This window comes from Flavobacterium sp. W21_SRS_FM6 (assembly GCF_052119645.1).
Taxonomy (GTDB): domain Bacteria; phylum Pseudomonadota; class Gammaproteobacteria; order Enterobacterales; family Alteromonadaceae; genus Paraglaciecola.
In genome coordinates this window covers 1-57,671 of the sequence record NZ_JBGQOM010000010.1, presented here as the reverse complement: position 1 = coordinate 57,671, position 57,671 = coordinate 1, and the positions used below count along the sequence as shown (strand labels likewise).

Annotated in this window: 48 protein-coding genes (1 of these 48 running past the window's edge); 43 read left to right on the top strand and 5 right to left on the bottom strand. The window is 43.4% G+C overall.

Annotated elements, in window-relative coordinates; all coding sequences use genetic code 11:
* On the bottom strand, positions 1-323 hold the 5' portion of the coding sequence (locus ACEN2L_RS15995) for a YjfI family protein (protein ID WP_306020657.1). It extends 67 nt beyond the left edge of the window; the window shows 323 of its 390 coding nt (coding positions 1-323); its start codon is at positions 321-323; the stop codon falls past the left edge of the window.
* 196 nt (positions 324-519) lie between these two features.
* Here ACEN2L_RS15995 and ACEN2L_RS15990 point away from each other — a divergent pair, with 196 nt between their 5' ends.
* The 8 genes from ACEN2L_RS15990 (at position 520) to ACEN2L_RS15955 (ending at position 10,284) form a co-directional block, all read left to right on the top strand.
* Positions 520-810, top strand: coding sequence for a DUF6471 domain-containing protein (locus tag ACEN2L_RS15990; RefSeq protein WP_306020656.1), 291 nt, complete (start codon positions 520-522; stop codon positions 808-810).
* 31 nt (positions 811-841) lie between these two features.
* A complete protein-coding gene (locus ACEN2L_RS15985) occupies positions 842-1,336 on the top strand; it encodes a TIGR00645 family protein (protein WP_306020655.1) in 495 nt (164 codons plus the stop codon).
* 240 nt (positions 1,337-1,576) lie between these two features.
* A complete protein-coding gene (gene queA, locus ACEN2L_RS15980) occupies positions 1,577-2,626 on the top strand; it encodes a tRNA preQ1(34) S-adenosylmethionine ribosyltransferase-isomerase QueA (RefSeq protein ID WP_441745120.1) in 1,050 nt (349 codons plus the stop codon).
* A 172-nt stretch (positions 2,627-2,798) separates the two neighbouring features.
* Positions 2,799-3,911 (top strand): tRNA guanosine(34) transglycosylase Tgt, encoded by a 1,113-nt coding sequence (gene tgt, locus ACEN2L_RS15975; protein WP_306020652.1) that lies wholly within the window; start codon positions 2,799-2,801, stop codon positions 3,909-3,911.
* Positions 3,912-3,988: 77 nt separating this feature from the next.
* Complete coding sequence (gene yajC, locus ACEN2L_RS15970) at positions 3,989-4,327, top strand: preprotein translocase subunit YajC (protein WP_306020651.1); 339 nt, start codon at positions 3,989-3,991, stop codon at positions 4,325-4,327.
* A gap of 70 nt (positions 4,328-4,397) precedes the next feature.
* A complete protein-coding gene (secD, locus tag ACEN2L_RS15965; RefSeq protein WP_306020650.1) occupies positions 4,398-6,242 on the top strand; it encodes a protein translocase subunit SecD in 1,845 nt (614 codons plus the stop codon).
* A gap of 10 nt (positions 6,243-6,252) precedes the next feature.
* Positions 6,253-7,194, top strand: coding sequence for a protein translocase subunit SecF (gene secF, locus ACEN2L_RS15960; RefSeq protein ID WP_306020649.1), 942 nt, complete (start codon positions 6,253-6,255; stop codon positions 7,192-7,194).
* A 180-nt stretch (positions 7,195-7,374) separates the two neighbouring features.
* Positions 7,375-10,284, top strand: coding sequence for an insulinase family protein (locus ACEN2L_RS15955; RefSeq protein ID WP_441745117.1), 2,910 nt, complete (start codon positions 7,375-7,377; stop codon positions 10,282-10,284).
* A gap of 57 nt (positions 10,285-10,341) precedes the next feature.
* On the opposite strand, the gene suhB is transcribed toward ACEN2L_RS15955, so the two are convergent.
* Positions 10,342-11,115 carry an inositol-1-monophosphatase gene (gene suhB, locus ACEN2L_RS15950; RefSeq protein WP_306020647.1) on the bottom strand — a complete coding sequence of 258 codons (774 nt, stop codon included), beginning with the start codon at positions 11,113-11,115 and terminating at the stop codon, positions 10,342-10,344.
* Positions 11,116-11,407: 292 nt separating this feature from the next.
* Here suhB and trmJ point away from each other — a divergent pair, with 292 nt between their 5' ends.
* The 10 genes from trmJ to ACEN2L_RS15900 all read left to right on the top strand — a co-directional run bounded on the left by trmJ (position 11,408) and on the right by ACEN2L_RS15900 (position 19,097).
* A complete protein-coding gene (trmJ, locus tag ACEN2L_RS15945; RefSeq protein ID WP_306020646.1) occupies positions 11,408-12,130 on the top strand; it encodes a tRNA (cytosine(32)/uridine(32)-2'-O)-methyltransferase TrmJ in 723 nt (240 codons plus the stop codon).
* A gap of 2 nt (positions 12,131-12,132) precedes the next feature.
* Positions 12,133-12,954, top strand: a complete 822-nt coding sequence (cysE, locus tag ACEN2L_RS15940) for a serine O-acetyltransferase (RefSeq protein ID WP_306020645.1) — start codon at positions 12,133-12,135, stop codon at positions 12,952-12,954.
* A 97-nt stretch (positions 12,955-13,051) separates the two neighbouring features.
* Positions 13,052-13,540, top strand: coding sequence for a Fe-S cluster assembly transcriptional regulator IscR (gene iscR, locus ACEN2L_RS15935; RefSeq protein ID WP_306020644.1), 489 nt, complete (start codon positions 13,052-13,054; stop codon positions 13,538-13,540).
* Positions 13,541-13,552: 12 nt separating this feature from the next.
* Positions 13,553-14,776, top strand: coding sequence for an IscS subfamily cysteine desulfurase (locus ACEN2L_RS15930; RefSeq protein ID WP_306020642.1), 1,224 nt, complete (start codon positions 13,553-13,555; stop codon positions 14,774-14,776).
* Positions 14,777-14,872: 96 nt separating this feature from the next.
* Positions 14,873-15,256 (top strand): Fe-S cluster assembly scaffold IscU, encoded by a 384-nt coding sequence (gene iscU / locus ACEN2L_RS15925; protein WP_306020641.1) that lies wholly within the window; start codon positions 14,873-14,875, stop codon positions 15,254-15,256.
* A gap of 28 nt (positions 15,257-15,284) precedes the next feature.
* On the top strand, positions 15,285-15,608 hold the full coding sequence (gene iscA, locus ACEN2L_RS15920; RefSeq protein ID WP_306020640.1) for an iron-sulfur cluster assembly protein IscA: 324 nt from the start codon (positions 15,285-15,287) through the stop codon (positions 15,606-15,608).
* An 85-nt stretch (positions 15,609-15,693) separates the two neighbouring features.
* Positions 15,694-16,221 (top strand): co-chaperone HscB, encoded by a 528-nt coding sequence (hscB, locus tag ACEN2L_RS15915; RefSeq protein WP_441745113.1) that lies wholly within the window; start codon positions 15,694-15,696, stop codon positions 16,219-16,221.
* A 36-nt stretch (positions 16,222-16,257) separates the two neighbouring features.
* Positions 16,258-18,126, top strand: coding sequence for a Fe-S protein assembly chaperone HscA (gene hscA / locus ACEN2L_RS15910; RefSeq protein ID WP_441745111.1), 1,869 nt, complete (start codon positions 16,258-16,260; stop codon positions 18,124-18,126).
* A 42-nt stretch (positions 18,127-18,168) separates the two neighbouring features.
* Positions 18,169-18,507, top strand: coding sequence for an ISC system 2Fe-2S type ferredoxin (fdx, locus tag ACEN2L_RS15905; RefSeq protein ID WP_306020635.1), 339 nt, complete (start codon positions 18,169-18,171; stop codon positions 18,505-18,507).
* A gap of 299 nt (positions 18,508-18,806) precedes the next feature.
* On the top strand, positions 18,807-19,097 hold the full coding sequence (locus tag ACEN2L_RS15900; protein WP_441745109.1) for a YebG family protein: 291 nt from the start codon (positions 18,807-18,809) through the stop codon (positions 19,095-19,097).
* Between the two features lie 904 nt (positions 19,098-20,001).
* On the opposite strand, the gene ACEN2L_RS15895 is transcribed toward ACEN2L_RS15900, so the two are convergent.
* From ACEN2L_RS15895 to map, 3 genes are all read right to left on the bottom strand, one after another.
* A complete protein-coding gene (locus ACEN2L_RS15895; protein ID WP_441745107.1) occupies positions 20,002-21,711 on the bottom strand; it encodes a GNAT family N-acyltransferase in 1,710 nt (569 codons plus the stop codon).
* 171 nt (positions 21,712-21,882) lie between these two features.
* A complete protein-coding gene (gene glnD / locus ACEN2L_RS15890) occupies positions 21,883-24,498 on the bottom strand; it encodes a [protein-PII] uridylyltransferase (protein WP_306020630.1) in 2,616 nt (871 codons plus the stop codon).
* A gap of 149 nt (positions 24,499-24,647) precedes the next feature.
* Positions 24,648-25,439, bottom strand: a complete 792-nt coding sequence (gene map / locus ACEN2L_RS15885) for a type I methionyl aminopeptidase (protein WP_306020628.1) — start codon at positions 25,437-25,439, stop codon at positions 24,648-24,650.
* Positions 25,440-25,739: 300 nt separating this feature from the next.
* Here map and rpsB point away from each other — a divergent pair, with 300 nt between their 5' ends.
* From rpsB to ACEN2L_RS15760, 25 genes are all read left to right on the top strand, one after another.
* The gene (gene rpsB / locus ACEN2L_RS15880; RefSeq protein ID WP_306020626.1) at positions 25,740-26,471 is read left to right on the top strand and encodes a 30S ribosomal protein S2; all 732 of its coding nucleotides are present in this window, start codon (positions 25,740-25,742) and stop codon (positions 26,469-26,471) included.
* 129 nt (positions 26,472-26,600) lie between these two features.
* Positions 26,601-27,473 (top strand): translation elongation factor Ts, encoded by an 873-nt coding sequence (gene tsf / locus ACEN2L_RS15875; protein ID WP_306020625.1) that lies wholly within the window; start codon positions 26,601-26,603, stop codon positions 27,471-27,473.
* 128 nt (positions 27,474-27,601) lie between these two features.
* On the top strand, positions 27,602-28,336 hold the full coding sequence (pyrH, locus tag ACEN2L_RS15870; RefSeq protein ID WP_306020624.1) for a UMP kinase: 735 nt from the start codon (positions 27,602-27,604) through the stop codon (positions 28,334-28,336).
* Between the two features lie 22 nt (positions 28,337-28,358).
* Entirely contained in the window at positions 28,359-28,916 is a 558-nt protein-coding gene (frr, locus tag ACEN2L_RS15865) for a ribosome recycling factor (protein ID WP_306020622.1), read from the top strand.
* 18 nt (positions 28,917-28,934) lie between these two features.
* Positions 28,935-29,678 (top strand): polyprenyl diphosphate synthase, encoded by a 744-nt coding sequence (gene uppS / locus ACEN2L_RS15860; protein WP_306020621.1) that lies wholly within the window; start codon positions 28,935-28,937, stop codon positions 29,676-29,678.
* 23 nt (positions 29,679-29,701) lie between these two features.
* Positions 29,702-30,565, top strand: a complete 864-nt coding sequence (locus ACEN2L_RS15855) for a phosphatidate cytidylyltransferase (RefSeq protein ID WP_306020619.1) — start codon at positions 29,702-29,704, stop codon at positions 30,563-30,565.
* Entirely contained in the window at positions 30,565-31,779 is a 1,215-nt protein-coding gene (gene ispC, locus ACEN2L_RS15850) for a 1-deoxy-D-xylulose-5-phosphate reductoisomerase (protein ID WP_441745102.1), read from the top strand. Before ACEN2L_RS15855 ends, ispC begins: the two co-directional genes overlap by 1 nt.
* A complete protein-coding gene (gene rseP, locus ACEN2L_RS15845) occupies positions 31,772-33,124 on the top strand; it encodes a sigma E protease regulator RseP (protein ID WP_441745100.1) in 1,353 nt (450 codons plus the stop codon). The genes ispC and rseP overlap by 8 nt, the downstream gene beginning before the upstream one ends.
* 60 nt (positions 33,125-33,184) lie before the next feature.
* The gene (gene bamA / locus ACEN2L_RS15840) at positions 33,185-35,662 is read left to right on the top strand and encodes an outer membrane protein assembly factor BamA (protein WP_306020616.1); all 2,478 of its coding nucleotides are present in this window, start codon (positions 33,185-33,187) and stop codon (positions 35,660-35,662) included.
* A 49-nt stretch (positions 35,663-35,711) separates the two neighbouring features.
* Positions 35,712-36,227, top strand: a complete 516-nt coding sequence (locus ACEN2L_RS15835; protein WP_306020615.1) for an OmpH family outer membrane protein — start codon at positions 35,712-35,714, stop codon at positions 36,225-36,227.
* A 26-nt stretch (positions 36,228-36,253) separates the two neighbouring features.
* A complete protein-coding gene (gene lpxD / locus ACEN2L_RS15830) occupies positions 36,254-37,288 on the top strand; it encodes a UDP-3-O-(3-hydroxymyristoyl)glucosamine N-acyltransferase (protein WP_441745098.1) in 1,035 nt (344 codons plus the stop codon).
* 31 nt (positions 37,289-37,319) lie between these two features.
* Positions 37,320-37,766: a 3-hydroxyacyl-ACP dehydratase FabZ gene (gene fabZ / locus ACEN2L_RS15825; RefSeq protein ID WP_306020611.1), complete on the top strand. Its 447-nt coding sequence runs from the start codon at positions 37,320-37,322 to the stop codon at positions 37,764-37,766.
* Positions 37,727-38,536 (top strand): acyl-ACP--UDP-N-acetylglucosamine O-acyltransferase, encoded by an 810-nt coding sequence (lpxA, locus tag ACEN2L_RS15820; protein WP_441745095.1) that lies wholly within the window; start codon positions 37,727-37,729, stop codon positions 38,534-38,536. The genes fabZ and lpxA overlap by 40 nt, the downstream gene beginning before the upstream one ends.
* 3 nt (positions 38,537-38,539) lie before the next feature.
* Entirely contained in the window at positions 38,540-39,691 is a 1,152-nt protein-coding gene (lpxB, locus tag ACEN2L_RS15815) for a lipid-A-disaccharide synthase (RefSeq protein WP_441745093.1), read from the top strand.
* The gene (gene rnhB, locus ACEN2L_RS15810; RefSeq protein WP_441745091.1) at positions 39,692-40,285 is read left to right on the top strand and encodes a ribonuclease HII; all 594 of its coding nucleotides are present in this window, start codon (positions 39,692-39,694) and stop codon (positions 40,283-40,285) included.
* On the top strand, positions 40,286-43,759 hold the full coding sequence (gene dnaE / locus ACEN2L_RS15805; RefSeq protein ID WP_441745089.1) for a DNA polymerase III subunit alpha: 3,474 nt from the start codon (positions 40,286-40,288) through the stop codon (positions 43,757-43,759).
* 44 nt (positions 43,760-43,803) lie between these two features.
* Entirely contained in the window at positions 43,804-44,760 is a 957-nt protein-coding gene (gene accA, locus ACEN2L_RS15800; protein ID WP_441745087.1) for an acetyl-CoA carboxylase carboxyl transferase subunit alpha, read from the top strand.
* An 84-nt stretch (positions 44,761-44,844) separates the two neighbouring features.
* Positions 44,845-46,221: a tRNA lysidine(34) synthetase TilS gene (tilS, locus tag ACEN2L_RS15795; protein WP_441745085.1), complete on the top strand. Its 1,377-nt coding sequence runs from the start codon at positions 44,845-44,847 to the stop codon at positions 46,219-46,221.
* A 227-nt stretch (positions 46,222-46,448) separates the two neighbouring features.
* On the top strand, positions 46,449-47,402 hold the full coding sequence (locus tag ACEN2L_RS15790) for a DnaJ C-terminal domain-containing protein (RefSeq protein ID WP_306020605.1): 954 nt from the start codon (positions 46,449-46,451) through the stop codon (positions 47,400-47,402).
* Between the two features lie 2 nt (positions 47,403-47,404).
* Positions 47,405-47,731, top strand: coding sequence for a chaperone modulator CbpM (locus ACEN2L_RS15785; RefSeq protein WP_306020604.1), 327 nt, complete (start codon positions 47,405-47,407; stop codon positions 47,729-47,731).
* Between the two features lie 154 nt (positions 47,732-47,885).
* On the top strand, positions 47,886-49,151 hold the full coding sequence (gene sbcD / locus ACEN2L_RS15780; protein WP_441745083.1) for an exonuclease subunit SbcD: 1,266 nt from the start codon (positions 47,886-47,888) through the stop codon (positions 49,149-49,151).
* Positions 49,148-52,819 (top strand): AAA family ATPase, encoded by a 3,672-nt coding sequence (locus ACEN2L_RS15775; protein WP_441745081.1) that lies wholly within the window; start codon positions 49,148-49,150, stop codon positions 52,817-52,819. Before sbcD ends, ACEN2L_RS15775 begins: the two co-directional genes overlap by 4 nt.
* A 1,115-nt stretch (positions 52,820-53,934) precedes the next feature.
* Entirely contained in the window at positions 53,935-54,543 is a 609-nt protein-coding gene (locus ACEN2L_RS15770) for a hypothetical protein (protein WP_441745079.1), read from the top strand.
* Between the two features lie 168 nt (positions 54,544-54,711).
* Positions 54,712-57,174: a DUF4062 domain-containing protein gene (locus ACEN2L_RS15765; protein WP_441745077.1), complete on the top strand. Its 2,463-nt coding sequence runs from the start codon at positions 54,712-54,714 to the stop codon at positions 57,172-57,174.
* Between the two features lie 137 nt (positions 57,175-57,311).
* Positions 57,312-57,458: a hypothetical protein gene (locus ACEN2L_RS15760; protein WP_441745075.1), complete on the top strand. Its 147-nt coding sequence runs from the start codon at positions 57,312-57,314 to the stop codon at positions 57,456-57,458.
* Positions 57,459-57,671 lie beyond the last annotated feature (213 nt).

The following is a 57,671-nucleotide window of genomic DNA, read 5'->3' as shown; positions in this document are numbered from 1 at the left end:
ATGACAATGCTTTCGGCTTTTGACTGAGAGCTGAGTGAACCAAATGCTGTGTAGTATTCATCCCCCCCTACTTGCGATATTCCTACTGTTGTCAGCGGGAACAGCATGTGGGTTTTTAAAATTTCTTCATTTAACGCTGCACTATCCTTGACTTCACTTTTAGCGAACAATAAGGTTTCAACGATGATTTGCTCACCACTGATGGCTAACCACGCGTCTATTCCGTCACTGTTAGCGATCATCAAGCAGTTTTGTTCTTTAGTGACAACCAAATCTTGGTTGTCACTCAATAGGGCCTCAAGTTGGTTAAGATCCCATGCCATGGTTACTCTCCTGTAAGTCGTATGACCAAGTTGTGATGCACATCATCGACATCACAGGCCATAGTTTAGCCAGCAAAAAAACAAATAGTCAAATTATTTTTTCAACATTTGATTATTATTTGTTTTAAATGTAAATTATACGTCACATTAAGCGGTTTCAATAAATTGCGAAACGTAACCTGAAAGACTCATATATATGAATACAATAACTGAAAACAAACCTCGTCCTGCTGATTGGCGCCAGCTTGTACAGCGTATTTTGAAAGCCGAAATGTCAAAACGCGGCACCAAATACCAGGACCTCAGTGATAGATTGCTCAGCATAGGGGTCAATCAAAGCGCAGACAACTTAAGAAATAAAGTAAATAAGGGCATCATGGGAGCGGATTTGTTGTTACAAATCATGTATGTGCTTAATATGCGCCGTATTGAACGAGATGACATTGTTGATATTTTTAATGATTTGGGACGACAACTAGATGAGTGAACATTCAACGGGTTTAGCAGGGGAGTGGTAAATGGAAAGATATATTGAAAACATACTGTATAACGCGCGCTGGTTATTAGCACCTGTTTATATCGGTTTGAGTTTAGCGTTGTTAGCGTTGGTCATAAAGTTTTTCCAAGAGATTGTTCATTTGGTGCCGATCTTGTTCAGCATTAAGGAGACAGATCTTATTTTGGTTATTTTATCTTTAGTTGATATGGCTCTGGTTGGTGGACTACTCATTATGGTGATGTTTTCTAGTTACGAAAACTTTGTCAGCCGCATCGATATTGATGAAGGTAAAGAAAAGCTGGGTTGGCTGGGTAAAGTTGATTCGGGCACACTGAAAAATAAAGTGGCCGCTTCTATCGTTGCTATTTCTTCGATTCATTTGTTAAAAGTATTTATGAACGCTGACAATATCAGTAATGACAAGTTATTCTGGTATGTGATGGTGCATTTGACCTTTGTTATTTCGGCTTTTTTAATGGGCTACCTTGATAAAATTACGCGGATATCGCATTAGTGTTAGGCAAAATCGTCGAAAAATACTGCGATTTGGTTAAAAAATTATGCAAAAAAAAGCCCGACACTCAAAGGAGGTCGGGCAAAAACAGTCATGTCTTAGGAGAAACGTCAATAAATAAACTGTGAGAGAAGTGTAAACTTTTAAACTTCAACATCAACCGTGATTGGGTATCCAGAACGGGTTCCATGTATAGATAAACATACGTAATAAAGTACAATTAATTTTTAAGAGACTGCTATGAAACTTGCCGACTTTCGCTTTGATTTACCTGAACACCTTATTGCCAGATACCCAGCCTCTGAGCGCAGTGCAAGCCGATTAATGCACCTACAAGGTAATAGTGGCGAAGTTCAGCACCGCCAATTTAAGAACATTGTCGATTTAATTGAAGCTGGTGATTTATTGGTGTTTAACAATACTCGTGTGATCCCTGCCCGCTTGTTAGGGCAAAAACTATCAGGCGGAAAAGTGGAGGTACTGGTTGAGCGGATCCTCGATGAACATCGCGTACTAGCCCACATTCGAGCGAGTAAATCACCCAAGGTAGGTAGTCAGTTGCGACTAGAGTCCAGTGTAAATGTTGAAATGTTAGCTCGCCATGATGCACTCTTCGAACTGCGTTTTTTGACTGATGAGCCAGTGCTTGCTGTGTTAGAGAAATTTGGTCATATGCCACTTCCCCCCTACATTGACAGACCGGATGAAGATTCTGATAAAGAGCGCTATCAAACAGTGTATAACCAAGTGCCAGGCGCCGTCGCCGCGCCAACTGCTGGTTTACATTTTGATGAAGGCATCTTGCAGCAGTTAAAAGACAAAGGGGTACAAATAGAATTTGTGACCTTACACGTCGGAGCTGGCACATTTCAGCCAGTGCGAGTTGATAATATACTAGAGCACAAAATGCATTCGGAGTACGCCGAAGTCAGTCAGTCAGTGGTTGATGCTATTGTGGCAACTAAAGCGGCTGGCAAGCGCGTGGTGGCAGTGGGCACTACCTCAGTTCGTTCACTCGAATCAGCGGCGCAGGCAGCAATTTCTGCAAACACGGCACTAAAGCCCTTTTTTGCTGATACCAGTATTTTTATTTACCCAGGTTATGAATTTCAGATTGTTGATGCACTCTTAACCAATTTCCATTTGTCTGAGTCAACTTTACTTATGTTGGTGAGCGCATTCGCGGGCAAACACCATATCTTCGATGCTTATCAGCAAGCAATTGAGCAGGAATATCGCTTTTTCAGTTATGGCGACGCCATGTTTATCGAAAAGCGGACAGAAGCCTGAGCTAAAAGTTTTTCCCTAGGCGTCAATTCATATATAATCCCGCGACTTTTTTTGTGCCGCTAGTTTCATGTCAATGAAGCGTTTAACAATTTGCCACAAATTTGAGTGATGACGGGCGCACTAACATTTACATACAGCACTGGACTGTTTTCCGGTTAGCAGGATACGAAGAATGAAATTTGAATTAGACAATACTGATGGCAAAGCCCGTCGCGGTCGCTTGATATTTGATCGTGGCGTGGTTGAGACACCAGCATTTATGCCTGTGGGTACTTACGGCACGGTAAAAGGTATGACCCCTGAAGAGTTAGATGAAACCGGTGCGCATATCTGTTTAGGGAATACCTTTCATTTAATGCTTCGGCCTGGTACTGAAATCATCAAACAACATGGTGATTTGCACGATTTTATGCACTGGAACAAACCTATTCTGACTGACTCAGGTGGTTTTCAGGTGTTCAGTTTAGGGGATCTTCGTAAAATTACCGAAGAAGGGGTGACCTTTCGTTCGCCCATCAACGGTGAAAAAATCTTACTTACCCCTGAAAAATCTATGCAGGTTCAGCGTGACTTAGGCTCTGATATTGTCATGATTTTCGATGAGTGTACGCCTTATCCCGCTACAGAAAGCGAAGCGCGTATTTCGATGGAATTGTCTTTACGTTGGGCGAAGCGCAGCAAGGCCGAACATGGAGACAGTCCTTCAGCACTCTTTGGCATAGTGCAAGGCGGCATGTACGAAGGCCTCAGAGATATATCGTTGCGCGGTTTAGAAGACATCGGTTTTGATGGATATGCCATTGGTGGTTTATCAGTCGGGGAGCCCAAAGAAGACATGATCCGCGTCTTGGATCATTTAGCCGATAAAATCCCAGCTCACAAACCTCGTTATTTAATGGGGGTTGGTAAGCCAGAAGACATTGTTGAAGCCGTGCGACGTGGCATCGATATGTTTGATTGTGTCATGCCAACCCGTAATGCACGAAATGGTCATTTGTTTGTGACTGACGGCGTGGTAAAAATTCGTAACGCAGTGCATAAAACCGATACAGGTCCGCTTGACGAAAAATGTGATTGCTACACTTGTAAAAATTATTCTCGGTCATATCTCCACCACTTAGATAAGTGCAATGAGATACTTGGAGCACGCTTAAATACCATTCACAACTTACGCTATTACCAGCGTGTAATGCAAGGTTTGCGAGAGGCGATTGCGAGCAATACCTTAGATGAATTTGTGACTGATTTTTATGAGCAAAAACAAATGGCAGTACCTGCTTTATAGAGGATTCTGCGCCGGATGACACCACGAGTGGTGTTGTGAAAAATACATTGTAAACATTACTAAAATAAGGAAAAAAAATGAGTTTATTTATATCTGACGCTTACGCTCAAGGTGCTCCCGCTGGTGGTGCTGGTGGTGGTTTTGAAATGTTGATCATGCTAGGTGTGTTTGGTTTGATTTTCTATTTTATGTTGTATCGCCCGCAAGCCAAACGCGTTAAAGAGCATAAAAATTTGGTGTCATCGTTGAGCAAAGGCGATGAAGTGTTAACCCAAGGTGGCATGGTGGGCAAAATCACCAAGGTATCTGAAGACAAAGACTTTATTGAAATTGGCTTAAACGATTCAACTAACATCGTTATTCAAAAGTCAGCGGTATCAGCAGTATTGCCAAAAGGTACAATGAAGGCCATTTAATGGCCTTTTGTTTAAGCTCAAAATTTCATTTTTGAGCTTAGCCAATTTTGCATAAAGAAAGGAATAACCTGTGTTAAACCAAACTCCATTGTGGAAGTACATCTTGGTGATCTTTGTGGTCAGCATCTGTGCTTTATATGCTTCACCCAATCTTTATGGTGAAGACCACGCGGTACAAATTTCAGCTGGGCGAAATGCAGTAGTTAATGCTCAATTGGTAGACAAAGTCTCTGCAGAACTAAAAAATGCCAATATCGACAGTAAAAGTATCGTTTTTGAAAATGAACAAATTTTAATCCGTGTTAACGACGCTGATACTCAATTAATTGCCCGTGAGTTGCTTGAAAAAGCCTTAGGTGATGAGTATTTTGTGGCCATGAATTTAGCCCCGGATACACCAAAGTGGTTAAGTTCACTTGGCGGAGAGCCTTTAAAATTAGGCTTAGATCTGCGTGGTGGCGTGCACTTCCTAATGGAAGTTGATATGAAACGCGCCTTAGATAAGACCCTTGAAGATTCAGATAATGATTTTCGTACCGCATTACGCGAAGAGAAAATTCGTTATCGCACGGTGAAGCAGGTAGAAAACGGTTTAGAGATCTATTTTCGCGATCAAGATACTTTGGAGCAGGCTGAAACATTTTTAAAAGCACGGAATCGTGATTTTATTTTCACTGAAAAAGCCGATCTGGTTTTGTTTGCTACCATGTCTGAGCAAAAACTCCTTGAAACGCGTGATTATGCGGTGAAACAAAATATCACTATTATTCGTAACCGGGTAAACCAGTTAGGTGTTGCTGAGCCAACAGTGCAAAAGCAAGGTCCCGATCGTATAGTGGTGCAACTGCCTGGTATTCAAGATACGGCTAAAGCAAAAGAGATCCTGAATGCCACCGCCACCCTTGAGTATCGCGAAGTTGATATTGAACATGATATTAGTGATGCCGTTGCTGGACGTGTGCCGCCTGGTTCAGAGTTATTACCTGATGAAAACGGTGTACCACAGTTATTGAAGAAAAACATTATTGTTGAAGGTAATCATATTATTGATGCCACCAGCGGTGTTGATCAAAACGGTATGCCCAAGGTATCAATCAAATTAGACTCCAAAGGTGGGGCTAAAATGTTAGCCTTTACTAAGCGCGCTGTGGGTAAACCAATGGCCGTTGTGTTCATTGAATATAAATCTACTGGTGAGCGTGACGAAGCGGGTAAATTAATTTTTGAAGCAAAACGTACCGTTATCAGTGTAGCCAGAATCAATGGTGTGTTTGGCAATCAATTTGAAACCACAGGCTTAGATTCTCCCAAAGAAGCCCAAAACCTCGCTTTGTTACTGCGTGCAGGGGCCCTTATTGCGCCAATTCAAATTATTGAAGAACGCACTGTAGGTCCAAGTTTAGGTAAAGAAAACATCAAGTTAGGTAAAGAAGCTATCGTTGCGGGTTTTGTCTTAGTTCTGGCTTTCATGCTTATCTACTATAAAAAGTTTGGTTTTGTCGCCAACATCGCCCTTGCCTTAAACTTGGTGATGATGATCGGTATTATGTCGATGATCCCTGGTGCCACATTAACTTTACCGGGGATGGCGGGTATCGTCTTAACGGTGGGGATGGCAGTGGATGCTAACGTACTTATCTTTGAACGAATACGAGAAGAAATTGCTGAGGGACGCAGTCCGCAGCAAGCCATCCATTTTGGGTATGACAGTGCGTTTTCAACCATACTTGATGCCAATATAACTACCTTCCTAGCGGGTTTAATTTTATTCGCAGTAGGAACGGGGCCCATCAAGGGCTTCTCAATTACCCTGATGATCGGTATCGCTACATCAATGTTTACTGCCATTGTGGTAACAAGAACTATCGTAAATGCATGGTGGGGCGGTAAACGTCTGACCAAGTTGTCGATTTAGGAGTCAAACCATGCAAATTTTTAGTGGAAAATACACCGTCAACTTCATGAAGTTGTCTTTGCCGGCAGCGGTTTTGTCTACGGTAATGATTATTGGCTCGTTCACTACCTTGGCTATTAATCAGCTTAATTGGGGTTTGGATTTTACGGGTGGTACACAAATCGAAATCGGCTATCAAGACACGGCAGACTTAGATGCCATACGTGAGCAGTTGGCCGCTTCTGAATTTAATGATGCAGTAGTGCAAAACTTTGGTTCAAGTAAAGATGTGCTTATTCGTTTGGCATCTCGCGAAGGAATTAAACCTTCTGAGCTAGGTGACAAAGCCATCGCCATTTTGAAACAAGCAGATGATACTGCCGAAATGCGTGGTAGCTCTTATGTCAGCGCGAGTGTCGGTGAAGAACTCACCGAGCAGGGCGGCCTAGCGATGTTGATTTGTTTATTGTGCATTTTAGTTTATGTCACCCTGCGCTTTGAATGGCGTTTTGCTTTGGGCTCTGTCATTGCATTGGCCCACGACGTTATCATTACCTTAGGTTTATTCTCTATCTTGGGTTTGGAGTTTGATTTAACGGTATTAGCCGCGGTACTTGCGGTGATAGGTTACTCACTCAACGATACTATTGTGGTATTCGACCGTATTCGTGAAAACTTCAGAAAAATCCGTAACATGGAGCCAACCGAAATTATCAATACCTCCTTAACGCAAACGTTGAACCGTACCACTATTACCTCAGGTACTACCTTGCTTGTGTTATTTGCCTTGTTCTTTTTGGGCGGCGCAACCATTCACGGTTTTGCTACTGCACTGTTGTTTGGTATTTTCATTGGTACTTATTCGTCTATTTACATCGCCAGTTTAGTGGCCTTAAAATTAGGTGTGAGCCGTGAAGATTTAATGCCAACAGTGATTGAAAAAGAAGGCGCTGATCAAGACGCTATCATGTAGCTCTGTCTATTGATGATAAAAAACCAGTTTCTGTTGAAACTGGTTTTTTTTTTGCACATTTAGGTAATGCAGACAAAGACTTACACATTTATTAACAAGAATGTTTACACCCTTGAGTGACAAGTCAGTTATATTTCTCCATCGATTTTGATTGTAGTGTTATTTCAAGGTATGCCCACGATGTTAAAAAGGAACACCGCGTTTTCATTGATTCTTATTGTTTTAAGCTCTGTCGTCATGACTGCATGCAGCAATGTGAAACAAACTGCAGTAAGCTCAGTTTCATCTCTACCCGACCCGCAAACCGCTATTGTTAAAAGTCCTAATGATACACGGCAATACCAATCTTTTACTTTGCCCAATCAATTGGAAGTGGTACTGGTATCCGATCCAAGTATTGAAAAATCTGCTGCGGCATTGAGTGTAAAAGTGGGCTCGTTTCAAGAGCCTAAAGAGTTTGGTGGACTTGCCCACTACTTAGAACACATGTTATTTCTTGGCACCAAAACCTATCCTGAAGTGGGTGATTACAGTGAATTTGTGAGCCGTAATGGTGGTACTCAGAACGCCTACACTCAACTTGATCACACTAACTACATGGTTGCGGTGAACAATGATGCCTTTGACGAGGCCCTCAAACGCTTTAGTGGATTTTTCTATGAAGCTACTTTAGATGAAAATTACGCGGATAAAGAGCGTAACGCGGTGCATTCTGAATGGTCCATGAAAAGCCCCAATGATTGGGTCATTTTAGGGCAATTAGACGGACTGACGCTTAATCCTGCTCACCCTATTCATCAGTTCAACTGGGGCAACCTAAAGTCATTAGCTGATAAAGGCGAGCATAAACTTCAAGACGCCTTGGTTAACTTATACGACACCTACTATTCAGCTAACTTAATGAAGGCGGTATTGATAAGTCCGCTACCCCTTGAAGAGATGCAGAAATTGGCCTCGCGTTACTTTGGCTTGATACCTAATAAAAACACGCCAGAGCCTCAAGTAACCGTGCCCGTGGCTGAGGCAGAGAATTTACACAAGTTTGTGCACTATGTGCCGCAAACCGACATGAAACAATTACGAGTTAGCTTTGTAATGGACAACAATGTCGCGCAGTTTGCAGTCAAACCCAATGGCTATGTTAACTATTTATTGAATAACGAAATGCCTGGCACTTTGGCGTCTACGCTGCGAGATTTAGGCCTGAGTGAAGCCTTGTACACGAGTTATGATGCAAATGAATATGGCAATGCAGGTAGTTTTAATCTGTATATTGATTTGACCGAAACGGGCCTGCAACAGCGCGATACCGTGATGGCGGCTGTGCTGCAATATCTTGACTTGCTCAGAACCAAAGGTGTCGACGCGAAGTATTTTGCCGAAATTAAGCAGTCTTTAAACAACAGCTTTCGCTTTAAAGAAAAAACCAATGATTACAACTATGCCATGCAAATAGCCGCTGATATGCAGAAATTACCCACAGAATATGTGTTAAGCAGCGATTACGAATATCAACGTTTTGACCCAGTTGCTATTCAACAAGTACTGAATCAGTTAACGCTAGAAAATGCCCGAGTGTTTTATATTGATAAGTCTCAGCCCACTGATACCACGATGGAAAATTTTGCAGGGCAATATTCGGTCGATGACATTTCTACAGAAAAAGTAGCGCAGTGGCAGGCAATGGGGCAGGACATAACACTCCAACTACCCAGAATAAATCGTTTGATGCCAGAGGATTTCTCAATTGTCGCAAGCACTAATACCGATAAACCCTTGCAAGTAGCAAGCGATGACAGCTATAGCGCGTTTTTAGGTCATTCGTCTTACTTTCAGCAACCCAAAGGGCTTGTTACCCTGGACTTAAATAGTGGCGTTACTAAAGCGAGTGCACGTAATCAAGTGATGGCTGAATTACTGAATCGCGGCCTAAGTCAAGCCCTTGTTGAGCTACAAAACGAAGCCATTGGCGGTGGCATGGGGCTCAGTGTAAGTTTGTTCAATGGACTGTCTATCACCACCAATGGCTTTAGTGATAAGCAAGGACTTTTGCTGAGTCAGGCAATTAAACAAGTGCTTGATTATCAAATGAATACAAATGAATTAGCTAATTTTAAAGCCGCATTTAAATCCGAATTAGGCAGTAAAAAGAAAGGAATTTTATTAAATCAACTGTTCCCTAAATTTAGCCAAATTTTTGCCTTAGATGAATACAGTGATGAAACCATGTTAGCAGCGGTTGATGACATTACGTTACTTGACATTGCTGAGTTAAAAGCCCAGTTACTTCAACAAGCAAATTTGCGGGTATTTGCTTTTGGTAATTACAGTGCACAACAAATTAACGCGATGTCACAATTAGTGCTAAATGAACTGCCCTCTGACCGTAACGTCGCGCCCCTTTATGAATCCCCCAAATTTAAACCGCAAGCGGGACAGGTTTTCAATTGGCAAGAAGAAACCCAATTAAGCGACGTGGGTTTAGTCAGAGCCTATTTATCGGAACGCAATGCGGATGATAGTGCCACAGCGCAAATTCTCTCACAGTTACTTCAACCTGCTCTATTTAAGCAAATACGAACGGAAGAGCAACTCGCCTATGCCGTTGGCTTTTTCAGTCAAACAAATAAAGATCAAATGTTTACTGCATTTTATATTCAGTCTCCCGCCAAAGGTTTAGCTGAAGTCGATGCGCGGATCAGTGAATTTCGTCAAGGGTTTAAAACGCAGTTAGCTGAGGTTAGCGAGCAAGACTTTGCAACCACTAAAACCAGTGTGCTAGTGTCGTTAACCCAGCCACCGAAAAATCTTAGCGAAGAAATGAGTCGTTATATTGGCGACTGGCGAGAGCAAAACTACGCTTACAACAGTCGAGCGCAACTTATCAGTGCCCTTGAAAAAGTGACGCTTAAGGATGTGATTAATTTCTATCACCGCTTGGAAGAAGGTGATGGTTTTGGTCAGCTATTGGTGCAAATGCGTGGTACTCAATTTACTGACAAAGACTTTGTCAGTATAAAAGGCGCCGAAACCATCATCAACATCGATGAGTTTCATGCTAAACAGCTAAAGAAACAGCAAACCGACTAGCAACCAACAGACATAAAAAAGGCGAGCATCTGCTCGCCTTAGTCTTAAACTCTTGGGCTATTTTAAGTATTTTACTAGGGCTTGCACAACTTTGGGCGCACCAGCAACGATTTCACCTTTTTTCATTGGATCGTTACCGCCGCTAAAATCAGTGACTAAGCCACCGGCTTCACGAACCAATAGTTCACCCGCTGCAATATCCCAAGGTTTTAAACCACGCTCCCAATAACCGTCGTAACGACCACTGGCAACATAAGCTAAATCTAAAGCGGCTGAGCCACAACGGCGGACGTCGCCTGATTCCATAAAGATCTTACTAAAGCTCTCAAGGGACTGTGGTAAAGACGATTTATCTTTAAAAGGAAATGCAGTTGCTAATACGGTTTGACTTAATTCACGAGATTTACTGGCACGGATACGAAAACCATTAAGCTGAGCGCCAGCGCCTTTACTTGCGGTAAATAATTCACTGCGGATAGGGTCAAATACAACGGCTTGGTCTAAACGACCTTTGTGCATTAAAGCAATAGAAATGGCAAAGTGAGGAATGCCTTTGATAAAATTGGTGGTGCCATCTAAGGGATCGATAATCCATTTATAATCCTCGTCTCCAGCGACAATGCCGCCTTCTTCACCCACAAAGCTGTGTTCTGGGTAGGATTGTTTAATCTTGCTAATAATTGCTTGTTCAGCTTCTTTGTCAATTCGTGTGACGTAGTCGTTGTCACCTTTGGCTTGAATCATTAAATCAGACTGATTCTCGAAACCACGAGAAATAATCGTACCGGCAACGCGCGCAGCACGCACTGCAATATTGAGCATAGGATGCATAGATAAACCACCAATTGTAAAAGAACGTTAGCTTAAGTCTACCCGCTAGGGTTGGACAAAAAATCGCCGCGCAGTTTACCAGTTATTTAAATTTACGCAATCACAAATTGGTGAAGCGCTCGATTTAGCCAGTTAAGTGAAGCGTAAATGAATTTGCTAGTAAATAGTATTTCATTCTTTTTTCGAAAATGTGTGGTGTGTTTTAAAAAGCACGCAGTGACTTTGCCGCTAAACTGTTCAGCTCTTAGATTTATTGGTATTATCCGCGCCCATTTTTCAATAGCGTAATGTCATGTTAGAAAATATCCGCATCGTATTAGTTAACACCTCTCATACTGGCAATATCGGCTCAACGGCACGCGCCATGAAAACGATGGGTTTGAGTCAACTTGTTTTAGTCGATCCTGTATCTCCCCCAGATGGTCAGGCGAGTGCACTTGCAGCAGGGGCGGGTGATGTGCTCGCTGGCGCGAGGCAAGTATCAACTCTCGCTGAGGCGATTGAAGGGTGTGGCTTAGTGGTTGGCACCAGTGCCCGTTCACGCACCTTATCGTGGCCTATGTTAGAGCCCCGAGAGTGTGGCGAAAAATTGGTGGCAGAAGTCAGTCAATACCCCGTTGCCCTAGTGTTTGGGCGAGAAAATAACGGTTTGAGCAACGAAGAATTACAGCAGTGTCATTTTCATGTGTGTATTCCTGCCAATCCTGACTACAGCTCTTTGAATTTGGCCGCTGCAGTCCAAACCTTGTGTTATGAGGTGCGTATGGCCTTTTTGAACTGCACTCGTGAGCCAGAGTCAGTGGAGGCCTATCCTCTTGTGGATGATTTGGACGCTTTTTATAGTCATTTGGAACAAACCCTACTTAAAACGAATTTTATAAAGCCGCAACATCCGGGTATGGTAATGCCTAAGCTTCGTCGTCTATTTAATCGGGCTCGGCCTGACGAACAAGAATTCAATATTCTACGTGGAATATTGGCCTCCATTGAAAAAAGTATAAAAGCGAAAGACTAACCATGTTTGAACGGATTAAAGAAGATATTCAAAGCGTGTTTCATCGTGACCCAGCGGCCCGTTCAACAATGGAAGTATTGTTTAACTACCCGGGGTTACATGCCATTTGGTTGCATCGTATCAGTCACCGTTTATGGAAAGCCCATTGGTTATGGTTAGCTCGCTCTGTGTCAACCTTTTCTCGTTGGTTGACAGGGGTTGAAATCCATCCAGGTGCTACTTTGGGTCGTCGCTTTTTTATCGATCACGGTATGGGCGTCGTGATTGGTGAAACCGCCGAAATTGGTGACGACGTCACGATTTATCACGGTGTAACTCTCGGCGGAACAAGTTGGTCAGCGGGTAAACGTCATCCTACTCTGATGGACAATGTTGTTGTCGGCGCAGGCGCAAAAGTACTTGGTCCTATTACGATGGGCAAAGGCGCCAAAGTAGGTTCAAATTCAGTGGTTGTCAGAGATGTACCTGACGGCGCTACGGTAATAGGTATTCCTGGTCGTGTGGTCACACAAAAGTCAAAAGGCGAACGAGATGCCGATAAAGCGAAGAACGGACATCGAGAAAAGATTGCTAAAAAGTATGGTTTTGATGCTTACGCGGTCGCCTCTGATAATCCGGATCCAATCGCAAATGCTATTGGCCTGATGGTTGATCACGTTCACCTGATTGACGTAAAAGTGGAAGAAATGTGCGCTGCGATTAACAAAATGGGTGGCGGGGTGTGCGGAAAATCATTGCCTAGCCTTGAATTACAAGAATTTACCAATCAGCAAGCGGAACTTAATAGTCAACAAGCGAAAGAGTCTTTTGATCCACAAATCTAATTGCACAATAAATACCCTACTAAAACACTAGGGTATATACTTGACTAAATTAGTAGGTTATGTGAGAATTTAGCCACTTTTTGAGCGAGTACTGTTTATGAAATTAACATCTAAAGGTCGTTACGCGGTTACAGCAATGCTGGATGTATCACTACATTCACAGCGCGGCCCAGTGTCTTTAGCTGACATATCAGAACGCCAAGAAATTTCTCTCTCTTATCTTGAACAATTGTTTTCAAGATTACGTAAAGAACAATTAGTCGAGAGTGTTCGCGGTCCCGGTGGTGGTTATAAGTTAGGGCGAGAAGCGTCACTTATTTCTATCGGCGAAGTCATTCGTGCGGTTGATGAGTCGGTAGATGCAACTCGTTGCCAAGGTATGTCGGATTGTCAGAGCGGTGTACGTTGTTTAACCCATAATTTATGGGAAGGCTTAAGCGAACGTATCAGCATGTTTCTTAATAATATCACTCTCGGTGAACTCATGGCGCAACAAGATGTAAAAATCATTGCGGAGCGTCAGGACAAAAATAAACATTTTAATCAATTAGCTGCTAACGAAATTTCCATAAACTTGCAGTTATAAGCGGAGTAAAAAATGAGCGATATTAAGCTTCCCATTTATTTGGATTATTCATCAACAACTCCAGTTGACCCTAGAGTTGCCGCCAAAATGGCCGAATGTTTAACCAGTGATGGCGTTTTTGGTAATCCAGCGAGCCGGTCTCATCGCTTTGGTTGGGTTGCAGAAGAGGCAGTCGATATTGCCCGTAATCAAATTGCTGATTTAGTTAATGCGGATCCGCGCGAGATTGTATTTACCTCTGGCGCAACAGAATCAAATAACCTTGCTATAAAAGGCGCAGCAAACTTTTATGCCAAACAAGGTAAGCATATCATCACCGTTAAAACGGAACATAAGGCGGTACTAGATACCTGTCGTCAGCTTGAGCGTGAAGGGTACGAAGTGACCTATTTAACGCCTGAGCCAAATGGTTTACTTGACTTAGATAAGCTAGTTGCGGCGATTCGCCCTGACACTATTTTAATTAGTGTAATGCACGTTAATAACGAAATAGGTGTGATTCAAGATATCGCTGCGATTGGTGAAATTTGCCGTCCACGTAAAATTTTATTCCATGTTGATGCTGCGCAAAGCACCGGGAAAGTGCAAATTGATTTAGCGAATTTAAAAGTTGATTTGATGTCGTTCTCAGCTCACAAAACCTATGGCCCTAAAGGTATCGGCGCGTTATATGTTAGCCGTAAACCACGAGTACGCTTAGAAGCACAAATGCACGGCGGTGGACACGAGCGTGGTATGCGCTCAGGCACCATGGCGACTCACCAAATTGTGGGTATGGGGGAAGCATTCCATATCGCTAAATTGGAAATGGGCGCTGAAAACGAACGGCTAATGATGTTACGCAATCGTTTATGGGACGGAATCAAAGATATCGAAGCTGTCTACATTAACGGTGACTTAGAGCATCGTATCGCAGGTAACCTAAATGTGAGTTTTGCTTACGTGGAAGGTGAATCGCTGATTATGGCTCTTAAAGATATGGCGGTATCCTCTGGCTCAGCATGTACCTCAGCCAGCCTTGAGCCTTCTTATGTGCTTCGCGCGTTAGGCTTGAATGATGAATTAGCACATAGCTCTATTCGCTTCACTATGGGCCGTTTTACTACTGAAGCTGAAATCGACTATGTGATTGGTGTTATCCGTAACGCCATAGACAAATTGCGTGAAATGTCACCTTTGTGGGACATGTATAAAGAAGGTATCGACTTAAACACAGTTGAGTGGGCTCACCATTAAGTGGTAGGCATAAACATTCAACCTCTAGCGGTTTAAGAGTAAAGAACGTTAAATTAGTTAATTGCGAGCAAACGAGCTCGATTGAAGGCAAATATCATGGCTTATAGTGAAAAAGTAATCGACCACTACGAAAATCCACGCAACGTTGGTGGGTTTGACAAGAATGATCCTAGCATTGCCACTGGCATGGTAGGCGCACCGGCGTGTGGTGATGTAATGAAACTGCAATTAAAGATTGATGCCAACGGCATCATCGAAGACGCAAAGTTCAAAACCTACGGTTGTGGTTCAGCTATCGCATCAAGCTCTTTGGTTACCGAATGGGTTAAAGGCAAGTCTATAGACGAAGCAGTTTTGATTAAAAATACTGATATTGCGCACGAGTTGGCTTTACCTCCGGTTAAAATTCACTGTTCTATATTGGCCGAAGATGCCATTAAAGCGGCAGTGGCTGATTATAAAAGCAAACATAATCAATAAACCTGTTATTGAGTTAGAGGACCATACCTTGGGTATTAAAGTATCTGAAGCAGCGGCAAACAGAGCATTAAGCTTCTTGAAAAATAGAGGCTCAGGCATCGGTTTGCGGCTGGGTGTAAAAACAACTGGATGTTCTGGTTTGGCTTATGTACTTGAATTTGTAGATGAGCTAAATCCAGATGATTCAGTCTTCGAAGATAATGGCTTAAAAGTGATTATCGATGGCAAGAGTTTGGTCTATTTAGACGGTACTCAATTAGATTTTGCTAAAGAAGGCTTGAACGAGGGATTTCAGTTTAATAATCCGAATGCCAATGGCGAATGTGGTTGTGGCGAAAGCTTTAACGTTTAAATAAGGCGATATCCTAGGGGGTATTGCCTTACTCTTCTTTGCTAAACATCCACTTAGCAGTCAAAAGCAAGGTAAACCGAGCGCTATGAATTATTTTGAGCTGTTTAACCTCGAAGTCAATTTCAATGTCGACCTAAGCGCGTTAGCAAGCACGTATCAAAAGTTGCAACAGCTTACTCATCCCGACAAATTTGCCACCGCCAGTGATCGTGACCGTTTGTTATCGGTACAAAAAAATGCCCAAGTGAACGACGGCTATCAAACCTTAAAATCACCTTTGTTTCGTGCAGAGTATATGCTTAATCTCAGAGGAATCGATTTGCAACATGAGCAAACGACCTTACAAGACAATGTATTTTTAATGCAGCAAATGGAATGGCGTGAGCAGCTTGAAGACATTGAGCATGATGCTCAACCAGAGCAAAAACTGGCCGAGCTTGATGATGAAATAAAAGGCATAATAGCTGATGAGTTAAAGACGCTTAAAGAGCAGCTTTTGGTCGGCAGTGAACAAGCGAATCAGGGGGCGGCGATTATCATCCGTAAATTAAAGTTTATGTACAAATTGCGTCAAGAAATTGAACGTAAAGACGAACAACTGAACGACTTTTAATTTTTAGTTTAAACGAATAATAGACGAAACGAGATTATGGCATTTTTGCAAATATCTGAACCAGGCCTGAGCGCCGTTCCTCATCAACGTAAATTAGCTGTGGGTATCGACCTGGGTACCACGAATTCTTTAGTTGCCAGCGTACGTAGCTCAGAAGCAAGTACCTTAAGTGACGAAGATGGGCAACATCTGCTACCTTCTGTCGTGCATTACCAAAGCGATAATGTGGTAGTGGGTAAAGTCGCAGCGCAAAATGCGAATCTTGATCCGGCCAATACGGTGGTTTCAGTTAAACGTTTCTTAGGACGCGATCTCAACGATATTCAACAAGCCTATCCCAACCTGCCTTACACCTTTAACCAGCAAGAAAATGGGTCGGTGCTGATGCAAGTTAGCAGCGGTGAGGTTAATCCGATCCAAGTATCGGCCGAGATTTTAAAAACCTTGCGATTAAGAGCTGAAAAAACACTCGGTGATGAACTGACAGGTGCAGTTATTACGGTACCTGCGTATTTTGATGATGCCCAGCGCCAAGGCACCAAAGATGCCGCCACTTTAGCAGGGTTAAACGTGCTGCGTTTATTAAACGAACCAACTGCAGCGGCCATTGCCTATGGATTAGATTCAGGGCAAGAGGGCCTGATCGCCGTCTATGACTTAGGCGGCGGAACCTTCGACATTTCTATTTTACGTTTGCATAAAGGCGTATTTGAAGTATTGGCCACAGGCGGTGACTCAGCCTTAGGAGGGGATGATTTTGATATGTTGTTAGTCGAACATATCCGCCAAAAAACCGAATTAACTGGCAAGTTATCTAAAACCTTACATCGCACCTTACTAGACCAAGCCAAAATTGCCAAAGAAACACTCAGTCATGAATCTGCGGTGACCATAGTTTTCACTGATGATGAGCTACTAGAGCACAAAGTGGTGATCAGCATTAACACTTTTGAGTCGCTTATTGCCCCTTTGGTTAAAAATACCCTGCGTGCTAGTCGCCGTGCATTGCGCGACGCCGAACTTGAAAAAGAGCAAATCCTCGCTGTTGTGATGGTGGGCGGCTCAACTCGAGTACCTTTTGTACGTCAACAAGTAGCAGAATTTTTCGGCCAAAGTCCTTTGACCTCTATTGACCCTGATAAAGTAGTGGCCATAGGAGCGGCCATTCAAGCGGACATTTTGGTGGGCAATAAACCCGACAGCGACATGTTGTTATTGGATGTTTTACCATTGTCACTGGGTATTGAAACCATGGGTGGCCTAGTTGAGAAGATCATTCACCGTAATACCACTATTCCGGTGGCTAAAGCGCAGGAATTTACCACGTTTAAAGACGGCCAAACGGCAATGATGGTGCATGTTCTGCAAGGTGAAAGAGAGCTAGTAGCGGATTGCCGTTCACTTGCTAAGTTTACCTTAACGGGTATTCCGCCTATGGCGGCGGGAGCGGCTCACATTAGGGTCACCTTTCAAGTGGATGCAGATGGGTTGTTAAATGTTACTGCCATGGAAAAATCTACCGGTGTACAAGCTCAGATCGTAGTAAAACCCTCTTATGGTTTAGACGAAAACAGTATTACGCAAATGTTAAGTGCGTCAATGGAACACGCTAAAGAAGACATGGCAGCGAGGATGTTAAAAGAGCAGCAAGTAGAAGCGTCGCGGGTCGAAGAAACCTTACGAGCGGCTCTGCAAGTAGATGGTCAAACCTTGCTAAGCGCTGAAGAAATCACAGTATTAGAGCATAGCTTGACGAGTTTGCATCAAACGGCACAGGGTGATGATAAAGAGGCGATTAAACACGCTATTGAGCAAGTTGATAAGCTCAGTCAGGCCTTTGCTGAGCGTAGAATGGATCACTCAATACGTAAGGCGTTTGCCGGTCACTCTGTTGACACCCTATAAAGAATTAATAGATAACACAGATCTTAGAACAGGAATAATGTAATGCCTCAAGTGATATTTTTACCTCATCCAGAACTTTGTCCAGATGGTGCAGTAATTGAAGCACAGTCTGGTGTATCAGTGCTTGATGTGGCCTTGTCGAATGGAATTGGGATCGAACATGCGTGCGAAAAAGTCTGCGCGTGTACCACTTGTCACATACTGGTCCGTGAGGGCTTTGATTCTTTAGACGAAGGTGATGAGTTAGAAGAGGATATGCTTGATAAAGCTTGGGGCTTAGAGTCAGACTCGCGCCTTGGTTGCCAAGCCATCATTAAAGACGAAGACTTAGTAGTTGAGATTCCAAGATACACTGTTAATCAGGTCAGTGAAGGCCACTAGTCTTGACCATCTATCAGCAATGAAAAAAGCCAACAGCGATGTTGGTTTTTTTATGAGCAAAATAAATGACAAATACTGTTTTAATATACAGCTGTTGTGTTAACCTATGCTCAAGCTCATTGGAATTGCACGACGGCAAATAAATGAGCCCTGAGCGTAGTTTACAAAGCGCAGCGTCGCTTACCGATTGGGGCGAGTGAGTGCAGCCAACAAATGTGCAGTGTCAAGCGAACGCCGCGCGGCATGAAAGGCATAAATGTCTTGTAAATCAATTTACTGTATAACCAGAGGAAGCTGAAATGGCCATTATCATTCGCTATGTTGTAGAACATAAAGGGGTTGAGAAATTTGTGACAGCAGATAAAAAAGAAGCAGACAAATACGACAAAATGTTGGATTTGGCGGATAACCTGAGTGAGTACATCGAGGCTAAAGGTCTTGCCATCGAAGGTTCGGTGCTTGAAGAGTTAGGCATTATGTTAGCTAAAAACTCAGGTGCTTTGGCTAAGTTACTAAAAGGCGCAACAGCCGAGCAAGTATTAGCTGAAGACAGTGCCGAAGTGATTACTTTGGATAAAAAGAAAGCCTGATATCAGGCTTTCTTTTTAAAAGCTAAAAAGTTAGCGCTACGCGACGAAGCATGCACTGGCAGTGCATGCCTTTTAAAAGACCATGCGCTTCGCTTACGGCAACCATGCTGTTTTTCTACCGCCGCCGCTTGCGGCCGACCCTACTTTTCTTCCACAGCCAGAAAAGTAGGCAAATGAAGCCGCCCCCACTAAAGGTTCTGTTCCTGAGTTGCTTTAATTAACTAAGCCGCTTTGGCGTGTTCCCGACACAACAAAGCTAAACTGACAATCCCAGCCAATTTGCTCAGTCAATGCTAAGCGCAAATCAAGGAACGTTTATGCGGGGTTAAAATCAAACTGTCTTCGACCATATTCCCTGTTTTTGTACACAGCCGATTTTAGTTAAATGTAATAAAGCCTAAATAAATTACCGCTGTGTTGTTGTTTGATAGTATGGAATTATTAAAAAAGATTGTATTAGTGCAGCGACCGCAGAGCTTTTGGAATATATATCGCGCTAAATTAAAGATCAATCCTAGGGCGGTATTCGAAGAAAGTGGTTTTCCTGTCGACTCCAACTTCCCCATTTTTTGTGTGCCTTGTCAAATGTCCAGACAGGCCGTATGGGCAAGGTGAGGGAAGTATATGGATGTACTCTCCGTGCCGGTTTGATAGCAGGGTACATGTGAAATGGGATCAGTAAGTTGGTCGGAGAGCGGCGTTTTTTGGCCACTTTTTTGTGCCGTTGCAAAAAAGTATACTCGGAAGGCTTGAAGCGTACGAAAAGCGCAATGAATTGCTGTCGCGTAGCGATGCTCTTTTAGGCGCCGCATGTTATTCCGTCGCGCAGCGCTTAAAACCTAGTGGCTGCAGGCTATTTATTAGTAAGCGCAGCGAATACTTCGTAGCTTAGCGAAAACTTAAATCAGTGGTGGGATCTCGGCATATACCTTGCGCGTTTTTTGGCTTTTAATGAGTAAATGTCTGCTAACACTAAGCCATCAATACAATCATTAAAATCCGGGTCGATGTTAAAATCGATAAAGTGCACACCACCTTCATCGTAGGTTTCGGTGTATTGTTTGTAAAGCGTGGGTACCGCGACACCTAAATTCGCCAGTAAATGTTTTAAGGTAGAAAAATCCTGTTGATAGTGATTACCGACAAAATACTCAACTTCTGGGGTCTGTAAAATGTAAGGCGTTTTAGCCTTAGCAACGGCTTGGGTTTGGGCAAAGTACAAGCGATAAAACGAAATAAGTAAGTCTTTGGCGGCAACTGGATAATTATTGCTTAAGCTGACGGGGCCAAATAGATAGCGGTATTGTGGGTGTTTTTGTAAAAAAGCACCAATGCCATACCACAAATAATCGAGGCTGCGTTTACCCCAGTACTTGGGCTGTACAAAACTTCGTCCAAGCTCTAGGCCTTGTTCAAAGTAAGGGGTCATATCAGGACCGTAATCGAACAAGGTCGCAGAATACAAGCCTTTGAGGCCTTTGTTGGCAATCAGTTTTTTAGCATCGCCAAAACGATAAGCGCCTGCAATTTCTAACTCTTCTGGATCCCATAAGATCAACTGGAAATAGTCTTGATCATACTGGTCTAAGTCGCGTTTTTTATTGGTGCCTTCGCCAACTGCTCGGAATGCGATTTCACGTAAGCGGCCTATTTCACGCAAAATTGGTGAACTTTCAGCATGCTTGTACAGATAGATGATTTTACCGTCTGCGGTTTCACCTAAGCGTTCACCCTGTTTTTTTAAAGCGTGTATTAATTCCACACGGTTTTCAGGCAACGCGATTGGTTTCTGGGTTGTGAATATGCCCACTTTATCGTGGCCTATTTTGTACAAATGCTTTTTAAATAAAGCGACTTGATGCTTTTTACGCAGATTAAGCGTAACAAACGAGGCCAGTGGTATAACCTCGCCGATGCGAATGGGCAGGTGCTTACGCTGCTGTTTAAACATTTCAGTGACTAACAACATGGCCGCTAATGGCTTGTAGACCATTGATAAACTGTAAAACAATGGTGAATTTTTCGCATCAATAAAGACTGGCAGGATAGGAGATTTACTTAGTTTTGCGATACGTAAGAAGCCACTTTGCCATTTGGTATCGCGAATACCTTGCGGACGTAACCTTGAAACCTCGCCAGCAGGAAATACAATGACTACGCCTTCTGATTCTAATTGCTGTTGTATTTTTTGAATATGCGCCTTTGCGGTGCCGCCTTGCATACTATTCACTGGTAATAATAAAGGATGCAGTGGCTCAAGTGCCATGAGCAGTTGGTTGGCAACCACTTTTATATCGGTTCTGACCTCGCTGACCAGTTTAATAAGGGCTAGCGCGTCTAAAGAGCCAATAGGATGATTAGCAATAATAACCACGCGTCCTTCGCTGGGAATATGATGTTTTTCAACATCCCGTATCGAGTAAGAAATTTTGAAGTAATCTAAGACTTGCTCTACAAAATCAATGCCACGGACATGGGGAAACTGTTGAGCAAACTCCTGCATTTCACGTTCATGTAATAGTCGTCTTAATAAAAAGGTCAGGGACTTTGATAGCAGCGGCTTGTTGGTCAGGCTGGGATAGTGTTTAGTTAGTACTTCGTCAACAGTAAACATAATACTCACACAAAAGTAACGGCAGTTAACTTAGGGTAAGACCCTTTTGTGACAAAAGGGTGCCACTTTTATGGCGTTTATATGAACCAAAGACTTGAGCTTAGTCATGCATTGATGTTGCTAAGCTCAAAGCGCAGTGGCTAAAAATGATATTTGTTAGCAGTAAACTTGTTAATGCAGTGTTTCGTTTAAACGGGTTTTAAATTGTACCTGCTGATTTTGCGTTAATTGAGTGTTGTCTTTGCTGCTCACAATAAACAAATCTTCTGCTCGTTCACCTATGGTAGAAATTTTAGCCATATGCAGGTTAAACTCCAACTCGACAAACAGTTCGCCAATTTTAGCGAGTAAGCCTGGGGCATCAAGTGCCTCTAATTCAACCAGTGTGACATTACTGTGTCCAGGGTAAAAGCGGACTTTTGTTGGCACGTCTAATTGTTTCATTTGCCGTGACATTTTGCGTTTGTTGCTGTGATCCTGACCCGGTTTAGTAAGCTGTGTTTCAACGGCTTTTTTCAAACTATTCAATCGCGATGCAGAATTAATTCGATCGCCATTGTGTTCAAGAATGATGAAGCTATCGAAAATATATCCGTCATGAGTGCGCATAATTTGCGCGTCGTGAATGGATACATTGCGACTGTCGAGAACCGAGGCAATTTGGGCAAACATATTTTTCTTCATCTTGCCGTAAACAATAAGCTCGGTGCCCGATTTAGCTGTATTTTCATTGGCTTCAACCAATAAAAAATCATCGGTCATTGGATGAGAAGCCAAAATAACATTGGCATGCCATGCTATTTGCTCTGGCTTGAAACGCGCAAAATAATCGTCGCTGAGACGTTTCCAGAATTGTTCAATTTGAATAGGGTTCATGCCATTTTCAAGCAAAATTGCCTTTGCCTTAGTTTGGTGTTCATCGACTCGGTCTTGAATCGCAACCTTACATTCCAAGCCATTATCCAGTGCTTTTTGAGTCAGTAAGAATAACTCACGCAGCAGTGAAGCTTTCCAGTCATTCCATAAATTATCGTTGGTTGCCCTTATATCAGCTAGGGTAAGCACATATAAATGATTAAGGCTATTGTGCGAGCGTACCTGTGTCGCAAACTCATTGATTACATCTGGATCGTAGATATCACGGCGCTGTGCAATGACCGACATCAATAAATGGTTTTCCACCAACCAACTGATCAGTTCGGCATCTTTGCTTTCAATTTCGTGAGTCTGACAAAACTCTTCAACATCTATGGCGCCAAGTTTGGAATGGTCACCATTACGACCCTTACCGATGTCGTGAAAAATCGCCGCGATATAAAGCAATTCTGGCTTATCCAGATTCTTGACAATGCGGCCGCAGCGAGGAAAATCTTTGTTTTCAGGTAAGCCATAATGATACACATTTTTGATCAAGCGATGCGTGTGCTCGTCAACGGTATAAGCATGGAATAAATCGAATTGCATCATGCCAACGATATGGTCCCATTGGGGTAGATAGGCTTGAATGATCCCATGTTTGTGAGTGATATCCCAGGCGATGGCAAAATAGTTGGGATGTTTCATCAATTGCATAAAAAGTTTCCGACACTCTGGTCGTTCAGCAAAATACTGGCTGTGAAACTTACGTCTGGCTAATCGTAATTGGCGCAAAGAACTCGAATGCAACCCGTTAATTTGAGGGTTATCAGCGACCGTTAATAAAAAAAGAAGAATATCTTCAGGGGTGTTAAATACATCGTTATGGCGAGGTGCAATCAGCCCATCTAGTACTTCAAAATCACTATTAATGTTTTCGCTTACTTTCACTTTAGCGGCGAGTACATCCGAGCTAAAGCGCTGTAATAACATTTCATTTAATTCGCTGATCCGTCTTACTGTTCGGAAAAACGCTTTCATCATTCGTTCGACTGAAGCTTTACCATCCTCACCGTATCCCAGTTTAGCCGCTACATCGGTTTGAAAGTCAAATAACAGGCGATTTTCACTTCGTCCTGCAATTAGATGTAAAGCAAACCGCATACGCCACAAATGGTTTCGACATTCAATCAATTCTTCCAGTTCTTGCTCATTGAAATAGCCTTTGTTTATGAGCTCAGTACCATCAATGACTTTAAAATGTTTTTTTGCCACCCAGCCAATCGATTGAATATCCCTTAAACAGCCTGGACTTTCTTTGATATTTGGTTCTAGGTTGTAGGATGTCCCTTTAAATTTTGAATGACGTAAGGTCTGTTCTTCTAACTTGGCTAAAAAGAAATCTTTACTGCTCCAATAACTGCGAGATTGTAGCTTTTCTTGCAATTCTTCAAAGGTATCTTGGCTGCCAATCAACAAACGCGCTTCCACCAAGTTGGTGGCTATGGTGACGTCTTGTTTTGCATGGTTGTAGGTTTCTTTAATCGTACGAACAGACTGCCCTAAATCTAAACCAATATCCCACAGCAGGGTAATAAAACGGCTAATGCTGTCTTGCTGACTTTTTGAAAATGATTTACTGCTGAGTATTAATAAGTCGATATCTGAATAGGGCTGTAATTGGCCTCGGCCGTAGCCGCCCACAGCAATTAAACTGAGATGCTTTTGTTGGTTTAAGTCAGATAAACGCCACAGATGGCGTAACATGCTATCAATAAAGGTAGCTCTACCCATGACTAAACCAGTCACATCACCACGGCTAAACTCACTGTTTAACCATTCGTAACTATTGGCAATACACGCCTTAAATCCCGCGATGTTATCAGCAGAGTTAATCAGTTTTATTTGTGCAATTAGGCTTTGTAACGACAAGTTAGATTCCTTTTACTATCAGTCAGGGAGTAACTCTACAAAGAGCTCTTTTATCTTGGTTAAAAAACGTAAACCAATGTTTTTCAAGAGTAATACTGTGTCAGTTGGCGAGGTATTTTGCTAGCTTGATATCAAGCTAGCATATAATTTTAATGACTAATGATACGTTCAATTTGTTCATCATCACGCAAAGTCAGGATTTCAACCCCATCTTTGGTCACTAGTAAGGTATGTTCCCATTGGGCACTCAAACTGCGGTCTTTAGTAACCACAGTCCATTTGTCGGGTAGCACTTTAGATTGTCTTTGTCCCGCGTTAATCATAGGTTCAATGGTAAAACACATGCCTTCTTCTAGTACTTCACCTGTATTTGGCTTACCGTAATGCACGACTTGAGGGTCTTCGTGGAAGTTCGCCCCAATACCGTGACCGCAGTATTCACGTACTATTGTATAGTTGTGGCTCTCTGCATATTGTTGAATAACATGGCCAATATCACCCAACCTTACTCCTGGCTTAACTAAGCGTATGGCTTTGTACAACGATTCTTGAGTGACTCGAATCAGACGCTCAGCCAAAATACTCGGTTTACCCACAACAAACATTTTAGAGGTATCGCCATGATATCCGTCTTTTATAACAGTCACGTCGATATTAACTATATCGCCATCCTTTAAACTTTTATCAGATGGAATACCGTGACAAATGACATGATTCACTGAGGTACAAATAGATTTTGGAAAAGGTGGATGGCCGTAGTTGAGCGGTGCAGGTATCGCCTGTTGCACATCGACAATATAGTCGTGGCAAAGTTTGTTCAACTCATCGGTAGTTACCCCTTTTTTGACAAAAGGTTCAATCATTTGCAATACGTCAGCGGCAAGACGCCCCGCTATACGCATTTTTTCAATTTCAGAGGCTGTTTTTATCGTCGCAGGCAAAACGGAATTCCTATTTAAATTTCAAATTAATCACCGACGGTGAATACAGCCACTATCTTAACTTTTCAAGAAAGTGATGTATAGGCTAAGCAGCTTAAACTTGAATATTGTTATTCAGCATGATATAAAGCGCCCCGCTGAAATTGGTGTGGTCAAATTAGCCAAACTAATTGTCGGTAAACTAACCTAAATAACACACATATATCGACACAGTGTTCGGGGTGTTTTCTACCAAAATAGTAGGTAGAAGATCGAGTACTGGGATATATGGAGGCCTAACCCCATATTGAGGAATTTATAATGGCAAACGTATCTATGCGCGACATGCTTCAGGCAGGCGTTCACTTCGGTCACCAAACTCGTTATTGGAACCCTAAAATGAAACCTTTCATTTTTGGTGCTCGTAACAAAGTTCATATCATTAACTTAGAAAAAACAGTACCAATGTTCAATGAAGCATTAAGCTTTGTTGGTGGTGTTGCTGCTAAGAAAGGTAAGATCTTGTTTGTTGGTACAAAACGCGCGGCAAGCGAAGCAGTTAAAGAAGCTGCAGAAAAATGCGACCAGTTTTATGTAAATAAGCGTTGGTTGGGCGGTATGTTGACTAACTGGAAAACAGTACGTCAATCAATCAAACGTTTAAAAGATCTTGAGCAACAGAGCCAAGACGGTACGTTCGACAAGATCACCAAAAAAGAAGTGTTAATGTTGCAACGCGAAATGGCTAAATTAGAAAGCAGCCTTGGTGGTATCAAAAACATGGGCGGTTTACCTGACGCGCTTTTCGTTATTGATGCTGATCATGAGCACATTGCTATCACTGAAGCCAGAAATCTTGGTATTCCAGTTATTTCTATCGTTGATACTAACTCAAACCCTGACGGTGTAGATTTCATCGTACCTGGTAATGATGATGCTATCCGCGCAGTTCAATTATATTTGAACGCAGCAGCAGCAGCCGTCCTTGAAGGCCGTGAAAAAGACCTAGTGGTTCAAGCTGAAAAAGGCGAGTTCGTAGAAGCTGCTGAGTAATTAGCCGCATAACGAAGTTATCTCGTCGTAGTGCAGGCCTTTCTGCACTAACGAAAATATAAACTCAGGGGCAACGGCCCCTGTTTTTTAATTGTTAATCAAGAATTTTTATTTGCTGAGGAAACGAAAATGGCAGTGACTGCAGCCCTAGTTAAAGAATTGCGCGAGCGTACAGCCGCCGGCATGTTAGATTGTAAAAACGCACTTGTTGAAGCGAATGGCGACATCGAGCTTGCGATTGAAAACATGCGTAAATCTGGTCAAGCTAAAGCCGCTAAAAAAGCCGGCCGTATCGCTGCTGAAGGCGTGATTTTGACCAAAGTAGAAAATGGTGTAGCCACCATGTTGGAATTGAACTGCGAAACCGATTTCGTTGCTCGTGACAAAGGCTTCTTAGCCTTTGGTGAACAACTTATTAACGTTGCAAACGCTAACAGCGTAAATGACATCGAAACCTTAACAGGTTTTGATATCGAAGGCGGCAAGGTAAGTGAAGTACGTGATACTTTGGTTACTAAAATCGGTGAAAACATCAGCCCACGTCGTGTTATCTCTGTTGAAGGCGATAACGTTGGCGCTTATGTTCACGGTGCGCGTATTGGTGTTTTGGCTATCCTTAAAGGTGGTGACGAAGAATTGGCAAAAGACATTGCCATGCACGTTGCTGCGGCTAACCCACAGTTCGTAAGACCTGAAGATGTTCCTGCTGAAGTTGTTGCTAAAGAAAAAGAAATCCAATTAGAAATCGCTATGCAGTCAGGCAAACCTGCTGATATCGCTGAAAAAATGGTTTCTGGTCGTATGAACAAGTTCACTGGTGAAGTTAGCTTAACTGGTCAACCTTTCATTAAAGATCCAAGCATGCTTGTTTCTGCCTTACTTAAATCTAAAGGTGCAGAGGTTATTAACTTCGTACGTTTTGAAGTGGGTGAAGGTATTGAAAAGAAACAAGAAGATTTCGCTGCAGAAGTTGCCGCTCAAATGGCTGCTGCTAAGAAATAAATGTGCCTTTGGCTTTTGCCAAAAGCCATTGTCATATAAACTACGGGCACCTCAAATTGAGGTGCTTTTTTTTAAGTAATAATTAGCTTACCGTCGACACAGTTATAAACCAAAGGAAATGCCAATCTATGAATACTGCTCCTAAATCCGTCTATCGCAGAATTTTGTTAAAACTCAGTGGAGAAGCGTTAATGGGAGAAGAAGGCTTTGGCATCGATCCCAAAGTACTTGAGCGCATGGCGCAAGAAATCAAAGAATTGGTTGAACTGGGCGTACAAGTTGGCCTAGTCATAGGCGGCGGAAATTTATTCAGAGGCGAAGGCCTAGCGAAAGCAGGTATGAACCGAGTGGTAGGCGATCACATGGGCATGTTAGCCACGGTAATGAATGGCTTAGCGATGCGCGATGCGTTGCACCGTGCTTCTGTTAATGCCAGATTGATGTCCGCTATCCCGCTAAATGGTGTATGCGATGACTACAATTGGGCTGAGGCCATCAGTTTACTTAAGTCAGGTCGCGTGGTGATTTTCTCTGCTGGAACAGGAAACCCGTTTTTTACCACGGATTCTGCTGCTTGTTTACGTGGCATAGAGATAGAAGCCGACGCGGTATTCAAAGCCACTAAAGTCGATGGTGTGTATGATGCGGACCCGGTGAAAAATCCTCACGCGGTCATGTACAAAACCTTAACGTATAACGAAGTATTAGATAAAGAATTGAAAGTAATGGACTTAGCTGCCTTTACTTTAGCCAGAGACCATAACATGCCAATCAGGGTATTCAACATGAATAAACCTGGCTGTTTAAAAGCAGTGGTGTTGGGTGAAGATGAAGGCACATTAATTTGCCACCCCGAAAAATGACTACAAAAATAGGAAAATTATCGTGATTGATGACATTAATGATGATGCGCGTGAGCGCATGGAAAAAAGTATCAGTGCCCTGCGTAGCCAATTATCAAAAATTCGCACTGGCAGAGCGCATCCGGGACTACTAGATAGCATCATGGTGCCGTATTATGGCACGCCAACGCCCATCAGACAGTTAGCAAACATTATTGCAGAAGATTCTCGCACGCTAGCGCTGACTGTATTTGATAAAAGTGCGGCTACAGCGGTTGAAAAAGCCATTATGCAATCAGATTTGGGTTTAAACCCGATGAGTGCTGGCTCAGTGATGCGCATTCCCATGCCTGCTTTGACAGAGCAACGTCGTAAAGACTTAATTAAAATCGTTCGTGCTGAAGCCGAAAGTGGACGTGTAGCCATCCGCAGCATTCGTCGTGATGCGAACAACGATATTAAAGAGTTGCTTAAAGAAAAAGAAATTGGTGAAGACGATGCGCGCCGCGGCGAAGAGTCTGTGCAAAAAACCACAGATACTTATATCAAGCAAATCGATGAAATTCTTGCTCAAAAAGAGCATGAGCTAATGGAAGTCTAAACTGGTGTTAGAAAATTAATGGAAATGGATAGTCAAATTACAGCCCCAATTATGCCAAAACACGTGGCCATTATCATGGATGGTAATGGGCGCTGGGCCAAACAAAAAGGTAAGATCCGTACATTTGGCCATAAGGCTGGTGTTGATGCGGTTAAGGCTTCAGTGTCGTTTGCAATTAAAAATAACATTGATGCCCTTACCTTGTTTGCGTTTAGCAGTGAAAATTGGAGCCGGCCGGTAGAAGAAGTTAGCGTCTTAATGGAGTTGTTCAAATTAGTCTTAAGCAGCGAAGTTAAAAAGCTACATAAAAACAAAGTCAGACTAAGAGTAATTGGTGATACCAGCCGGTTTGATGCAAAGTTAATCGAAAAAATAACAAAAGCAGAAACATTGACGGCGAATAATACTGGTTTGACTCTGAACATTGCCGCGAATTACGGTGGAAAGTGGGATATAGTCAACGCCGCGAAAGCATTGTGTCGACAAGTTGAAGATGGAACACTGGCAGTAGATGACATTTCTGAAGCGCATTTCCATTCGTTTACTTGTGCCAATGACTTACCCGAAGTGGATTTATTAATTCGCACGGGTGGAGAGCAACGCATCAGTAACTTTTTATTATGGCAGCTGGCTTATGCTGAGCTGTATTTTACTGATGAATATTGGCCTGATTTCAGTGAAGAAGTATTTCTTCAGGCCGTAACAAATTTTTCTGAGCGTCAACGTCGATTTGGAATGACGGGCGAACAAGTCAGTAGCTAAACGCTCAGTTTGGATAAAATAACGTGTTAAAACAACGTATTATTACAGCTTTGATCTTGGCGCCTATGGCGCTATTTGCCATTTTGTTCTTGCCTCTTTTGGGCTTTGAGTTATTGATTGCTTTGGTGGTTGGCTTAGGTGCTTGGGAATGGTCAAGCATGTCTGGCATGACGCGCTTTGGGACTAAATTTGCTTACGCTGCAGTCATAGTTGCAGCGTGTTTGTTTTTGAGTTGGTTACTTCCCACTCATATGATTTGGTATCAAGGCCAATTAAATCATCTTTATCAATATATTCTGTCAGTGGCTTCTGCTTGGTGGCTGATCTCATTATTGATGATCATTTTATATCCTAAGTTCAGCTCCATTTGGCATACCAGCAAAATATTGCGAGCCATCTTTGGTTTATTGACATTGATCCCCACTTGGGTTGCGGTGGTGACTCTACGTACTAGCTTATATGAAGTTGATCCCTTTTATGGTGCATCGCTAATTTTTTATGTCCTTGGTATTGTGTGGGCCGCTGATATTGGTGCATTTTTTGTGGGTGTTAAATTTGGTAAACATAAATTGCGTCCTAATGTGTCACCGGGTAAGACCATTGAAGGTTTGATGGGAGGCATTTTTGCATCGTCAGCCATTATTGCCTTTGCAGCACTGCATTATCATGTTGATCCCTCTCGTATTTGGCTTCACGTACTTGTAGGCGCATTAACGGTTGGTGTGTCAGCGCTAGGTGACTTAAACGAAAGTATGTTTAAACGCTGTGCAGGTTTAAAAGACAGCGGCACCTTGCTGCCCGGTCATGGCGGTATTATGGACAGAATCGATAGCTTAACTGCTGCTTTCCCCGTCTTCGCTTTTTGTTATGTGTTGTGGATGGCTTAATGCAATCGATTTGTATACTGGGTTCAACTGGTTCTATTGGTCAAAGTACTATTGACGTCGTGCTTAGGCATCCAGACAAATACCAAGTTTTTGCCCTTACGGCGAATAGAAATATTCGTTTATTAGTGCAGCAAGCAGCGCTATGCAATCCACAATATATTGCCTTGGCTGATGAAAAATACTTCGCAGCAACGCAAGAGCTCATTAAGCAACATGGCTTGGCCTGCGAGGTCCTGTGTGGAGAACGCGCCATTTTAGAGCTTGCTGCTCACAATGAAGTTGATGTTGTTATGGCTGCTATCGTAGGTGCAGCAGGCTTGCTGCCCACTATGGCTGGTGTGAACGCAGGCAAGAAGGTGTTATTGGCCAATAAAGAAGCCCTAGTGATGTCTGGTGACTTGTTTATTCAGGCCGCCAATCGTTCAAAAGCTCAGTTGTTGCCTATCGACAGTGAACACAATGCCATATTTCAATGTTTGCCACGTGATTTTGTCTACGGCGATTTAGCGGCCAGTGGTATGAGTAAAATATTACTGACCGGCTCAGGTGGACCGTTTTTAAACACACCTATAGAGCAATTGTGTTCGATGACGCCTCAGCAGGCTTGTGCTCATCCTAATTGGGATATGGGTCGCAAAATATCAGTAGACTCTGCCACTATGATGAACAAAGGCTTGGAGTTTATTGAAGCCCGTTGGCTGTTCGGTTTACAAAGCGACGATATCGAAGTGGTTTTACACCCGCAGAGTATTATTCATTCGATGGTGCAGTATTGTGATGGTTCAGTGTTGGCGCAAATGGGGAACCCTGACATGCGTACCCCCATTGCACACGCTTTAGCCTATCCTAAGCGGATTGAATCAGGCGTTGCACCGCTAAACTTTATGCAACTTGCTAATTTTAGTTTTTGCGCGCCCGATTTTGCGCGCTATCCCAATTTAAAATTAGCAATTGACGCCAGTAATTCAGGTCAAAGCGCAACAACAGTATTAAATGCAGCCAATGAAATTGCCGTAGAAGCTTTTTTACAGGAGCAGATTGGTTTTACACAAATCGCACGGGTTAACGATGCCTGTTTGCAAGCGATTCCACGCCAAGATGTGACAGATATCAACAGCATCATTGCAATCGATAATCTAGCCCGGCGACACGCTGCTACCGTCATTGCTCAAATAGCAGGCAATAGCCAATCAGTGAGCGCCAGTCATGCTTGATCTTATCCATAATATTCTCTCTTTTATTCTGGCAATTGGTATTTTGGTTGCTGTGCATGAATGGGGGCACTTTTGGGTAGCGCGGCGCTGTGGCGTGAAAGTCTTACGTTTCTCAATTGGTTTTGGCAAGGCCTTGTGGCGACGTACAGACAAACTAGGCACCGAATACGTTATTGCAGCTATTCCTCTGGGTGGTTACGTCAAAATGCTTGACGAAAGGGTTGATGAGGTTTCAAGTGCGGATTTACCTTATGCCTTTAATCAGCAAAATGTGTGGAAGAAAATTGCCATCATTGCCGCTGGTCCCTTAGTCAATTTTATTTTTGCCGTCTTCGCCTTATACGTAATGTTTTTGATTGGTGTACCTACAAGCAAGGCAATGATCGGCGAAATAGTGCCCGATACCATTGTCAGTCAGAGTGCTATTTCAGCGAATTCTACCGTTACCGCCGTTGGTGCGCGTAATACTCGAAATTGGGAAGAAGTGAATTTTGAGCTGATGTCGTATATTGGCAGAGATACGATTGACATTACCTGGCAGCCCAAGGGACAACAGTTTGAGAAAACGACCACCCTAAACATTAAAAATTGGCAGTTTGACCCTGATAAAAGTTCGGCGGTCAGTAGTTTAGGTTTTACGGTTTTCCGTCCTGAGATACTGCCGGTATTGGGCCAAGTGGTCGAAAATTCAGCGGCAGAACGCATTGGTTTGCAGGTAGGAGACAAAATTCTGCAGTTCGATGGAACTACTATGCAAAATTGGGAACAAATAGTGGGTTATGTTTCCAAACGTCCCGGCCAAACAGTTGAAATTGAAATTGAGCGAGCGGGCCAGTTAGTTAAGTTAGTAGGCTTAGTCGGCGATAAAACAGATAACGGCGTTACTCGTGGTTACATGGGCTTCACTCCTACGTTGGGTGATTGGCCAGAGGGTGTTTTGTTTGACTATCAATACGGTTTCATTGACGGGATAGGCAAGGCACTTGATCGAACATGGCGTTTGATGACCTTGAGTGTCGAAATGCTAGGAAAACTGATAACAGGGGATGTATCAGTCAAAAATTTGAGTGGGCCTATTGCCATTGCTCAAGGCGCAGGAATGAGCGCCAGTTCCGGATTAGTCTACTTTTTAAGCTTTTTAGCATTAATCAGTGTCAATTTAGGAATTATAAACCTTTTACCTCTACCAGTGCTTGATGGTGGCCACTTACTCTATTATTTTATAGAGCTAGTTAGCGGTCGCCCGGTACCTGAGTCTGTGCAGGAAATTGGCTTTAAAATTGGCGGCGTTATTTTGCTGCTGTTAATGAGCATCGCGATTGTAAATGATATAACGCGTTTGTAGTTTTTATCGACCGATTTGGTCATGCGCAAATTGTTGTGCGTTTAGGAAGAATATTAATAAATGAAGTTTAAACAGTTAGTTGTTGCCGGATTGATTCTTTCCATTACTAGCTTTGCTAATGCGGCTGCCAAGAGTGAATTTGTTGTTCAAGATATCAAAATCGAGGGTTTGCAAAGGGTTGCATTGGGTGCGGCATTAACCTATCTGCCGGTTAAAGTTGGTGATGAAATGAATAGCTTTCGGATTAGCCAGCTTATCCGCGCGTTGTATTCTTCTACCCACTTTGAAAGTATTCAGATCCTACGTGACGGTGATACATTGTTAGTGCGCGTCAAAGAACGCCCAACCATCAGTAGCATTATCTTCGATGGTAACGATGACATAAAAGATGAGCAGTTGCAGGAGAGTTTAGACGGTAGCAACATCAAAATCGGTGAGCCTCTTGATAAGACTGTTTTAACCTCAATCGAAAATGGCTTGAAAGACTTTTACTACAGTATCGGTAAATATAACGCCGATGTCAGTGCGATCATCACGCCCTTACCGCGCAACCGCGTTGATGTAAAGTTGCTGTTTGAAGAAGGTGATGCAGCTAAAATTCAACAAATTAACATTGTGGGCAATGAAAAATTTGCTGACAAAGAGTTATTAGATCAAGTTGAACTGCAATTCGATACGCCGTGGTGGGATTTCATGTCTGAAACCCGTTACCAAAAACAAAAGTTATCTGGCGATATGGAAACGATAACCAGTTACTACAAAGACCGCGGTTATTTGCGCTTTAATATTGATTCAACCCAAGTATCAATGACCCCAGAGAAAAGTGGTATCTACATTACCTTAAACGTTGATGAAGGTGAGCAATATACGATTTCTGATGTAGAACTGATTGGTGATTTACTCGGCCATGAAGAATACATTAAGTTGGTTTTACCCCTTACTAAAGGCGAATTGTATAACCAAGCAGAAGTGACCTACACCGAAGAATTTATTAGTAAGTACTTAGGCCGTTACGGTTATGCCTATCCAACCGTGACCACCATTCCTGATATTAATGAAGAAGATAAAACGGTGAAGTTGGTTTTATCAGTGGATCCAGGTAAACGAATTTATGTTCGCCGCATTAATTTTGAAGGCAACGTAAGCACTGCTGACGAAGTATTACGTCAATCCGTGACACAAATGGAAGGCTCGTGGTTGTCTAATGCAACGTTAGAGTCGTCAAAAAACAGTTTATCCCGACTGACCTATATGGAAAAAGTGGACTTTGAAACGATCCGTTTGCCTGGTGAAGACGACAAAGTTGATGTCAACTTTGACGTAAAAGAGCAAGCATCAGGTTCGTTTAACGCCGGTATTGGTTACGGTGATAGAACCAAGTTGAGCTTACAAGCGGGTATTCAACAAGATAACTTTTTGGGTACTGGTAAGCGTATCGCCTTCAACGTGAGCACGGTTTCATACCAAAAGAGTGTACAACTTTCATATACTGACCCTTATTTCACCATCGATGGTATTAGCTTAGGTGGTACGATTGCTTACAGTGAGTTTGATGGTAGTTCAGCAAACTTAATCCAATATAACAGTAAGCAATATTCTATTGGCGCCAATGTGGGCTACCCAATTGATGAGTTTAACCGGATTAATTTTGGTTTGACCTACAGTAGTGTTGAGCTATTCCAAAATACGCCTTACGTACAAACTACCCGTTTTAACAACCAGTTTGTTGATCCAAACGATCCTGACGCAGCCATAAATTACGATAGTTATTTAGCGTCGGTGGCGTGGTTGCGTTCAACCCTTAACCGCGGTGTATTTCCTACCGCTGGTTCGTCGCAACGTGCTTCGTTTAGTATTACTACGCCAAACTCTGACGTAAATTATTTTAAAACTGAGCTTGATACAAAGTGGTATTTCCCTTTGTCGCGTAATCAGCGCTGGTCTTTCTTAGCACGCTTTAAAGCGGGTTACGGAAATGGCTATGGCACAACCAATGGCATAGACCAAATTTTACCTTTCACTCAGCATTTCACCGCAGGTGGTAGCGATACCTTGCGCGGTTTTGAAAATAATACTGTTGGACCACGTGGTATACAGCTTTCACCTAGCTTAGTGTTGACCGATCCAAATGGTGTTCCTATCTATTCTGGCACGGAGAATGACTCAATTACCATTTCTACTCGTTCATTAGGCGGCAACGCGATGGCATTAGGCGGCTTGGAGTTAATTGTACCAACCCCGTTTGTAGAAGCAGATTTTGACAATTCAGTGCGCAGTAGTATCTTCCTAGATGTAGGTAATGTGTGGGATACTGAATTTGATTACGATAAGTACAAAGATTTGACTATCAATAAAAGCTTTAACAACGATGATTTGCTTGATTACAGTGATCCAACTCTCTATAGAGCTTCCTATGGACTATCTGTACAATGGCTGTCGCCCATGGGACCAATGGTGTTCAGTTTTTCTAGAGCATTAAAAGAGCGTGAAGGGGATGATATTAAGTTTTTCTCTTTCAACATAGGTCAAACATTTTAATAACTTGATTGGCAAGAAAGCCAGTTTTTCATAGAAGTAGGAGTTTGTTTTGAATAAATTCAGTAAAAGTTTAATTGCCAGCGCGTTGTTCGCAACTGCAATGGCCAGTACAACCGTTATGGCAGAACAGAAAATCGGTGCAGTCAATGTACAGGGTATTTTTCAATCTATGCCTCAAGCTGCCACTATTCAGCAGACTATTGCGGCTGAGTTTAAAGACAAAACGGAAGAAGTGAGCCGTTTAGAGAAAGATATTAAATATTATCTTGAAAAAAATCAGCGTGATGCGGCAACTATGAGCGCAAAAGAGAAAAAAGAACTAGAAGATAAAATTCTTGCTCTGCGTGAAGAATACACAAACAAAGCTCAACCATTACAGCAAGAGATTCAAAACCGTTTAAAAGACGAGCAGAACAAATTGTTAGGTCTAATTAAACAAGGTATTGACGTCGTTGCAGCGAAAGAAAAATACGATGTCATTTTAAACGCTAATGCTGTGGCTTTCATTAATCCTGACCACGACATTTCTAAATCGGTTCTAGAACAAGTTTCTAAAGTTAATTAAACCTCTGAGGTTTAAGCAAGGTTCCCTTGATTAATGCCATTAGTTTAAAAGATATTGCTTCAGCTATCGGTGCGCAACTGCACCTAGCTGAAGGTGATAGCGAAAATTCCCTTATACATTCAATTTCTACCTTAGCCAAAGCAGGCGATGGTCAGATTTCATTTTTAGCCAATAGCAAGTATCGTAGTCAGTTAGCCAGTACTTCTGCGCAAGCGGTGATTATTGGCGCAGATGAACAAGACCATTGCCTACGTACAGCGTTAGTGATGCCCAACCCTTACGTAGGGTTTGCAAAAGTAGCGCAGTTGTTGGATACCACACCGGCATCGGCTCATGATATATCGCCACGTGCTGTCATCGACCCTACAGCGGTGCTCGGCACCAACGTGAAAGTGGGTGCCAATGCTGTTATCGAACGCGGTGTAAAACTTGGTGCCAACGTCGAGATTGGTGCTGGTTGTTTTGTAGGTCAAGACAGTATAATAGGCGCCAATACTAAGTTGTGGGCCAATGTGACGATCTACCATCGTGTCACCCTTGGCCAAGACTGCTTAGTTCAAGCCAATACCGTGATTGGTAGTGATGGTTTTGGTTATGCCAATGAAAAAGGCAAATGGATCAAAATTCCACAACTCGGGCGAGTCATAGTCGGAGACCGAGTAGAAATCGGTGCAAGCACCACAATCGACCGTGGCGCACTCGATGATACGATTTTGCATGACGGTGTCATCATTGATAATCAATGTCAAATCGCGCATAACGTGGTCATTGGTGAAAATACCGCAATCGCTGGCTGCACCGTTGTGGCGGGTAGCACGACGATCGGTCGTAATTGCAGTATTGCCGGCTTAGTGGGTATTAATGGTCATATCGATATTTGCGATGGTGTGTTTATCACCGGCATGAGTATGATCACTAAAAATATTACTGTTGCTGGGGTGTATTCTTCAGGAATGCCCGCAGTACCAAACAAAGATTGGCGTAAAAATATGGTTGCACTGAAAAATATTGATAATCTCAATCAGCGCATCAAAACTTTGGAAAAGTTACAAACTAAATAAAGTTTGGTTTAGTAGTGTGAGGAGAGGCCTTTTGGCAAATGAATTACAAACGATTGAGATAGAAGAGATATTGAGTCTTTTACCTCATAGGTATCCGTTTTTGTTAGTGGATCGCGTCACCGATTACAAGCTTAATGATTCGATCAGCGCTTACAAAAACATCACCTTCAATGAGCCATGCTTTACTGGGCATTTTCCTGGCAAACCGATTTTTCCAGGTGTGTTAATTCTAGAGGCCTTGGCACAAGCTGCCGGCATCTTAGGATTTAAAACAGCAGGCAACTCAGACGATTTATATCTGTATGCTGGCATAGATAAAGCGCGTTTCAAGCGTCCTGTAGTGCCAGGAGATAGAATGGATATGGACGTTAAGTTGAAAAAAGAACGTCGTGGTATTTGGATGTTTCATGGTATTGCAAGCGTTAATGGTAACGTCGCATGCGAAGCCGAATTTATGTGTGCCATGCGGAAAATGTAATCGTGATCCATTCTACTGCAATAATCCATCCTAAAGCTGAACTTGGAAATAATGTTAGCGTTGGTCCGTACTGCGTTATAGATGAAAACGTAAGCATAGGTGATAACACTAAGTTTGAATCTCATGTCGTAGTTAAGGGTAAAACCACTATCGGCATTAATAATCATTTTTACCAGTTTGGTTCTATTGGTGAAGACTGCCAAGACAAAAAGTACAAAGGTGAGGTAACCGAGTTAATTATTGGTAACAATAATGTCTTTCGGGAAGGCGTAACCGCCCATCGTGGTACAGTGCAAGACAAAGGCATTACTCGAATTGGCAGTCATAATTTATTTATGACTAATTCCCATATCGCCCACGATTGCATCATTGGTGATAACAGTATTCTGGCTTCACTGTGCACCTTGGCTGGCCATGTTACGGTCGGAGATTGGGTAATCCTTGGTGGTATGACTGCTGTTCATCAGTTTTGTCATGTCGGCTCTCATAGTTTTATTGCGGGTGGCGCCATTGTTTTACGTGACATCGTACCTTACACCATGATTGGCCAAGACAACGCTCCACACGGAATCAACTCTGAAGGTTTACGTCGAAGAGGGTTTTCTGCTGACACCATTTTGCAAATTAAGCGCGCTTACAAGATCATTTATCGAAATGGTAACAGAGCCGAAGAAGCGGTGAGCTTAATTCGAGAATCATCGCAAGACACCCCTGAAGTGTTACTTTTAGCGGATTTCATTGAGCAATCTGTTCGAGGTATCGTACGCTAAATCATGCGACACAAACCCCTAAGAATTGGTATTGTCGCCGGTGAAACATCCGGCGACATTCTTGCATCTGGCCTAATAAAACAAATTAAAACGATTCATCCTAATGCGCATTTTGTGGGCATTGCTGGGCCGAAGATGCTTGGTCTAGGCTGCGAGTCCTTGTTTGACATGGAAGAATTGTCGGTCATGGGCTTGGTTGAAGTGTTGTCTCGCATTCGCCGATTATTGTTTGTGCGAAAATCACTGCTGCACTATTTTATAACGCATCCGGTGGATGTTTTTATTGGGGTTGATGCGCCAGATTTTAACTTAGGCTTAGAGCTGAAATTGAAACGTCAGGGTATCCCAACGGTTCACTATGTCAGTCCCACTGTCTGGGCGTGGCGTGAAAAACGTATCTTTAAAATAGCCAAAGCCACCAATCTGGTACTCAGTATTTTTCCCTTCGAAAAAGCGGTGTATAGCAAACACGCTATTCCCTGTGAATTTGTGGGTCATACCCTTGCTGACGATATCCCGTTAGAGCCGGATAAATCAGCCGCCCGTAAAGCCTTGAATCTGAGTCCTAGCGATACGGTCTTGGCAGTGTTGCCAGGCAGCCGGCAAAGCGAAGTAGCGACGTTGTTGGATATTTTTATGCAAAGTGCTGAAATACTAACCGAAGCCAAACCTGGTCTTAAGATACTGATTCCGGTAGTCAATCGTCAGCGAAAAATTCAAGTTGAAACCTACTTTGCCAACCGAGCAAATTATGTCGATTATCGCATTGTGATCGGCCACTCAAGGCAGGTGATGATTGCCTCTGACGCAGTATTACTCGCTTCAGGCACTGCAACCTTAGAAGCCATGTTATGCAAACGGCCTATGGTCGCTGCTTATCGCTTAAACAAACTTACTCATCAAATGATGAAGTGGATGTATAAAGCTAAATATTTTACTTTGCCCAATATACTGGCCGATGAAAAGATCATTCCTGAATTGTTGCAAGAAGACGTTAATGCGCAAACCATCAGTGAACTCCTGCTGCCAATGCTGACTGATGATCGCGTCCAGCAACAGTTGATCACGCGCTTTACTGAGCTGCACTTACTTTTAAAGAAAAATGCTGATGTACAAGCTGCTGATGCGGTACTGACCCTAATAGAGGCCAAATAAATGCATCAATTACGTGCTGGCGTTGACGAAGTCGGTCGTGGGCCACTGATTGGCGATGTGGTCACCGCAGCCGTGATTCTTGACCCCAATAAGCCCATAAGCGGTTTAGCAGACTCTAAAAAATTGTCTGAGAAAAAACGCGAAGCCCTTGCCAAAATTATCTATCGTGATGCTTTATGTTGGTCTATTGGTCGTGCTACTCCTCAAGAAATTGACGAGATAAATATTTTACAGGCGACAATGTTAGCTATGACCCGCGCAGTACAAGGTTTGAGTATTCAACCACAACACGTCATGGTAGACGGGAATCGATGCCCCAAATGGTCATATTCCAGCGAGGCGATTGTAAAAGGAGACGGGCTAATTGCTGAGATTTCAGCAGCGTCTATTATTGCTAAAGTGGTTCGAGACCATGAAATGCTCACCCTAGATAGTCAATACCCAGAGTATGGGTTTGCCAAACATAAAGGCTATCCAACGCCGCTACATTTAGCTAAATTACGTGAACTAGGGCCCTTGTCCCTTCATCGAATGAGTTTTAAACCAGTGCAGCTTGCTTTAGCTGCACGTGATGGCCAATTGGCAGGAAATTAAATGGCAGAATCGCCGGTAAACTTTGTGCACCTAAGAGTGCACAGTGATTATTCTATGATGGACGGCTTAAATAAAATTAAGCCCATCATAGCGAATATTAAAAAGCTAGACATGCCCGCGGTGGCCATTACCGACCAAATGAACATGTGCGGCTTAGTTAAATTTTATAGTGCCGCGCATGCAAGTGGAATTAAGCCTATTGTTGGGGCTGACTTTTGGGTACAAAGTACCGAGTTAGAAAACACCCTGTTTCGCTTAACCATCTTAGCCATGGATAATGATGGCTATAAAAATGTCACCTTATTAATTTCTAAGGCCTATTTACGTGGCTCAGTACAAGACAAAGCAGTCATTGACCAAGAGTGGTTAGTCGAGCACGCAAAAGGGCTTATTATCCTTTCAGGCGGGCGCAATGGCGATTTAGGTTTAACCTTGACCAAAGGTAATCTTGATGCTGCAAAACGTATCACCGAGTTTTATCAACAACACTTCTATGACCGTTTCTACCTTGAATTAACTCGCACAGGTCGCCTTGGTGAAGAAGACTACATTCACCGTGCGGTAGAGTGGTCTGTTACTCATGACTTACCTGTCGTGGCCACTAATGAAGTATGCTTTATTGAAGAAAAAGGTTTCGCTGCTCATGAGATCAGAGTCGCTATTCATGACGGCTTTACCCTCAACGACCCCCGTCGTCCAAAACTTTATAGCGAACAACAATACTTACGTTCCAGCGAAGAAATGCTCGAACTGTTTGCTGATATTCCAGAAGCCATTGAAAACACCGTAGAAATTGCTAAGCGTTGTAACGTCACAATTACATTGGGCGAGTATTTCTTACCGCAATTTCCCACCGGCGGTTTAACCGACTCCGAATATTTGGTTAAAGTATCCAAAGAAGGACTTGAGAAACGTCTTGAGTTTCTTTTTCCTGATGAACAAGTACGCTTAGAGCGTCGCCCTGAATATGATGAACGTTTGCAAATTGAGATGGACGTAATCAACCAAATGGGCTTTCCAGGTTACTTCCTCATCGTCATGGAATTTATTCAATGGAGTAAAGATAACGGTATTCCTGTTGGACCTGGTCGAGGGTCGGGTGCGGGCTCATTAGTGGCCTATGCACAAGGCATTACTGATCTTGATCCCTTAGAATTTGACCTACTATTCGAACGTTTCCTTAACCCAGAACGGGTCTCCATGCCTGACTTTGATGTCGATTTTTGCATGGACAGACGTGATGAAGTTATCGAACACGTCGCAGAACTTTATGGACGCCAAGCGGTATCGCAGATTATAACCTTCGGTACAATGGCGGCAAAAGCGGTGGTGCGTGATGTAGGGCGGGTACTCGGTCATCCTTATGGTTTTAACGATCGTATTTCAAAACTGATCCCTCCGACACCGGGTATGACCCTTGAAAAAGCCTTTGCTGAAGAGCCTCGTTTACCTGAACTATACAATGAAGATGAAGACGTAAAAGAGCTCATCGACATGTGTCGCATACTAGAAGGCGTGACCCGTAATGCCGGAAAACATGCCGGTGGTGTGGTTATCGCCCCGACTCAAATTACTGATTTTGCGCCCTTATATTGTGATGATGAAGGTAAAAACCCTGTCACCCAGTTTGATAAAAATGACGTTGAATATGCCGGTTTGGTTAAGTTTGACTTCCTGGGTTTACGCACGCTAACCATTATTCAATGGGCCATCGACATGATAGCCAGTGGGCGGGGTGTTAAGGTTGATATATCCGCCATTCCTTTGGTTGACGCCAAATGCTTTAAGGTATTGCAAAACGCAGAAACCACTGCGGTATTCCAATTAGAATCTCGCGGTATGAAAGAGCTAATTAAACGGCTTCGTCCAGATACCTTCGAAGATATTATCGCGTTAGTGGCCTTATTTCGTCCTGGCCCATTGCAGTCAGGCATGGTAGATAACTTTATCGATCGTAAACACGGCCGTGAAGCGATTTCGTATCCTGATGCGCAATACCAACACGAGTGCTTAAAAGAAATACTCGAGCCAACCTACGGTATTATTTTATACCAAGAACAGGTTATGCAAATTGCTCAGGTCATGTCAGGTTACAGCCTTGGCGGCGCGGATTTATTACGCCGAGCAATGGGCAAGAAAAACGCTGACGAAATGGCCAAACAGCGTGAATCGTTCGAAACAGGTGCAAAAAATAACAATATTGACCCCGACCTTGCGATAAAAATATTCGATTTGGTTGAAAAGTTTGCCGGCTATGGTTTTAACAAATCGCACTCGGCTGCTTACGCCTTGGTGTCGTATCAAACCTTATGGTTGAAAACCCACTATCCCGCAGAGTTTATGGCGGCGGTTATGTCAGCTGATATGGACAATACCGACAAAATCGTCACCTTAGTTGACGAATGCCAGCGCATGGGGATTGAGATTTTGCCGCCTGACTTAAACGCCGGTAAATACAAATTCACCGTGGATGAACAAGGCCGTATTGTTTACGGTATTGGCGCCATTAAAGGGGTCGGTGAGGGACCAATAGAAGCCATTATTGCCGCTCGCGAAAAACACCAAAAGTTTTCTGATTTGTTCGACTTTTGTGCCAAAGTGGATATCAAAAAAATCAATAAACGGGTACTCGAAAAATTAGTAAACGCTGGCGCCTTTGATAATTTAGGCCCTCATCGAGCGTCTATTATGGCGACCTTACCTGATGCATTAGCGGCCGCAGACCAACATGCAAAGGCTGAGTCGTATGGTCAATCTGATATGTTTGGCTTGCTCACCACTGAGCCTGAGTTAGTTAAACAAGCCTTTGTTGATGTACCAAAGTGGCCCGAAAAAGTCTGGCTGGATGGCGAAAAAGAAGCCTTGGGTTTGTACCTGACCGGTCACCCCATCAACCAATACCTTGCTGAAATGAAACACTATGCGCCAACACGCCTCGTTGATCTAAAACCCACAAACAAAGATCAAACCTCCTATGCTGTTGGTTTAGTGCTAAGTGTTAGGGTGATGACAAATAAACGTGGAAAACGCTGGGCATTGGTGACTTTAGATGACAAAAGCGCCCGAATTGATGTACGCTTTTTCCCTGAAATGTACGAACAATACGAAAGTTTGCTGCAAACTGACAAAATATTAGTCATTAGTGGACAGGTCAGCTTTGATGAATTCTCTGGGGGCAATACAATACAGGCCCGCGATGCGATGGATATAGTACAAGCCCGTGAGAAAAACGCGAAGGCAGTACAAATTCATTTGGAATCAAGCTGGTGCAATCCTGCGAGTCTCGCTAAACTGCAAACTATATTGACGCCTTATCAAGGTGGCAGCTGTCCGGTGCTAGTGCACTATCGCCATCCAGATGCAGAGGCAAATTTAGCGTTTGGCGCACAGTGGTATATAACCCCTGAAGATGAATTATTATATGACTTACAGCAGTATCTGGGCGCGGCTCAGGTTGATCTCGTCTTTCATTGAGTCGGCATTAACAATAGACTGTAAGCAAAACAATTAGGTGTGTAATGAGTGTAAATTTCTTAGAATTTGAAAAGCCCATCGCCATTTTAGAGGCAAAAATTGAAGAGTTGCGACTGGTCAATCAGGGTGGTGAATTTGACGTAGGTATCGAGGAAGAAATCACCAAACTTCGTGAGAAATGTGCGGAGCAAAGTAAAAAAATCTTTGCTGACTTAGGCGCGTGGCAAGTATCCCAATTAGCACGTCATCCGATGCGCCCTTATACTTTCGACTACGTGGCGAGAATGTTCACTGAGTTTGAAGAATTAGCCGGTGATAGAGCCTTTGCTGATGATAAAGCGATTGTGGGTGGTTTGGCTAAATTGGATGGTCGTCCGATTATGGTTATAGGCCATCAAAAAGGCCGTGATACTAAAGAAAAGATCCGCCGTAACTTTGGTATGCCAAAACCTGAAGGTTACCGCAAAGCTTTACGTTTGATGAGAATGGCAGAGCGGTTTAATTTGCCTATCATTACTTTTATCGACACGCCAGGAGCCTATCCGGGTGTTGGAGCAGAAGAGCGCGGCCAAAGTGAAGCGATTGCCATGAACCTTAAAGTCATGGCGGGTCTGAAAGTACCGATTATTTGTACCGTTATCGGTGAGGGGGGGTCTGGTGGTGCCTTAGCTATCGGTGTGGGCGACAGAGTAAACATGTTGCAATACAGCACCTACTCGGTCATTTCACCAGAAGGTTGTGCCTCGATTTTGTGGAAAAGTGCTGAAAAAGCACCGCTTGCCGCAGAAGCAATGGGGGTAAGCGCCAAACAAATTAAAGAGCTAGGGTTAATTAATCATATTGTCGAAGAGCCTCTTGGCGGTGCACATCGCGATCACGACAGTATGGCTGCTAATTTAAAAGCAACCCTTAAGCAACAATTAGCGCAATTATCGGGCCTATCTACTGAAGAGTTATTAGAGCAACGTTACGAGCGTTTAATGTCCTTTGGTTATTGTTAAACGCCCATAGATTCACTACGAGCCACTGCTGGTATGCCAAGCAGTGGCTTTGTGCTTTTTATAGGCCTCAACTATTAATGGTTTATGCAACTCATCCACACGCTTCAACAGCAGCTCAGTGCCTTAGCACTTAGACCAGAGCAAGGCTTAGTTCTGGCTTATAGTGGCGGTGTTGATTCGCACGTTTTGTTGCATTTAATGTGTGCCTTACGGGACGCTGGCGACATTAATAATCCACTTAGTGCTATTCATATTCATCATGGTCTGAGCCAACACGCCGATGATTGGCTAAGGCATTGTCAACAAGTGTGCTTAGACTTAGCGCTGCCGTTTAGTGCAGCAAAAGTGACCTTGGCGCAGGGCACAGGTGAAAGCCTAGAAGCATTAGCAAGAACCGCGCGTTACACTAAGTTGTATGAGTTGGCGCCGGTAAATAGTGTGATTTTACTCGCTCAACATCAAGATGATCAGCTCGAAACCTTTCTGTTACAGCTAAAACGGGGAGCGGGGCCAAAAGGCTTGGCCGCTATGGCTTTCTACAGCAGTAAAACCCTGCCGGGTACTAATAAAGTCGTGCATTTGGCAAGGCCGTTATTAAGCGTGTCGCAGCATCAAATTGTCGCTTACGCCACCCAGCATAAGCTAGATTGGGTAGAAGATGAGTCGAATCAAAATACCAACTTTGAACGAAATTTTTTGCGTCATCAGATCCTTCCCAGTTTAGTGCACAAATGGCCTGAAATTGCCAAAACCGTTTCTCGCAGTGCCGCTTTGTGCGCCGAGCAACAATCGCTACTTGAAGAAGTGAGTAAACAAAAACTGCAAGAGATCCGCCGGTCAAATACCACCTTGAGTCTTGCGGCTTTAAAGCAAGTAAGCAATGGTTGGTTGGTGCAAATTGTTCGGCAGTGGCTGCATGAGCTGGAAATCCAAAGCCCTTCACAGGCCATTTTACAAAAGATAAAACATGAGGTGATCAATGCAAAGGCCGACGCCAATCCCATTCTTCAGTGGGGTAACTGGCAGTTTAGGCGTTTTGCTGATGAACTTCATCTTGTTCCGCTAACCTCAGATATTTTGCCCCACACCCTAGTGTGGCAAGAGCAAAACAACCTGTCTTTACCCAGCCCTTTAGGCGCCTTAGTGAGTACACGTCACGCCTATGCTCAAAGTTCGGACTGTCATTTATTGATTGCGCCAGATTTAGGCGAAATTAAACTGCAATTTGGCGGTTATTCGCAGCGCTTCACGCCCCAGGGCAGTCAACATTCTAAACCCCTCAAACAGTGGTACAAAGAATGGCAAATACCACCATGGCAACGAGATAAAATTGCCCTTGTGAAGCAAAATGATGTACCACTGGCATTGTTAATTGATGGTAAGTGGCGTTTGTCTCACAGGGCATTGACTGAATCGCCTACCCACTCAGTCATCGCCTTGCACTATAAATCGCACAGTTAAAAATCACCTCAATTGAAGGCATTTTCTGAGCAAAAGCCCTGCATGCTAAACGCGAATGGGCCGCCTCAGCTAAAACAAATAGCCGCATACGCTTATTTCAACATTGGCCTAGCGAATAGGCTAGACTGCTAGAGTTGATTAAGATCAAGCTACTGACATCAGTCACGCCGTATAATGAAGAACAGCAAACGGCATACCACCCATCATGTTGCGTTTTAGAGGCGAGAATGAATTTCAAAGATTACTACAGCGTATTAGGTATTGAGCCACAAGCAGATGATAAAGCCGTCAAGGTGGCCTATAAAAAGCTCGCACGGCAATATCATCCAGATGTCAGTAAACACCCTGATGCAGAGGCCAAATTTAAAGAAATTGGTGAAGCTTATGAGGTACTCCATAACGCCAAAGACCGAGCCCAATATGATGAATTACGCAGACAACATCTACATCGCTCCCGCAGCGGACAAAGCGCTCATGGGGGACAGGGCAACTACCAACACAGCGATCCGCAAACCGAACAAGATTTTACTGATTTTATTAATTCAATATTTGGTGCAAGACACGCAGGCTCTGAGCATGGCAGGCAGCATCGTGGTGGCTCAACCCGTCGTCAAAAAGGCCAAGATATTGAACTTGAATTTGCCATGTTTTTGGAAGAAACCTTAACCGATACCACCAAACCCGTTGATTTTAGCTTAAAGCAACAAGATGCCAGTGGTCGCATTACCGAGCAGCCTAAGTCGCTGAAAGTTAAAATTCCGGCCGGCGTAGCTAACGGTGAACGAATTCGTCTTAAAGGGCAGGGGGGACCGGGCACCACAAAAGCTGACAATGGCGATTTGTATTTGCAGATCCGTTTTGTGCCTCATCCTCTTTTTGATGTAGACGGGCAAAACCTCAGTATCGTAGTACCCATTGCACCTTGGGAAGCTGTGCTGGGCACCAAGCTCAAATTGCCCACCTTAACAGGCCAAATTCAACTTAACATCCCTGCAAATAGTCAGTCAGGACAACGTTTACGTATCAAAGGTAAAGGTTTGCTAAATAAAAAACAGCAAGGCGATTTGTATGCTGTTCTTAAAGTGGTTGTTCCTAGCTCAAGTAATGATGCCAGTAAAACCTTATGGGCTGAATTAGCTGAAAAAACTCAGTTTGACCCTCGCGCTACGTGGAGTAAATAAACATGTTGCAAATTACGATTTCAGAACAAGACAGCTGTGTCAGTAGTGAAGAACTGTGTGCCTCTAGCGATATTGACCTGCATCTATTATACGAATTGGTCGAGCACAATATAGCTAATCCCATGCAGCAAGGGCCAGAACCTAGCCAATGGCAATTCAGTGTGGCAAGTGTCTTAACGGTAAAAAAAGCCGCAAGAATTAAGCGTGATCTCGCGCTAGATTGGGAGGGCATTGCGTTGATCTTAGACTTACTAGACGACAGAGAAAGCCTTGAGCATGAGGTAATTACCTTAAAGCAACAACTCAATCGGTTTAAGCACGCCAGTTAAGGCTTTGTTGGCAAGTTGACGCAAAGCCAAGGCGTAAAAATTATTTTTTTACTGCCAAGCGAACAAGCGATAGTGTAATGTAAGATTTTTGATTGGTAACAAGCAGTTAGCTTGTTATTTAGACATTGTATTGCTTACCTTCTGGATCGCAGGCATGAAGCTACTCCATACCTCTGACTGGCACCTAGGTCAGAGTTTTTTTACCAAAAGTCGTAAAGACGAACATCAAGCATTTATTCACTGGTTGTTAGAGCAAGTCGAGCAGCAACAAATAGACGCTGTCATCATTGCGGGTGATATCTTTGATACCGGCACCCCGCCCAGTTATGCCCGCGAAATCTATAATCAGTTTGTGGTGGACTTACAACGGCTTAATTGTGTGCTAGTGGTCTTAGGCGGTAACCATGACTCGGTGTCTACCTTGAATGAATCCAAGCAGATACTCGCGTGTTTAAATACCTTCGTGGTGGCCAGTACTGGCGTTGATAGTCATGAGCAGGTGTTTTGTATTCCCGATAAAAGTGGCAAGCCTGGTGCCATACTCTGCGCCGTGCCTTTTATTCGGGCTCGCGATGTACTGCAAAGCAGTGCGGGTGACACTGGGGTAGATAAACGCCAAGCCTTAGGTGATGCTATCAAGTTACATTACGCCACACTGTATCAACGGGCATTATTGCAACAACAAAGACACCAACAGCAACATGGGGTCACACTGCCGATTATTGCAACTGGGCATTTAACTGCTCTGGGCGTGACGCAATCTGACAGTGTGCGCGACATCTACATCGGCACTTTAGATGGCTTTGCCGCTGATGGGTTTCCGCCTGCTGATTACATTGCTTTGGGCCATATTCACCGCCCGCAAGTCGTGGCCAAACAACAGCATATTCGATACAGCGGCTCGCCCATTCCTCTGAGCTTTGATGAACTCAGTACCCAAAAGCAAGTCATGTTGGTGGCGTTTAGCCAAACCAACCCTGTGCAGATAAGCGCCCTCGATGTGCCACGATTTCAAGCGATGCAAGTCATTAAGGGTGATTTATCCGCCATTGAGCAGGCTTTACAGCGCTTTAAAAGTAACGAATTTTTGACGTGGTTGTGCATAGAGGTTGAAACCCAAGATTATTTATCTGACTTACAACAACGTATTCAAGCTATGACAGAAGGCTTAAATGTTGAAGTATTGCAATTGCGCCGTAGCCGCAATAAACAGCGTCAATTATTGAGCCAGCAGCACAGCGAAACCCTAGCAGAACTCAGCCCCCATGAGGTATTTGAATTACGCTTAAAAATGGAAAACTTCGAGGATGAAGCCGAACAAGCCAGACTCATTCGAGTTCGTCAGCAGTTTGCCCAAATTTTATCAGAGGCTCAGCGACAAGCGCCCAGCTTAGAAAACAACAGCGCAGGCACTTCATGAAAATTCTCAGCTTGCGCTTGAAAAACCTCAACTCCTTAAAAGGCGAGTGGAAAATTGATTTCACTGAGTCACCTTTTGCTGATAATGGCTTGTTTGCTATTACTGGCCCAACCGGCGCGGGTAAAACCACTTTACTCGACGCTATCTGTTTGGCCCTTTATCACCAAACACCTCGATTAGGGCAAATCACCCCCTCATCCAACGAACTGATGACTCGTGGCACCGCGGAGTGCTTAGCGGAAGTCGAGTTTGAAGTAAAAGGTAAGGCCTACCGCGCGTTTTGGAGCATGCGTCGCTCACGAGGAAACGTAGAAGGCAAATTACAACAAGCCGATACTGAGCTCGCCGAGGTAGCCAGTGGCAAAGTGATCGCCAGTCAGATAAAACCCAAAATTGAAGAAGTAGAGCGGATAACCGGTTTAGATTTTGGTCGCTTTACTAAGTCCATGATGCTATCCCAAGGTGACTTTGCCGCCTTTTTAAATGCACAGGAAAGTGAGCGTGCTGAGCTACTTGAAGAGTTAACCGGTACCGATATTTATGGTTTGGTATCTATTAAGGTGCACGAGCATTACAGTCAGGCCAAGCAAACTCTCAAAGAGCTAAACGCCAAAGCCGAAGGCTTTCAGTTATTAAGCAGTGAACAAAAACAGCAGCTTGAACTAGAACGTGGGCAGTGCCAGCAACAGCAGCAAAACCTAGAGCAGCAGCTTACACAGTGGCAACACCATCTTAGCTGGTGGGACAAAACTCATAGCGCCAAGCAACAGCAGCAACGTGCCCGCGAGCTGCAACAGCAAGCTCTCGACGCCATTGCCATCGCTCAACCTGAGCTCGATAAATTGGCTAACAGCGAGCCCGCAGAACGCTTACGTACCCAATGGGAATTACGTAAAAGTATTAACAATGAGCTGGCTAAAATCAGCCAGCAACTCGTGCTTAAACACCAAGATAAGGCCACTGCCTTTTTAACACTGAAACAGGCTGAACAGGCTTTAAAACAAAGTGTTGAGGCTTTGCAGCAAGCCAAACATGCTCAGCAACAACAAGAGCAGTTGATCACCGACAAAGTGCTGCCTCTAGACGGGGCGATTCAGCTACTGGCCAATAAACAGGCCGACAAACAAGCTGAGCTAAGTCGAGTTCGCCAGCAGCAACAGAGTATTCGTCAGCAACAACAAAATACGCAAAGCAGTTTGCACCAGCTGGTAGAGCAGCAGCAACAAGTGCAAAGCTACCTGACAGCACACCAAGCCGACAGTGCAGTGGCTGAGCATCTCGGTGCTTGGCAAATTCAAGTTGAACAATTACAGCGCGAGCAGCAATTACAGCACAAGCTTGAAGGCGAAACACAGCAACAAGAACAACAACTAAGCCTGCAAAACCAGCACATCAATGGACTTAAAACACAGCTAGAGCAACTTGCCGCTGCGGTAAAGATGCAACATTCGGCATGGCAAAAACGGCAGCACGAGCTTGAGCACCTAAATCAACAAGGGGATATGGCCAAGCTTGAGCAGCAACAAAGCCAGATAAATGCCCTGTGGCCACAGTTTCATAAAACCCACGAACATCAGCGCCGTTATCTGCAGTTAAATAAAGAGCAGGTCATCAAGCAAGCTGATTTACAAACGCTGCAGGTCAATCATGGTGAATTAACTCAGCAGCGTAATGCCTTAGCCGAACAGTACAAACAGCAAAAACAAGTTGTTGAGGATTTACAGCGTTTAGTGTCGCAAGAAGAACAATTGGCGCAGTATCGCAGCATACTCAAAGACAACGATGAATGCCCCCTGTGCGGCGCCACAGAGCACCCTAAAGCGGCTACTAAAGCACTGAATTTGCCAGATACCTTGCAGCGCTTACAGCATGCTCGTTTAGCCTTAGAAAAAGTCACTGAAGAGGGCACTCAAGCCGCTCAGCAGCTTAAGTTTATTGCGCAACAGATTAAAGATGCCGAGCTCAGTATTCAAACCCACAGCGCACACATCGAAGAGTCAGCAAATATGTGGCTGAGCCTGACTCAGCACTTGGGTTTTGAGTGTGAGATAAGTGATCAAGCAGCTTTAGTGAGTTTTGAAAGTAAACTTAAACAAGAGTTTGAACAACTAGGACTGCAACTACAAACTTTGCGGCAACTAGAAAAATCATTAACCCATAGCAAACAGCAGCTCGATGCAGCGCACAATGAACATGATAAAGCGCTGGGTGAGCTCAGATTATTAGAGCAAAACCAAGCTCATTTGCAAGCCAGTCAACACAAAAGTATAGAGCAGCTGGATGAGCTCAATACCACGATTAAAAAGAATCAGCAGGCGCTCAGTACGAAAATTACGGCCCTAGGTTATGTATTGCCAGATACCAATTTGCTTGAGTGGCTTCACACTAAACGCCAAGACGCAGCTGCGTATCAGCAGCACGCCCAACAACATGATGAGCTAAGCAAAACCATTGCCAGCACCCAGCATGAATTTGCCAGTGCTGAGAAACAGCTGCAAGACCTGCAGAGCCAACTTGCTGCAATGCAACAAGAGCTTGACGGCATTGCACAACAAATAAGCGAGCAGCAAACGCAGCGTTTAGTCTTATTTGGTGATAAAGCGGTGCCACAAGCTCGGCAACAAGCGAGTGACTTAGTTAATCAAAACGAAACTCTTTATGGCCAGCAAAGTCAGCGGCACAAAGAGGCTGAACAGGCGTACAACAACCTAGTAAATACTATTGAGCACAACGAACAACGCCAAGGCGAGTTGCAACAACAGGTAGAGCAAGACGAGCAAAAATGGCAATTAGCCTTAGCACAAAGCCCTTTTGCTGAGCAGCTGAACTTTGAACAAGCCTTACTGCCCGAGCAAGAACGGACCCGCTTAAGTGAATTAAAACAAAAACTCGACCAAGAACAGCAACGAGCCAATACCTTGTTAGCGCAAGCGAATGAACATCTCAGCGTATTGCAAAATGCTGAACACGCAGCAAGTTGGCAACAAGAATCGCCTGAGCAAGTGCAAACTCAGCTGCAAGAAGGCCACAGCCAAAAAGACAAGCTGGTACAAAGGCAAGGCGAACTCAACCAACAGTTACAGGCCGACCGTGAACAAGGCGAACGTCAGCGCGGGCTGTTTCAACACATCGAGCAACAGCAGCAACACTACGATGATGTCAGTTATTTGCACGCCTTAATAGGCTCAGCTAATGGTGATAAATTCCGTCGTTTTGCTCAAGGGCTCACCCTCGATAACTTAGTCTATTTAGCCAACAAACAACTCGACCGTTTACATGGTCGTTACCTGTTAAAACGCAAAGACGAAGAAGGCTTAGCGCTAAGTGTTATCGATACCTGGCAAGGTGACGTAGAGCGCGACACCAAAACGCTGTCGGGCGGTGAAAGCTTTTTAGTTAGCCTCGCGCTGGCCTTGGCCTTATCAGACTTAGTCAGTCATAAAACCAGTATCGACTCCCTGTTTTTAGATGAAGGCTTTGGCACCCTGGATACTGAGACGCTTGACTTGGCGCTGGATGCCTTAGATAACCTTAATGCCTCGGGTAAGATGATTGGGGTGATCAGTCATATTGAAGCGATGAAGGAGAGGATTCCTACGCAGCTTCGCGTGACTAAAAAGAGTGGCTTGGGGGTGAGTGAGCTGGATAAGCAATTTTCTGTTGATTGAGATTTACGCTGCGCGTTAAGCACGCGCTACGCGCACAGGGCATGTGCTTTGTACACTGAGCTAAGCATGGGCTTTGCTCATAAGGTATTCACTGCGTGAACGGAGCATGCGCGTTGCTCACAAAGCATCGCTGCGCGACTGCCATCCATGGCTTTCTTCTAGCTGCATCCATGCAGCTACACTTACTTTTTACCAACAGCCGCAAAAAGTAAGCAAAAAGGGCCGCTCTCCAGCATTGCTCTTATCCTTGCGCACTTTGCTTAAAACAGGTCGTGAATACGCGCTCCCGGCGCGGAGTCACTCAAAATGCATCCATGCATCGCGCGGCGACCGCTTTGACCTGTTTTAATCTTCGCTGCTCAGGGAGCAATGAGTCGAGGGGAAAAGCAAAATCAAAAGTATGTGCTGCGCACATAAGGCATTCACTGCGTGAATGGAGCATTCGCTTTGCTCATCGCAATCCATTGCGTTTTTGGTACGGCATCCCTGCCGTACCAGTGACTCTTTCTTCAACAGCTAAGAAAGAGTAACCAGACAAATTTTTCTGGAAAAAATTTGAACATCCAGAGGATGGCCCGAAGGGCAAAGTACAGGACGTACTTTGTAAAGGCCGGCTCCGACCAATTTTTGATCCATATTTAAAATAGGCTTCGATGCAAGAGCGGCGAAAGGTAACATCCATGTAAAGCGGTTCGCCTTGTCCAGACATCCATGTTTGGCCATCTGACAAGCCTATTTGAAATACGGAAAATTGGAGTCGCTGAATATCAAATGCATGTGCTTCGCACACAGTTCATGGCTGCGCCATAAGGCGGACGCTGCGCGGCATTCTCTTCGTTCATACAAGAATGCCTTCGGTACAGTGAAATAGAACAATCCCCCACGACATTCCGGTAGTCTTTTAAGCCGGGATCGGTCTTTATGGCGCATACAAATTGACCTACTGAATTCACCACAAAATCGACCTACTTGGAGTTGCGGTAAATGAATAGCTGCCCTCTTGGTAGGAGCTGCTTTAGCTGCGAAGCTTTTAAAACAAAGCATCCAGCCTTTCGATTACCTCGTAACGAGTTTTATAACTACTTTTAAATTCAATTTGAAAGGTACAAAATTAAGTGCGTTATTTGGTTTGTGAGGTAAAGGTATGGCAGTTCTATCGATATTGGCTAAAAAAAACGGTTTCAGTTTCTGAGTTAAGAAAAGAGCCTACGGATTATTTTTTAGATGAACCTGTCGCCGTCTTATCTAATAATAAAACGGTTGGGTATATGGTTAGCGCGGCTCTTTTTGAGCAGATGGTTAAACTGCTAGAATCTAAGTCTCAAAGTTCTCAGTTTCGTCCATCAAGCAAGCGTTTGGCATCAATCGCGGCTTTAGGTGCACAGCAATTATTAGCTGCGTCTGACCATGAATTAGCTGACTTTGAAGAGCAATGCGAGTTTTTAAAAGTCGCGTTATTATTCGATATTTGCTATCGAGATATTCACCGCGTGAACAGAGCATGCGCTTTGCGCACAAGGCATTCACTGCGCTCATCGCAATCCATTGCGTTCTTCAAGCAGCGTCCCTGCTGCTTGAGTTACTTCTTTCCAACAGCCGAAAGAACTAACGAAGAAAGGCCGCTCTCCGGCAAGGCTCTTCATCCAATTTTTTGGCAAATTAAGCAGGCCGGCTTGAGACGTTCCCGACGTCACAAGCCTCAATTGGCTATCCTTGCCAATTGACCTACTGAATTCACCAAAAAATTGGCGAGCCTTGAGTCGAGGGAAAGTCAAAAGCATCGGCATTGCCGATTAAAATCAAGGCCAATTGAACAAACACGATACATCGTTTATTCTCGCTATGATCTCACTAAATGTGATTTCTAAAAAACACAAGGAGCTGGCTAAAAAGTGTACAGAAAAATAATAAAGATTTTCCTTGGTTCTCCTGGAGATTTGGAAGATGAACGAAAAGCGGCTAAGCGAATTGTCGATGAAGAGAATAGCAATCATGCTAATGCACTCGGTTACCATATTGATTTAGTTGGTTGGGAAGACACAGTGTCCCAAAGACAGCGAGCGCAAGATGCAATAAATGTTGATCTTGATCAGTGTATGTATTTCATTGGACTGATGTGGAAAAAATGGGGCACTCCACCCGGGCCAGAAGGTCATCCGTATTCGTCCGGTTTTGAAGAAGAATATCGTCGCTCAGTTAGTCGGCATGAGAGCACTGGTAAACCTGAAATATCACTTCTTTTTAAAAATATTCCCAAAGATGATCTAAACGATGTTGGTAAACAGCTTCAAAAAGTTCTTGATTTTCGAGAGGAAATGAATAGAGACAAGAAGCAATATTATCAAAAATTTCAGGATTTGAATGATTTTGAACAGAAATTTAGAGCAATAGTTGCCAAATTTTTGAGAGATCAAAAGATTGAGGAACAAGATTCTGAAACTTTTGAACCTCAAAAGCCCAAAAAGGCTGAAAAAAAAGGCAATGCACAGGAAAAAAATGAAGTATCCAAACAACTGTTTGAAGGTAGTGCTCGCACTTTTATTGATGATTTTATCATAAAAGAAGATGCACCAGATGCATATAATTCAATAGATGCAGCCAGATTCAGGTTGCTTGCCAGTACCTTGTCTGATCACGGAAACGACAACTATGAGTTGGGCACACATGACGCTAACTTAATTTACCGGTATTTTCGAAGCGGAAAACTAAGCGGTCGAGAGAAACGAGGATTAGTATCAACCGGTCTCGAAAATTTAAAAAGTACGACTGTCCCTATCTGGCATTGGCTTTTTGATTCGGACTTTAATCTAAAAAGAAGGCTGCCAATTCTTACAGCTTTTGGCGGAGACAAAAAACAGCGTAATACATTTAAGTTACTTGAAAAACTTTCAATTTCTCCAGAAGATTTTGAGGGCTATTTTAATAAAGATAGTTGTTTAAAGCATTGGTTCTCTAAAGATAAGTCTGATGAGCTTGTTATAGCAGCTTTAGACTACTTAGGAATTCTCGGTGATAAAGGGCTTAGAGTTGATTGGAGCGATTTAATAAGTAGTTCTGAGGCGAATATTTCGCAAGCCGCGGTCCGAGCTCGAGCGCAAATACTTGCTCAAACTAACACTACCGAAGCCTTGTGCTTTGTTGCTCAACACGAGACTGCTGACCTTGGAAGGAAAGTCGCTGAAGAATTACTAAAGAACATAAGCACTATTGAAACCGCAGTCTTATGTAGTTGCCTGAAAAACAGAACATCTGTTTTTTTGAAGGAAATTGCTACAGAACTAACTCGCCGAAGTGCTCTCACAAAATCTGATGCACAATTATTGTGCGAAAGCAGTGATGCTGATATTCGACTTATTGGTGTAAAGACTTTGTCAAAGCTCGTACCTGCATTTAAGCTATCAGATGCACGCAAATTATTAGTAAAGCCAAGGAGTTTGAATACATCAAGTCTTGCTCAGTCTAATGAGGACAAGGACTATCCAGGTGAACATGCATTTGAAAAATTCAAGAGTAGTCTATTTGGCGAACTATCCTACGAAGAATTGTTAGAGCTACAAAAAGACGAATCTTTTTACTCAAGTGGGGTAACGCTTGCTCTTTATTCTAGCTATTTCAAAAAGGTTAAAGTTCAGCTTGAAAGAGATTTGACTGATGGCTTTGAAAAATTTTGTACTGACCGCAATGCTCTGCAGTTAGGCAACAGTCTAGAGCGGTCAGATTACCTCTTTAATTATATAAGAAATGATTTACTTTGGGCAGCTCTTGAAATTTACTGCTCTAAAGCCACACATTTGGATATTGCTACGGTTCGAAAAGTTGTGGATGATTATGAAATAAAGTTTTCTATTCAAATTGCTGAGTTTTTCGCTAAACATGGTGAATGGGAAGATACGATAAGAATACTGAAGTTGTCAGAGCATCTCAATTATGGTTTTGGATTAACTTTGCTCTCTTCTAAGGATCATTTTCGCGATTACCAAGTGGCTGCAAATACGATATTGAAATTAAGCTCTAAGAGGATAGCTGATGCTTGGAAGTTGAAACTCTTACCATCAGTAAGGGAACAACTTGTAATTGAAATGCCCAAGAAACTTTTCATTGCATTCAATGATCAGAACATTATTGATATGCTTTTGATAGATAGTGATGTTGTTCGTGAAGTAGTGGCTCTCAAAGCTGTGCAATGTCTTCCAAAAAATAGATTGGCTAAGATTTTAACCTCCTACTACGGTGTAGATGGGAGCTACTTCTACAATGTTATTTTCTGGTTGGACTTAGGTGTCTCAGCAGATCGTGTAATCAGCCAAAAAATTGCATCCAAAGAACTTTCAGTTAGAACTCTTGGGTCAAATTGACATCGTCAGCATCGGCAGGGTCAAAGCGGATGAAAAAGTAGGTTTGCAACCTGCAGGAACAGAGCCGATGAAATACTAATAGATGTTGTGGTATTTTTTTTTCAATTCGGCAAGTGCATTTCCTAGGATATAAACCAATGATAATCAACCCTTCAGAGCGCCTTAGTTATCGGCTTATGACCTTAACTGATGGACCACGTTTACTTGATGTGGATAGTGATCCGCTGGTGATGAAGTACATTACTAAAGGTGTGCCTAGAAATCTGCGGGGTCAGAGCCGATGAAAATACTTGCAGATGGGAAATCTGCGGGGTCAGAGCCGATGAAAATACTTGCAGATGGTATGTTTATTTATCAATTCGGCAAGTGCATTTCCTAGCATCTAAGCTAATGATAGTCGCCCCTTCAGAACGCCTTAGCTATCGGCTTATGACCTTAACTGATGGACCACGTTTACTTGATGTGGATAGTGATCCGCTGGTGATGAAGTACATTAC

Coding starts and splice junctions, on each gene's coding strand:
- hscA (WP_441745111.1), top strand. CDS start 16,258: ATGGCATTTTTGCAAATATCTGAACCAGGCCTGAGCGCCGTTCCTCAT.
- yajC (WP_306020651.1), top strand. CDS start 3,989: ATGAGTTTATTTATATCTGACGCTTACGCTCAAGGTGCTCCCGCTGGT.
- rnhB (WP_441745091.1), top strand. CDS start 39,692: ATGCATCAATTACGTGCTGGCGTTGACGAAGTCGGTCGTGGGCCACTG.
- lpxB (WP_441745093.1), top strand. CDS start 38,540: ATGCGACACAAACCCCTAAGAATTGGTATTGTCGCCGGTGAAACATCC.
- uppS (WP_306020621.1), top strand. CDS start 28,935: ATGGAAATGGATAGTCAAATTACAGCCCCAATTATGCCAAAACACGTG.
- queA (WP_441745120.1), top strand. CDS start 1,577: ATGAAACTTGCCGACTTTCGCTTTGATTTACCTGAACACCTTATTGCC.
- ACEN2L_RS15895 (WP_441745107.1), bottom strand. CDS start 21,711: ATGTTTACTGTTGACGAAGTACTAACTAAACACTATCCCAGCCTGACC.
- ACEN2L_RS15955 (WP_441745117.1), top strand. CDS start 7,375: ATGTTAAAAAGGAACACCGCGTTTTCATTGATTCTTATTGTTTTAAGC.
- dnaE (WP_441745089.1), top strand. CDS start 40,286: ATGGCAGAATCGCCGGTAAACTTTGTGCACCTAAGAGTGCACAGTGAT.
- iscR (WP_306020644.1), top strand. CDS start 13,052: ATGAAATTAACATCTAAAGGTCGTTACGCGGTTACAGCAATGCTGGAT.
- lpxA (WP_441745095.1), top strand. CDS start 37,727: ATGCGAAGCCGAATTTATGTGTGCCATGCGGAAAATGTAATCGTGATC.
- ACEN2L_RS15900 (WP_441745109.1), top strand. CDS start 18,807: ATGGCCATTATCATTCGCTATGTTGTAGAACATAAAGGGGTTGAGAAA.
- bamA (WP_306020616.1), top strand. CDS start 33,185: ATGAAGTTTAAACAGTTAGTTGTTGCCGGATTGATTCTTTCCATTACT.
- ACEN2L_RS15990 (WP_306020656.1), top strand. CDS start 520: ATGAATACAATAACTGAAAACAAACCTCGTCCTGCTGATTGGCGCCAG.
- pyrH (WP_306020624.1), top strand. CDS start 27,602: ATGAATACTGCTCCTAAATCCGTCTATCGCAGAATTTTGTTAAAACTC.
- secF (WP_306020649.1), top strand. CDS start 6,253: ATGCAAATTTTTAGTGGAAAATACACCGTCAACTTCATGAAGTTGTCT.
- tilS (WP_441745085.1), top strand. CDS start 44,845: ATGCAACTCATCCACACGCTTCAACAGCAGCTCAGTGCCTTAGCACTT.
- ACEN2L_RS15790 (WP_306020605.1), top strand. CDS start 46,449: ATGAATTTCAAAGATTACTACAGCGTATTAGGTATTGAGCCACAAGCA.
- suhB (WP_306020647.1), bottom strand. CDS start 11,115: ATGCATCCTATGCTCAATATTGCAGTGCGTGCTGCGCGCGTTGCCGGT.
- tgt (WP_306020652.1), top strand. CDS start 2,799: ATGAAATTTGAATTAGACAATACTGATGGCAAAGCCCGTCGCGGTCGC.
- sbcD (WP_441745083.1), top strand. CDS start 47,886: ATGAAGCTACTCCATACCTCTGACTGGCACCTAGGTCAGAGTTTTTTT.
- cysE (WP_306020645.1), top strand. CDS start 12,133: ATGTTTGAACGGATTAAAGAAGATATTCAAAGCGTGTTTCATCGTGAC.
- rpsB (WP_306020626.1), top strand. CDS start 25,740: ATGGCAAACGTATCTATGCGCGACATGCTTCAGGCAGGCGTTCACTTC.
- ACEN2L_RS15930 (WP_306020642.1), top strand. CDS start 13,553: ATGAGCGATATTAAGCTTCCCATTTATTTGGATTATTCATCAACAACT.
- ACEN2L_RS15775 (WP_441745081.1), top strand. CDS start 49,148: ATGAAAATTCTCAGCTTGCGCTTGAAAAACCTCAACTCCTTAAAAGGC.
- rseP (WP_441745100.1), top strand. CDS start 31,772: ATGCTTGATCTTATCCATAATATTCTCTCTTTTATTCTGGCAATTGGT.
- ACEN2L_RS15760 (WP_441745075.1), top strand. CDS start 57,312: ATGATAATCAACCCTTCAGAGCGCCTTAGTTATCGGCTTATGACCTTA.
- ispC (WP_441745102.1), top strand. CDS start 30,565: ATGCAATCGATTTGTATACTGGGTTCAACTGGTTCTATTGGTCAAAGT.
- hscB (WP_441745113.1), top strand. CDS start 15,694: ATGAATTATTTTGAGCTGTTTAACCTCGAAGTCAATTTCAATGTCGAC.
- fdx (WP_306020635.1), top strand. CDS start 18,169: ATGCCTCAAGTGATATTTTTACCTCATCCAGAACTTTGTCCAGATGGT.
- accA (WP_441745087.1), top strand. CDS start 43,804: ATGAGTGTAAATTTCTTAGAATTTGAAAAGCCCATCGCCATTTTAGAG.
- tsf (WP_306020625.1), top strand. CDS start 26,601: ATGGCAGTGACTGCAGCCCTAGTTAAAGAATTGCGCGAGCGTACAGCC.
- iscU (WP_306020641.1), top strand. CDS start 14,873: ATGGCTTATAGTGAAAAAGTAATCGACCACTACGAAAATCCACGCAAC.
- trmJ (WP_306020646.1), top strand. CDS start 11,408: ATGTTAGAAAATATCCGCATCGTATTAGTTAACACCTCTCATACTGGC.
- ACEN2L_RS15985 (WP_306020655.1), top strand. CDS start 842: ATGGAAAGATATATTGAAAACATACTGTATAACGCGCGCTGGTTATTA.
- ACEN2L_RS15785 (WP_306020604.1), top strand. CDS start 47,405: ATGTTGCAAATTACGATTTCAGAACAAGACAGCTGTGTCAGTAGTGAA.